We start from the raw sequence: 56,560 nt of genomic DNA on the forward strand, positions 1-56,560 counted from the left end.
ACTGCGTGAACTAAGGAACCGCCGTATACCGAACGGTACGTACGGTGGTGTGGGAGGTCGGCTACTCAACTAATGGGTAGCCTCCTACCCGATTGGCTGCGCAGGAGGTGGAGGACGGGCGGCGGTGGCAGGATGGCAGGTAGGTGATGGCGCGGCAGGACGTGAATGAGGGATGTGGCAGGAGGGACGGACGTGGCAGGTTAGGGAGATTAGATAATGGTGGAACAGGAGGTGTCAGGACGGATGGTGGGCAATAACTGGAAAAAATCATGTTATTTCAACCTTCAATTGGCTTGTAGGGACGGTGTAAAATTGTTTGTGTACCAATATTTGTGACCTATCCGGGTAACAAAAAAGTAGGGTATTTTTGGGATTGCTGAAGTCACCAAGAAAGGAACCCTACTCAATGACTACTATACACGAAAATTCACTATCAGATCTATTTGAAAATCTTGTTACTCGATTCGTTAAGGATAACCTCGAGTCCATTATGAAGGCTGAAATTAAATCTTTTATGGAAGGTAATGAACGTTCTTCTCACAATAGCCGTATAGATGATGGCGGGACTGGAGGTGAAAGGACGGACGTGGCAGGTTAGGCAGGTAGTTGATGGCAGGATGGGAGGTAGCAGGTTAGGCAGAGTAGATAATGGTGGAACAGGAGGTGTCAGGGATGGATGGTGAGCAATAACTGGAAAAAATCATGTTATTTCAACCTTCAATTGGCTTGTAGGAGAAATAACGGGAATCTGTCCTGTTAAAATTGCACCAAATCCCTGATATCCGGCATTTACCATGAAAATAACGGGAGATTTTCCCGTTATCACACTCGCATGGGCATCTTTTGGCTGGAATAACGGGAGATATTCCAGTTACGCCATCTCCGGGGGCAGCTACGCCCTTTGCCGTAGGTCGAAATTGCAGGAGCTTCACTTCAGAGCCGGATCACCTCCCGCCCGAGCACTATTTTAGGATAATTACAGCGGGCCCGAAGAGGAGTTCTTACAAATACTAACATAAGTGTTGTGAAAACTAATACTCTCACACCGGATTAACGTAATTTTCCTAACACTTTTTTAAGAGAATAAGGATATCCATCCATTTCATGAAGACGGAGTGAAAATTTTAGATGAATCGAAGAGACTTTAAACTGCGAACTCTGGTCGACATGCTCGTTCTTATGTCTGTTTTGACAACGCTTACTGTAAGCGTCATCGTCGGATATGAACATGAGAAGAAATCGCTCATCCAAACAACCTTTCAATTAAATAAAATATACGCCGATAAGCTCGCGGATACCGTCAACGGGCTCGTGATCAATTTGAAACAAGTCATGGGAGGAACAGGCGTTTATGTCGCTCAAAATGCGGACCTGTCAGACCGTTACGATATACTGCAATTGCTGAGGCATAATCACTCCAGCTTGAGTTCGGTTACGCTTATCGACCGCACGGGAGTTATCACCGACGCATCTCCCGTACAGGTCGGGCTGCAGGGGCAGCATGTGTCCGGTGTCGTTGCACGGTTGTTCGCAGAGCGAAAGTATGGCATTTCAGAAGCTTATGCAACGGAAGCAGGAGTGTTATCCGTAGCGCTTGTGCAGCCTTTATTTGACGAAAGGGGCGAGTTTCTGGGGGCGCTGAGCGGGACGATCTCGCTGCATGAGTCGAATCTCTTTAATACGGTATTAAGCGATTCGATGAAGGACACCGAAGGCACTTACGTATATGTTGTCGGGTCCAGAGGCGAGCTGATCTATCATCCGGACCCGACGCGCATCGGCGAGGATGTCAGCAGCAATCCGGCGGTACAAGATATTCTTCATGGAGAGAGCGGCGTTAGGAGAATCAAGAATAGCAAGGGGGTCGACATGCTAGCCAGCTATACGTATATGAACGAGACCGGCTGGGGCATTATCGCGCAGACCCCTACGGAAGTCGTGCTGAACGAGGCGCGTCATCTTGTTTTACAAATGCTGGCGTATGTGGTTCCCATTCTGCTCGCATTCCTGATCGGGATCTATGTGGCAATCGGCAAAATGTCACAGCCGCTCGTAAGGCTAGCCCAATACGCGCAAAAGCTGTCAGCCGACAATCTGATTCGCGAGGAACCTCCCCGCATCCATTCCTGGCTGTACGAAGCGAATAAGCTGCACCAAGCTCTCGGCGTGGCCGTAAAGCATTTGCGCTCCGAGTTCGACCATCTATCGGTGGTCGCGCAAACGGATTCGTTGACGGGGCTGTACAACCGCCGTACGATGGAGGCATACTTGCATAACCTTGTAGGTCAGAACAAGGCTTTCGCTTTTTTGCTTATCGACATCGACCGCTTTAAGCTCGTGAATGATCAGGAGGGGCATGAGACTGGGGATAAAGTGCTGCAATTGGTTGCATCCATTTTGCAATCATGTGTGGACGGGCGGGGCTACTGTTTTCGGTTTGGCGGAGAGGAGTTCGTCATCCTGCTGCCGGATCAGAGTCTGGAAGCGGCGCTCGAGGAGGCTGAGCGTATTCGCCAGTCGATGGAGACGAACCGGGGATACAATGGTCGAAAAGTGACGCTGTCGATCGGCGTAGCCGCCTACCCGCTGACCACGAGCGAGCCGGACAAGCTGTTCGAACAGGCGGACAAAGCGCTGTACCGCGCCAAAAGCGGCGGCCGCAACCGGGTTGAATCGGCTTGAAGTACGCTCGGTTCCCTGATGTGTTAAAAAAGACCTTGCTTTTTCGAAGTGTGAGTGATAAATTTTTCATAAGTTACTTTTCATATGTGTGCAACCTTCGGGGCGTGGTGAAATTCCACACCGGCGGTGATTCGACGGCTGGCCATTAGGCTGGAGCGTCGATCAGTCCGTGACCCGTTTTGAAGCTAGCGGTACCTGACATACAGCTTCGCTACGGCTGACCCGGTGAGAATCCGGGACCGACAGTATAGTCTGGATGGGAGAAGGAGAATGCGAATCCAAGATTCGCTGTGCATGCTTGTACATTTTTTCACGAGAACAAAAATTCGGCAGGTCTGTCCTTTCGACAACTACGCCGGTCTTGTTTGATTTGATCAAAAATGGAGCAGGCGCGTACAGCCGAGGCTTTTTCGTGTTACCTACAAATCTCTGGCCCCTATCCGATATGCGGAGGGGTCTTTTGGCGTTCGTTCAAATTCTACCTATTGGCGGTGAACAGGCATGCATGTCTTGAATGATGAAGCATATATGAGGCTAGCGCTGCAAATGGCCGAAAGCGCGCTTGGCCAAACAGGGATCAACCCGGTTGTCGGCTGCGTGCTGGTCAAGGAGGGGCGCATCGTTGGCATGGGGGCTCATTTGAAAAGAGGACATGGCCATGCCGAGGTTCTCGCTCTGGCTATGGCCGGCGAGGAGGCAAGCGGCAGCACCGCCTATGTCACCTTGGAGCCGTGCAGCCACTACGGCAAGACGCCGCCCTGCAGCGATCGCTTGATCGCCGCGGGAGTGACGCGCGTCGTGGTTGCCGGCACGGACCCGAATCCCCAGGTGGCCGGCACCGGTATCGCCAAGCTGCGAGCCCACGGCATCGACGTCTCCGTCGGGCTGCTGGGGGAGGAAGCCGCGGCGATGAACGAGGCTTTCAACAAATATATCGTCACGCGCATGCCATTCGTGACGCTGAAGACCGCCAGCACGCTGGACGGCCGCATCGCCTCCAAGACCGGCGACAGCCGGTGGATCACATCGCCGGCGTCGCGCGCTTATGTGCATACCCTGCGCCACCGGCATCAGGGCATCATGGTCGGCGTCGAGACGATCATCGCCGACGATCCGCTCCTCAGCGCGCGCGGCGACGTACCGGCCCTGCAGCCGGTACGGATTATCGCGGACTCGCGCTTGCGGATCCCGCCGGGCGCCCGGGTGCTCACGGAGCAGGATCGTCAGCCGACGATCCTGCTCGCGACCGCACAGGCGCCCGCAGAGCGGCGTGCCGCGCTGGAAGCGCGCGGCATCACGGTGCTCACCTGCGGGGACGGCCCGCAGGTGGATCTGACGCTCGCGATGCGCCAGCTCGGCGAGCGCGAGATCGGCTCCATCCTCCTCGAGGGTGGAGGACGGCTTAACGGCGCCATGCTGGAGCGGCGCCTGCTGGACAAGCTGGTGCTGATGTTTGCGCCGAAACTGATCGGCGGGGGACATGCAGCACCGGTGAACATCAACTTCGAAGGCTTCGCGAAGATGGATGACGCATTGACGCTCGACCGGTTGAAGGTCGAGCAGCTCGGACCGGATATTTGCATAACGGGCTATCCGGCGTATCAAGACTGACGAATGGAGGGCTGCCATGTTTACCGGCATAATTGAAGAAATCGGCCGCATGCGCCGCATTCATAGCGTGGGTCAAGCGATGGTATTGACGATTGCCGCACATAAAGTGCTCGAGGACGTACACTTGGGCGATAGCATCTCCGTGAACGGTGTCTGCTTGACAGTCATCTCGTTCGACAGCGAATCGTTCTCGGTGGATGTGATGCCGGAAACGTACCGCAAGACGAATTTGCGCAACCTGCAGACAGGCGCCCGCGTGAATCTGGAACGGGCGATGGCGGCGAACGGCCGGTTCGGCGGACATATCGTGCAAGGACATGTGGACGCAACGGCGACGATTCTGTCACGCGTTCCGGAAGAAAACGCGGTCGTTTACCGGTTCGAACCGGACAATCCGCATATTTTCAGATATATCATTCCCGGCGGATCTATTACGATTGACGGCATCTCACTGACCGTCGTCGATGTGACGGAACGCGATGTGGCCGTCTCCATCATTCCGCATACGCTCGCTCAAACGGTGCTGCAGGATAAAAAAGCCGGCGACACCATTAACATGGAATGCGACGTTCTAGGCAAATATATGGAGCGACTGCTGAAATTCGGACCTGCCGATAACGTGCAAGGCAGCGGGAAGAAGCAAAGTACGTTAACGGCCGGCTTTCTAGCAGACCATGGCTTTATGTAAGACGGAAATTAAGCTCGAAGAAGAGGTGATTCAACCATGACACAAATACGTTTCAGTACGATAGAGGAAGCGCTGAGAGACCTCAGCTTAGGCAAAGTTATTATTGCCGTTGACGACGAAGACCGCGAGAACGAAGGGGATTTTATTGCCCTGGCTGACAAAACGACGCCGGAAGTGATCAATTTCATGATCAAGGAAGGCCGTGGTCTCGTCTGCGCGCCGATCACGGAGGAGCGTGCGCAAGAGCTCGATCTGCCGCCGATGGTCGCGAGGAATACGGATTACCACGGAACCGCCTTTACGGTATCGGTCGACCATATCGAGACAAGTACAGGGATATCGGCGCACGAACGTTCAAGAACGGTGATGGGCTTGATTCATCCGGCAACGAAGCCGCAGGATTTCCGCAGGCCCGGCCATATTTTCCCGCTGATCGCCAAGAAAGGCGGCGTGCTGCGCAGAGCGGGTCACACCGAAGCGGCTGTGGATCTGGCTATTCTATGCGGATCCTACCCGGCGGCCGTGATCTGTGAAGTCATTAAGGAAGACGGCACGATGGCCCGTGTTCCGGATCTGATGGAGATTGCGGAGAAACACAATTTGTGCTTGATTACGATTCAGGATTTGATTCAATACCGCAACAGGCAGGAGAAGCTCGTCCAGCGTGAAGTGGAAATCAATCTGCCGACCGATTTCGGTACGTTTAAGGCGATCGCCTATACGAACCAGCTCGATAATAAGGAGCATGTCGCTCTGGTCAAAGGGGTCATCGACCCTGCGAAGCCTACGCTGGTGCGTGTGCATTCCGAGTGCCTGACGGGCGATGTGTTTCATTCGCACCGCTGCGATTGCGGGCCACAGCTGGATAGCGCACTAAAACAGATTGATGAAGAGGGCAATGGTGTATTATTATATATGCGACAGGAAGGCCGCGGCATCGGTTTAATCAATAAATTGAAAGCTTACGCTTTGCAGGAGCAGGGATTGGACACGGTTGAGGCGAATATTAAGCTTGGCTTCGCTCCGGATCTTCGCGATTACGGAATCGGCGCTCAGATATTGAAGGATCTCGGCATCAGCCAGCTCCGCCTGCTAACGAATAATCCGCGCAAAATCAAAGGTCTCGAAGGCTATGGCCTGGAGGTCGTTGAGCGCGTGCCGATCCAGATGGCCTCTAAGGAGGACAATGTGAATTATTTGCGGACCAAGAAGCAGAAGCTTGGCCATATGCTGAGTTTCCACGATTCCGGCAGCGGCATTTAAGGCACGATCATTTTACCAATAAACCGGTTTTCATAGAGAAAGGGAGAATATAACCATGGCTACGATTTACGAAGGACATTTAGTATCGCAGAATTTGAAGTACGGCATTGTTGTTGGACGTTTCAATGAATTTATTACTTCCAAGCTGCTCGGCGGCGCACAAGACGCTTTGAAACGCCACGGTGTAGAGGATAACGAAGTGGACATCGCTTGGGTACCCGGCGCATTCGAGCTTCCGCTTATTGCACAGAAGATGGCGGAGAGCGGGAAATACGATGCAGTGATTACGCTTGGCGCCGTCATTCGCGGTTCAACGCCTCATTTTGATTATGTATGCAGCGAAGTTGCCAAAGGCGTTTCGGCGATCAACCTGAAAACCGGCGTGCCAACGATTTTCGGCGTATTGACGACGGATTCGATTGAACAAGCTGTGGAGCGTGCGGGGACGAAGGCTGGCAACAAAGGCTGGGAAGCTGCTGTAACCGCGATTGAAATGGCGAACTTGACGAAGCAATTCTCTTCCTAAATGCTTTCGTATTATCATCTGGAGACGCTGCTCCCACGGCTGCTTGCGTTCCTGATCGCCATGACGCTGCACGATGCGGCGCATGCGGGCTTGGCCAAGCTGCTCGGGGACTCTTCCGCCCGGAATAACAAACGTTTATCGCTGAACCCCTTGGTGCATTTGGACACCTTGGGGCTCGCGATGATTGTTTTCGGTCCGTACGGCTGGTCCAAACCGATGCCGGTCAACGCTTCGAATTTTAAGAGAAAGCCCAAGCTGTCCCATACTCTCGTTTACATAGCCGGTCCATTAACCAATTTGCTGCTCGCGTTGTTCTTCTGGTGGCTCTATTTCTTTCTTCCGTCATTCGTACAGGGAGATGCGTCCGAGTCGATCGTCGTGGAACAGTGGCGAGTCTATTTGCAGTACGGCGTCATCGTCAATATCATGCTTGCCGTCATTCATATGGTACCGCTTTACCCGCTCGACGGGTGGCACATCGTGCAAGGCCTGGTCCCTCCGAACCAGCAAAGATGGATGGATCACAACAAGCGTTATGCACTTATTCTAGTTATTGTGTTGCTGATTACTCCTGCCGGTCAATGGGCGCTTGAACATGTATACCCGCTTGCCGCGCAATTGGTTATGAATCTATTTTCTATATGACAAGGGGGAGAATAAATGAAAGTTACTTATAAGCTGGAAGCTTTTGAAGGCCCCCTTGATCTCTTGCTTCATCTTATCGATAAAAATGAACTTGACATTTATAATATTCCGATCAAAGAAATCACGGAGCAATACTTAGAGTACGTACAAGCCATGCAGGAATTCGAACTGGAAGTGACGAGCGAATTTCTCGTGATGGCTGCGACGCTGCTTTCGATTAAGAGCAAAATGCTGCTGCCTAAGCCGCCTGTGATCGATGAGTTCGACGAATATTTTGACGATATGGAAGACGAATTGGATCCGCGAGCTGAACTTGTCGCCAAGCTGATCGAGTACCGGAAGTACAAATCCATTGCGGACATGCTCCGGGACAAAGAGGTGGAGCGAAGCCAGATCTATACGCGCGAGCCGGAAGATTTGACGCCGTTCCTGCAGCAGGTGCAGGAGAATCCGGTGGAAGGATTGGATGTCGCCGATTTGTTGTATGCGTTTCAGCGTACGCTGCGCAAGCTGGCGAACCGGAACGTCGTTACCCGGATTCGCCGGGATGAAATTTCCGTGAAAGAGCGGATTCGCGAGGTCGTGGACTTGCTTAGAGTTCGCGGCGGCAAGCTGCTTTTCTCCAAGCTGTTTGATTACGAAATGACGCGGGAAGAAATTGTCGTCACGTTCCTGGCGATTCTCGAGCTGATGAAGATGAAGAGAGTCGTCTGTTATCAATACCGGTTGTTCGAAGATATCGTCATTCAAGCTAAAGAGGAGGATTCCATTGACACTCAATTTTCAACAGATGAAATCGATTATTGAAGGATTGCTCTTTGCCTCTGGTGACGAAGGTTTGGATGCCAAACAAATCGCCGAGGTCATGGATCTGGATGCCTATCTGGTACGCGATCTCATCAAGGATATGCGAACGGATTTCAAGCGCAAGCACCGCGGGATACAGATCGTGGAGGTAGCCGGCGCCTACCAGTTGACTACGCTGGCCGAGCATGCCCCCTACTTCGAACGATTGGCTTATACGCCATCCCGTTCATCTTTATCGCAAGCTGCGCTTGAAACTTTATCGATTATTGCCTATAAGCAGCCCATTACAAGGGTGGAGATAGAAGAAATTCGCGGCGTGAAATGCGACCGTGCCCTCGCTACCTTGACGAGCAAGGATCTGATTATTGAAGTCGGACGAGCCGATGCGGTAGGAAAACCGATTTTGTACGGAACGTCCAAACAATTTCTGGAGTATTTTGGCCTTAGTTCAATTAGTGAACTGCCGGATACGGCGAACTTCCAAGGGGAGTTCGATCTGGAAGAAGAGACGCGCATGTTATTTGACCGGATCGGAGATCAGAAGCAGCTCACGTTGGACGACGTAGCGGAAGAAACCGAATAGGAAGAAATGCATTTCATTTCCTTCAGATGCTCATACTAACTCCACGTGCCGGAAACACATTTCCAGCCGTGGATTTTTTTTGTTAAGGAGGAGAATGGGGTTGTTGTGGGTTGCGCTTATCATTGTTGTAGTTCTCATGGTCATCCTCATAGTGCTATTAAGCTTCATCCGGGGAGAATTTTATTTCTCCAGGGTCAAGGATAATGACACTCTTTCTGTGGAAGTGCGTGCGCTTTTTGGGCTAGTCCGCTATCGATACGTCATTCCCATTATACAGTTCAAAGGATTTACGAAAGGGATTCTGATCAAATCCGAGGTCGTCTCCAAAGCGGAAGCGAAGCTGAAAGATGAAAGCAAGGATCACATTACCAAAGAGAAAGTGATCACCTACTTCAAGGAAGCCAAAGACGCGCTTGTACATACGTTGAATCTGTATGATTGGATGAAACAGACGCTCGCCAAAGTTCAGTGTACGGAGCTGAAGTGGATCACCCGCCTCGGGATCGGCGATGCGCCGGAAACCGCCATTACGACGGGAATCGTATGGGGGATCAAATCTTCGCTGCTCGGTTTTACGATGCGGTATGTTCAGTTAAAGGCAACGCCGCGGATCGATGTCATTCCGCAATTCAATGAGAAAATTTTCTCCACCGAGGTGCGAGTGGCGGGTAGAATCCGCGTGTGGCATGTGATGTTTGCTGGGGTCAGACTTATGGCCAGAGCCTCCAAAGTGAAAGGCGGTATCCGGACGTGGATCAAATTAGCGCTCAAAGCGAGGTCCAGACTCAAAACTGCGTCGTGATGTACATAAGGCTATTCCTCTAAGGGCACTCTAATAAAGAACCAATCTTGGTCTTTGATGTTTATACGTAGAGTGCCAGCTTTACCAGGAGATAACGCTAAGGAGGAGTACACACATGTCAGAACATCCAATTCAAGGCCTTATGAAAGTCGCCATGGAAAATATTAAAGAAATGGTTGACGTGAACACGATTGTGGGCGATCCGGTAGAGACGCCCGATGGCAGTGTCATCATGCCGATCTCCAAAGTTGGATTCGGCTTCGCTGCCGGCGGCAGTGAGTTCGTGACCGACTCCGAAATTGAGATTGAGGGCGGCACGATTAATAAAAGCGATGCACTGAACGCGAAAGTCGCTCTTCCGTTCGGCGGCGGCAGCGGCGGCGGGGTATCGATTACGCCAATCGCCTTCCTCGTCGTCGGAAAGAACGGCGTGAAAGTCGTTCCGCTTGACAACCAGACCCATATTCTTGAGCGCTTGATCGATTCCGCGCCGCAAGTTGTGGACCGGATTCAGTCGATGGTGAAAGGCTTCAATGCCAAATCCGGCACGATCGGTTCCACGGGGACAAACAATGTGACGAATATCGAGAACCAAAATTTTATCGTGTAATCGGGCTCGAGCTGCTTCATGCAGCTGCTCGCCCAAGAAGATCCTTGCCCAGTGGTGGGCAGGGATCTTTTTTGAGGTATAGATGATTAAAGAACATTTTGAGAAGAAGCATAAGATCGGACCGTCAGGGCGATATTCCCTGACGGTTTTTCTTAAGATATAAGAATTTATAAGTTTTGGGGTGACCGGGAGGTTACCCCTTATTTAAACTGCGGCGGGGCGAGGGAGCCGAGCTTTTCTTGGTCAGCCGCAGGTCGTAACTGGAATTTCTCCCGTTATTCGCGAGAAAATTAGCCCAGTTGTACGAATGAAGGGAATTCCTCCCGTTAATTCATCCCCATTTCGCGTAAAGGCTGCGAGTACGGGCTGAATAACGGCAGGAATTCCTGGTATTCAGCATTCGAGCATCCGCCAGGCAGCATTTAACAGGAGAAATTCCCGCTATGGGCGGGACTCTCGGTAGAGGCTTGGCTCTCTTAGAGGAGTCGAGCTTTCTTGCAGGTTGAAGGCAGTGCTGCGGCTAATGGACTGACGTGCGAGGGGTACCGGGTCAGTCGGTCGATCGTCCTCACTTCCGTTTAGAGGACATATCCCGATTTTCCAAGCATATACTTGTACAAAGTTGTGTCTTGTCCAATAGTTTCGTAGTAGGGGGATTTCCATGAAGAAACGAATCAGATTCATCCTCATGTACAGCACCTTGATAGCTCTATTGTTGGCTCCGTGGGCGCAGGTGGAAGCGGCGCCTCCGGGCATAAGCACCCATGCGGTCGGCGCCTCGCTCATTGACGTGGAATCGGGCCGAATCCTCTACAGCCAAAAAGGGGACACGCCTATGCGCATCGCATCGTTGACGAAAATTATGACCGCGATCATCGCGATTGAACAAGGCAAATTGAACGATATGGTGAAAGTGAGCAAAAATGCGTACGGCAAGGAAGGCTCCTCGATCTACTTGAAGCTTGGTGAGGAGATGCGCATGCACGACATGCTCTACGGTTTGATGCTGCGCTCGGGCAATGATGCGGCCACTGCGATTGCCGAGCACGTCGGAGGGAGTGTCGAGGGCTTCGTTTACTTGATGAACGAAAAAGCCCGGATGCTGGGGATGGAGAACTCCCATTTCACGAATCCGTCCGGTCTTGACGAGGGCGAGGGGCATCGCGCTTCACCGAACGATATGGCGCGGCTTACGGCCTATGCGCTCAAAAATCCGGTGTTCAAGGAAATTGTGTCCACGAAGCTCAAAAAAGTGCCGAATCCGAATGAAGCTTGGGATTATTCGTGGTTGAACAAGAACAAGATGCTCTCGCTCTTCGAAGGCGCGGATGGAGTGAAGACAGGCTATACGAAGCTGGCGAAGCGTTGCCTGGTCTCTTCTGCGACGAGGGACGGGCAACAGCTTGCCGTCGTGACCCTGAACGATGGCGACGATTGGGCCGATCATGCTCGATTGCTGCAGTACGGCTTCACTTATTTCCCGCTGCAGACGATCGTAAAGAAGGGGGAGGCCGTAGAGGGCACGCCATGGGTCGCCGGCCGAACGTTTTCCTATCCGTTAGCGGAAGGGGAAGCAGCCCGGCTGACTCGCAAAGTAACGCTGGTCGATCCGAATACGATGGATTATCGCTTGGCGGAGCGGGGAACGATGCAGTATTCGCTCGGCTCCCAGCTGATTCAGACGATCCCGATGTACGATAAAGGCAGCCCGCTGCTGCAAGCACAAAGCCAATCTGCGTTTTCCTTCCAAGAAAGCGGTCCGTACAAGGAGACGCTGCTTGAGCACTATGGCCTGATTTGCCGGACACTGATTCAGGAGCTGTTTTCGGTATCCCGATCGGAATGGGCCGACTAAATGGAGCTTTACCTAAGCGATAAGGAGGCCATCATATGGTGAACTGGATTTGGTTGTTTTTCATTGTCGTCGGCTTCGTCGTCGCGGCGCTGAACGGGAACGTGGAGGCAGTCACCCAGGCCGCCTTCGACGGTGCCAAGAGCGGTGTCACGGTTTGTTTCGGGCTGATCAGCGTGCTTGTCTTCTGGATGGGCATGATGCGGATCGCCGAGGACGCCGGTCTCTTGAGGAAGCTGGCCAAGCTTCTTCAGCCGGCTGTGCGCTTTCTATTCCCTAGCGTGCCGAAGGATCATCCCGCTATCGGCTATATCATGTCAAACATGAGCGCCAATATTCTCGGGCTTGGCAATGCGGCGACTCCCATGGGGATCAAGGCGATGCAGGAGCTGCAGAAGCTGAATGATGACAAAGAAACGGCAAGCACGGCCATGTGTACGCTGCTTGCATTGAATACGTCCAGCATTACGCTCATCCCGACGACGCTGATAGCCATAAGGATGAGTTACAACTCCGTCAATCCTGCGGAGATCGTTGGGACGACGCTGATTGCCACGATCATCTCGACAGCAGCCGCAATCTTTGTGGATCGCTGGTACCGAAGGTCTCGTTCTCCCATCCCTCCGTTGAAAGGGTGATTCCGTATGTATGCCTTCGTATCGCTCATCTCCTCATGGGCTATTCCCGTCATGATTGTATTCATCCCGCTATATGCCGCTTACCGGAAAGTGCCTGTGTACGAGTCGTTCGTTGACGGAGCGAAGGAAGGCTTCGATACGGCGATCAAAATCATTCCCCATCTCGTCGGGATGATGGTTGCGATTTCGGTCTTCCGCGCTTCGGGGGCGATGGATTTATTGCTGGGCTGGATGCGCCCTTTCTTTCAGAGCATCGGCGTACCGACCGAGGTGCTGCCGCTGGCTATCTTGCGACCGATCACAGGGGCCGGCTCGCTCGCGTTCACGACGGATCTGATCGAACAGTTCGGACCCGATTCGATGATCGGACGGATCGCCTCAACGGTTCAAGGAAGCACGGATACGACGCTCTATGTCATAACGGTCTATTTCGGAGCGATCGGAATCCGCAAAGCGAGTTATGCACTGAAGGTCGGGCTCATCTCGGATCTCGTCGGCTTCATCGCCTCGATTATCATCTGCTTTCTGGTATTTACTTAAGTGCCGCCCTTGTGATTTGCAGCCAACTCCGTTATCATAAGCATGAGGTGAAAAGCGGATCATGGAAAGACTGCAAAAAGTGTTAGCCGAAGCGGGGATCGCATCCCGCCGGAAATGTGAAGAGATCATCCTAGCTGGCCGCGTGCAGGTGAACGGGGAAGTTGTAACAACGCTTGGCGTAAAGGTGAACCCGGCTGAGGACGAAATTAAAGTCGATGGACGAGCCATCGGCCAACAGAAGAAGATTTATGTCATTTTACATAAGCCCAAAGGCGTCATTACGAGCGCAACGGATCCGGAGGGCCGTAAAGTAGTCACGGACTTCCTGCCGGGCATCAAGGAACGGGTATATCCGGTCGGACGGTTGGATTATGATACGGAAGGTCTGCTTATCCTTACGAATGACGGCGAATTCGCCCATTTGCTGACGCATCCGAAGCACCATGTGCCCAAAACGTATCAAGCTACGGTCAAAGGCGTTCCGCACGGTACGTTATTAGACAAGCTCAAAACGGGCATACAATTGGAAGACGGGATGACGGCGCCGGCCGAGGTGGAGTATGCGGATGTGAATTTGGACAAGAATGAATCGACAATCGAGATCACGATCTATGAAGGCAGGAATCGACAAGTTCGGAGAATGTTCGAGGCGATCAACTTCCCGGTGATCCGGCTCAAGCGCATCAAATTCGGACCGATCTTCCTGACCGGGCTGCCGCGATCGAAGTATCGCCACTTGACGCCCAAAGAGGTTGAGGAGCTTCGAAACGAAGCGTTCAAGACACATAACGTTCAAAAAGGCCAATAAGAATTGGCCTTCTTTTCGTTATAATAAGGATATTACCATATGTTGAAAAAGCTAACATAGCTTAAGAAAAAAGCGAAGGTGATGGACCGTGGGTGCAAGAAAAAAATGGGTACAGATCGGTATTTTTGCGATCGTGCTTGTTATTGGCGTGTTTACCATTATTACCAATTTGTCGGCAGCTGGCGGCAAGAAATATCCGCAGGTCGGCGATAAAGCGACAAATTTCTCGCTTGTCGGACTGGATGGCAAGACGCATGATTTATCGGAATACAAAGGCAAGCCGGTTCTGATCAATTTCTGGGGGACTTTCTGTCCGCCATGCAAGGAAGAGATGCCGGCGCTTCAGAAGCAGTATGACAAATGGAGCAAGGAAGGCGTTGTTTTCCTGGAAGTCAACGTCGACAAGAATAAAGTTACCGTACAGAGCTTCATGGACCAATACAGTTTGAATATGCCGGTTCTGCTGGACGCGAAGGAAGTCGTGCGCAAGCAATACGGCGTCATGGACTACCCGACGACGTTCTTCATCGGCAAGGACGGGAAGGTCGCCGTGAAAAAAATCGGTCAAATGACAGAGCCGTTTATCGATGAGACGCTGGCGCAGCTTGCAGGCAAGTCGTAGAAACGGTTCATAGAGTTATCGGGAGGTCGTCATGTTTTACAACACCAAATGCGATTGTGGGCATCAGAATCCCACCGGCACAACGCTCTGCGAATCTTGCGGCAATCCGCTGATTGATAGCGAAGGCCGAGATATTCTGGAAATGCGTTATGACGGGATGGCCCGCCGTTCACAGAAATCGAATCCCTCTCTGCTGGATAAAGTCTGGAATTTCTTCTCCTCGGTTAAAATAGCGGTATGGATCATTTTCATAACGCTCCTGGCGTCGGCTGTGGGAACGATCTATCCCCAAGAAAATACGTTCCTGGATATGGACCCTGCCCAATACTATGCGCAAAGCTACGGAAAGCTGGGGACGATCTATTATCAGCTCGGCTTTTCACATACGTTCAGTTCGTGGTGGTTCATCACCCTCTTGTTCATGATCGGTACTTCCCTCGTCATCTGTTCTCTGGACCGGGTGCTGCCGCTTTACCGGGCTTTATCGAAGCAGCAAATCCGCAAGCATCTCAATTTCTTGACGAGACAGAAAGTGACGCTCGCCGCAGAGCTGCCTCCAGGCACGAATGAAACCGAATGGACGAATCAGTTCGGGGCAATTTTGCGCAAAAAAAACTACCGCGTACATACGGACGGATCGGCGCTGCTTGCGGAGAAATACCGTTTCAGCCGTTGGGGCCCTTATATCAATCATATCGGGCTGATTATTTTTCTCTTAGGCGTGCTTATGCGGAGCATCCCCGGTTGGCACATGGATGAATACATGGGCGTTCTCGAAGGGGAAACGAAACAAATTCCGCATACGTCTTATTTTATCAAGAATGAGAAGTTCACGTTAGAGCTTTATGATGAGAAGGAATTGCCGGAAAGCGTGAAGGCCAAAGGGCAGGTGGTCGCGAAGACGTATGAAACCAAAGCTGTCCTGTACCACTGTTCGGCCAATTGCGATGATCCCACCAAGGAACCGGTTCTGGAAGAAGTGCACAAAGCCGATATTTTGGTGAATCATCCATTGAGTTACAAAGGCTTGCAAGCGTATCAATTTGATTATAAATACGCACCGCTGCTCATCTCGGTGAAGCCGACGCTGAGCAATCCGGCAACGGGAGAGCAGTACGGCAGTTTCGAGCTGCCGATGAACAACCCGAAGGATGTCTACAAGGTCGGCCCGTACACGCTGACGCTGAAAGGCTACTTCCCGGAATTCGGTCTCGAGAAGGGACAGCCGATTTCCAAGTCCAACGAGCCGAAGGCGCCGGCGTTTATTTTCTCGATTACCGGTCCGGGTCTTGCGGCCGCCGGCGAACCGTATTTGTATTTCCCGAGACAGATCGATAAAGAAGCATTCTCGCAGGATACCATTAACGGTGCGGTCGCCCAGAAGCTGAAGCTGTCCGTCGGTTCGATGGAAGGCGTGAAGCTGTCCGAATATACGACGTATTTGAATCTTCGGGTGGACAAGGCGATGCCGTATATTTGGGTTGGTTCCGCGATCTTCATGATCGGGGTCATTATGGGCTTCTACTGGCAGCACCGCCGCATTTGGATCCGCATTGACGGAGGCAAGCTAACGCTTGGCGGACATACGAATAAGAACTGGTTCGGTTTGCGCAACGAGGTTGCCGCAGCCTTGAAGAAAAATCATATCGAAGTATTGCCGAAATCATTAGATAATGGAGGGAATCAGGGGTGAATCTCAATTCCGTCAGCAGCACCTTTTTGCTTATCGCCTTCTTCGTTTACCTGGTTGCGTTTCTGCTATTCGTCCTGTCGATCACAGGGAAGAAATGGAGCAACAGAGATCCGGAGAAGCATCAGAAACAATGGGGGTTCGTCGCCTACCTGACCGCTGTACTCGGTTTTGCGTGCCAAGTCACCTTCTTCTTCACGAGATGGGCGGAAGCGGGGCATATCCCAACCTCCAATATGTATGAATTCATGACGTTCTTAGGCATGATGATCATGTTTGCCTTCTTGATCGTCTACCTGATCTATCGTACGCCGGTGCTGGGGATCTTCGCCTTGCCGATCGGCTTCATCATCATCGCTTACGCCTCGGTGTTCCCGAGCGAAGTTCAGCCGTTAATACCGGCTCTGCAAAGCTACTGGCTCAAAATTCACGTGACCACGGCGGCAGCCGGCGAGGCGTTCTTCGGAGTCGGTTTTGCCGGCGGGCTCATGTACCTCTTGCGTGCGGTTGACTACAAAGGAACTTCCGAGACCGACAAACGCGAGCAGAGGGGCGTCGAGCTTACGCTCTTTTTCATCTTGATGCTGGTTGCCTTCATCGCGTCTATTTTCACATTCAACGGGTCCGGCTATAAAGCGGTATTCGCCAAAGAAGTGGTCGTCGTGGATGCGCAAGGCCAGCAGCAAACGAATACGACGAATGAAACGTATGTACTGCCGCCTATCGTGCAGCCTTACGACACGAAAGTTGTAGAAATGAAGCCGTTTCTCGGCATGACCGAGCCTCTATTCACGGCGCCGTCCTGGATGGAAGGCGCAAGCGCAGGCCGTAAGCTGAATACGGTCATCTGGTCGGTACTCGGCGGGCTAGTGCTGTACGTTTTAGCACGGCTCGTCGCCCGCAAGCCATTGGGCGCTGCGATCGGTCCGGTCGTGAAAGGCATGGATCCCGAGGATCTCGATGAGATCTCTTACAGGGCGATTGCGATCGGCTATCCGATCTTTACGCTGGGCGCATTGATTTTCGCTATGATTTGGGCGCAGGAGGCCTGGGGCCGCTTCTGGGGCTGGGATCCCAAAGAGGTGTGGGCGCTTATCACCTGGCTATTCTACGCGGTGTTCCTGCACCTTCGCTTGTCCAAAGGGTGGCAGGGCAAGAAATCCGCTTGGCTCACGGTCATTGGCTTTATCGTGGTTATGTTTACGTTAGTTGGGGTAAACCTTGTTATTGCAGGGCTGCACTCCTATGCAGGTGTATAATTCATCGAACTTAATTCAGATAAGGATGTGAAGCTCCATGGAAATGAAAGCCAGCATACTCGTAGTTGATGATGAAGAACGGATTCGCCGGCTGCTGCGCATGTATTTGGAGAAAGAAGGCTATATCATCGAAGAGGCGGAAGACGGCGAATCCGCGCTGCGCATGGCGACGGAAACGGATTATGACCTCGTGCTGCTCGATGTGATGCTTCCCGGCATCGACGGCATTGAAGTGTGCGCGCGCCTGCGTCAGGTGAAGTCTACGCCGGTTATTATGCTGACGGCCAAAGGGGAGGAGACGAATAGGGTCTCCGGCTTTGAAGTCGGCGCTGACGACTATGTCGTGAAGCCGTTCTCCCCGCGCGAAGTGATTTACCGGGTCAAAGCGATTCTTCGCCGCTCCTCGGCGACGGCGTACTTGTCGAAGGATGCGAGTTCCAGCAACAATATCGTGTTCCCGAACTTGATTATCGAGCACGATGCTCACCGGGTAACGGCAGGCGGGCAGGAAGTGGCGTTGACTCCGAAGGAGTACGAGCTGCTGCACTACTTGGCCGTATCGCCGGACAAAGTGTTCTCGCGTGAAGAATTGCTCAAGGATGTATGGAACTATGAGTTTTTCGGAGATCTGCGGACGGTGGATACCCACGTGAAGAGACTCCGTGAAAAATTAAACAAAGTTTCCCCGGACGCTGCAGCGATGATTACGACGGTATGGGGAGTAGGCTATAAGCTAGAGGTGCCGAAATAACGTGTTTATTTTCAGAAGCGTCGTAGGTAAGCTGTGGCTCACGATCATTGGCCTAGTTGGGGTAGTACTGCTCATACTAGGTCTTTTTCTTGTCAATTATATGGGAAATTATTTTTCACAGGCCAAAGATCAGAAAGAGAACATGGAGAAGCTGGCCCGGAATTTCTCGGAGGAAGCTTCCCATCACATGTACAACGAGCAGTTTTATCAATTAAGCAACGAATTATTGAGCTTTCAAGACGCCAAGATGCTTGTCATTTCCACGGATATGAAAGAAATGATCATGCCTTCGACGCAGTCATCCACCCTTGACAGCTTCCATGCGACGGACTTCTATACGGAAGCCGAGCTTCGCCAAGTGTTTAGCGGTCAAAGCATCGGGAAGCAGATTCACAAGTCGGGTAAAGGCCGCTTCGATAACGGGGATATGTACCTTGTTGTCGCAGTGCCGCTGCGAAATCTACAGGGGAATATCGTAGGGGCGACCTTGATTTATCAATCGCTGCAGTCGCTTGAAGCGACGCAAGCATACATGCTGCGGCTGTTCATCTATGTGTCGATCGTCGGCTTCCTCATGACGACGTCCTTCGCGTTCTTCCTGTTCTCGCGAATTACAAGGCCGCTGCAGCAATTGAAGAAAGCGGCGGATTTCATTACGATGGGCGAGTATGGCACGAGAGTGCCCATCGTGTCCAAAGACGAGATCGGCGAGCTTGCCAAAACGTTCAATCATATGGGCGAGAAAATGCAGGAAAGCATCCGCGCGCTGTCCCAGGAGAAGGAGCACTTGTCAAGCATCTTGCACAGTATGACGGACGCCGTGATTACGCTTGATGCGAACGGCTCCGTGATGCTGACGAATCCCCAAGGGGAGAAGATCGTGCAGGAGTGGAGCGAGATTGAATGGTCCGAGGACGAGGAAGAAACGAGGCGGTTCCGCAAGCCGGATACGGCCCTTGGCGATTGGGGCTTGGTAAGCTACAGCAACCCGTATCTGATTCCGATTCCGGTGCCGCTCATTCCGCTGTTCGAGGCGGTCGTCGACGAGTCCAAGGAAGCCGCCACGAAGATTCACGTCCAGAACAGCGTCTGGTCCGTTGCCATGACGCCGCTCTATACGAGCGAGCAGAGTGAGCAGGTGCGCGGCGCCGTAGCCGTTCTTCGTAACGTAACGGAGGAGGAGCTCCTCGATAAGATGCGTAAAGACTTCGTGGCGAACGTATCGCACGAGCTGCGTACGCCGATCTCGATGCTGCAGGGCTATAGCGAAGCCCTGCTCGACGATATCCCCTCCACGCCGGAGGAGCGCGTGGAGCTGGTGCAGGTCATTCACGACGAGTCGCTCCGCATGGGACGTCTCGTCCGCGACCTGCTCGATCTGGCCCGGATGGAGGCCGGCCATCTCGAGATGGTGTTCAGGGAGGTCGAAGTCGACTCCCTGTTGAAGCGGATGCAGCGCAAGTTCCAGGTGCTGGCCAAAGAGCGCGGCATCGCACTGAATCTGGCGCTGCCGGAAGAGCCGCTCATCCTCAGCCGTGCGGATGAGGACCGGCTGGAGCAGGTGCTGACGAACCTGCTCGATAATGCCTTCCGGCATACGGGCTCCGGAGCGCGTATTGCCATGAAGGGAGAGCAGGCAGCGTATAAGGGCAAGCCTGCGATCCGGATCGAAGTGTCCGACGAAGGACAGGGCATTCCGGCCGACGACCTGCCGTTCATCTTCGAGCGCTTCTACAAGGCGGATAAGGCCCGCACACGCGGTTCGTCCGGAGGAACGGGACTGGGGCTTGCTATCGTCAGGAACATCGTAGAGGCTCATTACGGCCTTGTCACGGCGCAAAGCGCAGTAGGCCAAGGGACAACCTTTACGCTGCTGCTGCCATGTCAGCCGAAATAACACTTTTGTCACAATTTCGACATAAAATAGGCGTTTGCTGGAGGTTTTCTCCGCAAACGCCTTTTCATTTTGTAGAATATTCAGACAAAATCTTGTTGTTCGTGAAACACTTTGAACCTTAAGCCTTCGGCTTTACACCGTCAGAGCGCGAACATTCACGATTTCGGCTTGTTTGGTCAGCTCAGCCAATACTTCGGAAGGAGCTGGTTTATCGATGGTCAGCAGCATGATGGCAGAGCCGCCGATCACCTTACGTCCGACCTGCATGGTCGCGATGTTCACATTGTTGCTGCCGAGAAGCGTTCCTACACGACCGATGATACCCGGTTTATCGTTGTGGGAGATGAGCAGCAGATTGCCTTCAGGGGAGAAGTCAACCGGATATTGGTCGATGCGTACAATGCGCTCTCCATAGCCGGCCAGTAATGTACCGGCAAGTGTTTTCTCTTCTTGTTTCGTTTTGACCGTAACGGTAACGAGATTCGTGAAGGAGCTCGCTGTGTTCGATTTCTGAACGACGATGTTGACATCCCGCGATTTCGCCAAGTGCATGGCATTGACAATGTTGACGCCTTCCAGTTGATTTTCGAACACACCTTTGACGATATAACGATTTAATTGGCCTGTATCCACATCCATCAGGTCGCCGGCATAGTTAACGACGATTTCGTATACGGCGCCTTGGGTGATTTGGCCAAGGATGGAGCCGATTTTTTCGCCGAGACCGAAGTAAGGCTGCAGCTTGCTTAAGACGTTCGGTGCGACCGGAGGCAAGTTCACCGCGTTTTTGAACGGCTCGTTGCGCAGAATATGAAGCACTTCCTCGGAAACGTCGATCGCAACGTTCTCTTGAGCTTCAATTGTCGAAGCGCCAAGGTGAGGGGTGACGATGATTTTCGGGTTGTTCAAGAACGGGTGATCCTTCTGCGGAGGCTCCACCTCAAATACGTCGAACGCAGCGCCGGCCACGATGCCTTGATCGATCGCTTCGACCATCGCCATTTCGTCGATGATACCGCCGCGTGCGCAGTTGATGAGGCGCATGCCCGGTTTCATAATTTCGAATTGCGGCTTCGAAATCAGGTGGCGCGTTTCTGGCGTCAGCGGTGTATGCACGGTGATGAAGTCCGCTTTCTGCACGATTTCATTCACGGTTCCAAGCTTAACGCCCAGCTTCTCAGCGCGCTCTTCCGTCAAGAACGGGTCATACCCGATCACTTCCATGCCGAAGACTTTGGCGCGTTTGGCCACTTCGCTTCCGATACGTCCCATACCGAGAATACCGAGTGTTTTGTAGCGAAGCTCAACACCGATAAATTTGCGGTCCCATTCGCCGCCGACCGTTTTCTTGTAGGCTTGCGGAATCATACGCGCAGTGGACATCATCATTGCGAATGTCAGCTCGCAGGTTGCGATGGTGTTGCCGTCCGGCGCATTGATCACGATGATACCGCGTTTGGTTGCAGCTTCCAGATCAATGTTGTCGACGCCGACACCGGCGCGGCCGATAACTTTGAGCTTGCCGGCAGCCGCCATGATTTTCTCGGTTACTTTGGTTTGGCTGCGAACGAGCAGGGCGTCATAGTCGCCGATAATAGCTACAAGCTCATCTTCGGACAGACCTGTTTGTTTGGCCACTTCAACATCAGCTGCATCATAAAGCATTTGAATTCCCATGTCACTAATTGGATCGGATACTAGAACCTTGAACATAAATTAGAACCCTCCTTAGAATATGAACATAAAAAAAACTCCCAACCCTCCGGAACAGACACGTAGGTCTATATCCAAAGGGACGAGAGATTGCTTTCGTGGTACCACCCTAGTTCGCCGCCCATTCGCATGGGAAGCCTCAATCGGTCTTGCGACCTGGAACGGTAACGTGTTCCTTGTCCGATTGCATCTACTCATGTTCAATGCAATAACTCTGGAGTGCTCCGCAAAAAGTTCGCTGCCAATTCTCACCACCCATTGGCTCTCTGAATGCTACTTGCTTGCTTGGCTCCGTCAACGCTTTACTGTAATGCAATTTTGATTTTCATTAGATTACCATGCGTTTGAAGTCGTGTCAATACATGTCGAATCATTTTTACAGGAAAAAAATAATTAACTGTATGGCGCCTGACTCCAAAGCTTTTTGTTTATTTTATAGTAAGCTTGATGAGAAAGCAATGCTATTTTTGCTTGAACTTTGGCTTATAATTCGATATCGTACTGAATAAACAGATGCTGCTCGAATGACAGCAGCCGAAAGGGAGTGCCGAACATGGAAGTAACCAGTATGCATCCGCAGAAGTTTGTCGAAGCTCTGCAGGGGCAGGAATTGAAGAATAGCGTAATTATCGATGTTCGGGAACAGCATGAATGGGACTATTATCATCTGGAGGAGGCTCTTCTCATTCCGATGGGGCAAATTCCGCACCGCTTAGGGGAACTCCCGGATGATAAAGATATTTATCTGGTGTGTGCGCATGGCGTGCGCAGCTATCGGGTGGCGGAGTACTTGCTGGATAACGGCTTCGAGCGCGTCATTAATGTGGATGGCGGCATGGCTGCCGTTGGTATGCTGCGTGGTTTCCAATACGATTGAAGAATACGGAAAGGGAGTTAAGCGAATACGACGCTTAACTCCCTTTCGGCATTAGTTCACATCCGAGAAAAACGGCAATTGCGGCAGCGGTTCGTTCCCGTACCATTTCGCTTTCCCTTTGACGAAGTCGCCGGTTCGCACGGCATTCGTGCTGAGCAGCAGCTCCATCGTCTTATTGACGTCGGCGATGTTCATTTTCTGCACTTGGCCGGAGGCGATAAATTCATCGATGCGGATCGTCAAATCCTGCGGGTAGAACGGAGTGAAGGCTTTGTTTTTCAGCAGCTTGGCCGTTATGTATAAATTTTTGACATTCAGATTCATGGCGCGCCATTGATCCAAATTCGCATTATTGTTGGGATCGAAATTCTCGATATCCGGATCGATCGTGCCGTTCCAAGCTACAATCGCTTCATAATAGTTCTTCTGTGACGTTAGCGCCTGTGTTTTGGCCTCCAGCATATACGCGTCCTTGTTAATCGTGTCGAGCAGCTGCGGGCCGCTCATGCTGTTGGCTTTGGCCTGAAAGTTTTTGAGCGTATCCGCGAACAGCTTCAAGCTTTTGAGATAGCTTTGATGCGATTGCACGAGCAGCGGAGACGACGCCGGCATATTCTTGCCTTGGAGCTCGGTATATTTCTCATCGGCCAGCTTCTGCAGCTCTTTCAGAACGGCGGCGGCATCGACGGTTGAATTGCCGTTCTCGATTTGGCCCATCAGTTCAAACCATTTATTCTGAAATTCCCTAAAGGGCAAAAAGATGGTATGGTAATAAGATACGAGTACCTGCTGGTCGTAAGCTCCGAGTTCCTGCACGACCGCTTTGTCGGCGTTCAGCACTTTTTCGTACTTCTGATCCGATTTCTCCTGGCCGATTTTCAATCCGTAGAAGAAGGCGCCGAGTATACAAACGAGCATAAAGATAAACATGAGGGCGAATAAATAATCAGTGCGGGTAAGACGCTTATCCATAATCAAGCTCCTTATTCTCTCTTTTCATTTAGTATAGGTGAAACAGTTATAAAAGGGAATATGCGAGGAAATGAGGCTGTATCGATGAAAAAATTCGATTTTAAGAATATCCGCTTCGGCAAGGTCGATGTGAATGATCTGAATGACCGAACTTTATTGCTCAATCTGTACATAACCCAACTGCTTACGCTTATTATCGGAATCATCATCGTATTTTTTCAGAGCAATAATAAGATTATTTCGATGTTCACGTTTCAAGGCGGTTATTCGATATTCATATGGGGGAGTTTATTCGCCATTGCCGTGCTCGGTGTCGACGTGCTGATTTCCAGATGGGTGCCTAAAGAAGTGTCGGATGACGGCGGCATCAATGAAATGATTTTCGGCAATCGGCCGCTCTGGCATATCGCAGTCATTTCTTTCATTGTCGCGGTCTGTGAGGAAATCTTGTTTCGCGGTGCGATTCAGCATGCTTGGGGACCTTATTGGACCAGTATCTTGTTCGCGGCTATCCATATTCGGTACTTGCAGCATTGGCTGATGACGGGGATGGTTTTCAGTATCAGCTATGGTCTCGGGTGGATCTATGTGCAGACCGGGAGCCTGTGGACGCCGATCGTCGCCCATTTCATCATAGATTTCGTGATGGGCTGCATACTTCGTTATAGCAAGGAGGAGGAAAAACAGAACGCATGAATGCAGGGGAAAGAATGCCTTCCAGGTCCGGGAGGCGGCCGGTAGAAGCCGAAGAAGATGATACGTATTTACCGCCGCGCAAAGCTGTGCATCCCTCTGAACGGGGGAAATGGACCCGGATTTTTTATCTGATTTTACTCTGGCTGTTTGTCATACTGGTCATTTCATTAACGGTGTGGGGAATCAAATACTCGGATGCATATGCCAGCTAAAATCTCCCAATTGAAGGTAAGTTGTCTATAACTAGCAGAGAAGCTATGATAGATTCATAGTTTCTTTTTTGTTTTTGCTTATTCATAGACAGGAGGATTTATGGAAATGAAGGCCACGTTCTCACGCAAATGGATGACACTTATACAAATGTTGGCGATCACGTTATTGTTCTTATCAAGTTTCACATGGACGGCGAAGCCATCTTATGCGCTCTCTTATGGGTACCAGCCGTACCCGAAGGGGGATGTCGGTATCGCGCGGCCGGACATCGGCGTGAATCTTGAACTGAGCGAAGGGATTTCGCCGCAAAGCTATCATTTTTATTTGAATGATCAGGAGATGAAGATTGCCTATGACCCCGTATCGGTCAAATACGTCTATAAACCGGAAGCTGATCTGGCGCCAGGCAATTATCATGCCCGTTTGACGTTCTCCTTCGATGGCTATGAGCCGGTACAGATTACGTGGGATTTCACGGTTCTGAACAATCCGGTTGCACTCGCCACGGTCACGACGCCCGAACAGCAGCAGGGGCTGCAGGCGATTAACGATTACCGCGTTAAGCTGGGGCTGCCGAAAGTGAAGTTCAGCGACGCTCTGAATACAGCGGCCCAGAAGCATGCGCAGTATTTGGCCCGCAATAAGATTGATCCGATTCGAACGTCGGTATCCTTGCACGAGGAAGATGCATCGCTGCCGGGGTCTATCGGCAAGACACTTACGGAACGCATGCAGTATGTCGGTTATACGAGGGCGAGCGGAGAGGACGTTGCCTATAATCGCGTGTCGCTCGTAGAAGCCATCGACAGTCTGTTCGATGCCCCCTATCACCGCTCTCCCTTCATGGTGCCGGGACTCGTGGAGGTTGGAGTCTACAAGGAAGGCAATTATCATGTCGTTGAGTTCGGTTTCTCCGACGGTGTGACGCCGGAGCTCGTCGTATCGCCGGGAAGCAATGACGGCTATGTACCGACCGTCTTCGACGGGCACGAGACACCCGATCCGATCCGCATCCACGCCGCAGCGGATTATCCGGTCGGGTACCCGATTATGGCGGCGATTAACGGACCCCGCGTGAAGCGGGTCAGCTTGGACGAAGCGGAGCTGCATGACGAGAGCGGACAGGCCGTCACGTTGTTGAAGAACGAGCCCGGCAAGGACGATCATCTGGACCGAGAGGTGATTCTCCTCCCTGCGAAGCCCCTTGCCTTGGATACCACTTACACGGCCAAAATTAAGCTGACGGCGACGATGGCGGATGGCAGTACGCAGCCGTTTTCGAAGGAATGGTCGTTCCGTACAGAGCCGGTTGCCGGTATGGGCGTGCTTAAGCTGCATCAAGACGCGGCGGCGTACACGCTGCAGATGGGCAACTTCGGACTAAGCCGCAGTCACCTCGTTTCCTTCGGATTGGATGCGGACAAGTACATGGTTGACCTCATTCCCTATCCGATGAAGCAGAAGCCGTACATTCAGGAAGGCACGTCTTATCTATACATCAGGGACCTTGCCGCGGCGCTCGGCGCAACGGTGGAATGGGACGACGCGAAGAAAGCTGCGGTGTACAAGAAAAATGACAAGACGATCATCTTCTATACGAGCCGTAATGCTTATAACCTGAACGGTGTGGAGCATACAACGGATTCTGCGGCGAAGCTCGTCAATGAAACGACGATGATTCCCGTTCGGCTGCTAGCCGAAACGCTGGGTGCGAATGTGTCCTATGTAGAGAGCACGAGAACGGTGAATATCAGCTATTAAACAATGCAAGAGCCAGAATGTCCGAGGACGTTCTGGCTCTTGTTTATCTCATTTCCAGCTCAATCGAGTTCGGATCGACGAAGCTGTACCCTTTATCTTCAAGCTGCGTCAGGAGCGAATCCAATGCTTTGACCGTCCATGGCAATTCATGCATCAAAATATTGCTGCCGCCGTGGAGCTGCTTCATCACATTCTCGATCACCTTGTTCGGATCGTTCTTCTGGTTCGTCATTTCCCAATCGAGCGAGCCGTTGGACCATGTCATGTAAAGCATGTTGTTCGCTTTCACTTTCGCTTTCAAGTAATCGTTGCCTGAACCGAAAGGCGGCCTGAAAAATTGCGGAGCCTGGCCTGTCAGCTCTTTCACGATTTTTTGAACGTCATCGACCTGTTGATCGATCTGGGCGTTCGGCATGTCTTTCAAATTCTCGTGATCCCAGGCATGATTGCCGATGATATTGCCGCTCTCGTGGATAAGCTTGACGAGCTCCGGCTTTTGCTTGATGCGGTATCCGTTCAGGAAGAATATCGCTTTGGCGTTATGCTTCTTCAGAATATCGATCAACGATTGATTCATTTCAAGTTCTTTGGGTCCATCGTCAAAAGTCAAGAGAATGACTTTTTTATTCCCGTTCGGGTCATTCGGCACGATATCATAGTTTTTGTTCATATGATAATTCTTGGTGACCGCAGGCGGCTTGGACGGCTCTGGCGTCGGCGTCGGGCTTGCAGCTGGCGTTGCGGTCGGCGATGCCGCAGGTGAAGCAGTCGGCGCTGTCACAGCGGCGGTTGTAGGCGCTGCCGAGTCTCCAGCAGCGGCGCTTTTGGCAGGCGGATTGTCACTGCAAGCTGCTAGCAGCAGCATCATGCTGATTAATAATACACTGGCTTTACTCATTTTCTACGATTCTCCCTCAGACTATTTAGCTTTGCAGGTCAATGGATAAGTCTCTACATATAGTACCACATTTGCCGAAGAACATATCTCCTATGTTTTCCTACTTTCTCGAGGTATGCCCTCCGCCCATCTCGCACAACCTATGAAGGATTCATACTACATTCACATGGAGGGAGACCCAATGAAGATAGGTGCATTTTTATTAGGTGGCATTGCCGGAGCGGCTGCGGTCGTTTATTGGAATCGCAAAAGCAAATCGATGCTATTCTCCGCGTTCAGCTCTTCCAGCGAATCGATGGGGAAAGTCGTTGACAAGGCAAAAGACACTTTCGTAAACAAATCCTTCAACGAGTCCGCCGTCAAAAACTTTTCGAATATGGCTTCCAATTCAGCTTCAAACACTGCGGCAAACACCGGTGCAAACGCTAGCGGGGGCCTGAATCAAGTGGAGAAAATCGTCAAAGAAGACCCGCATTTGCGAGTGACGGTGAACGAAATTCTTGAAGCAAACAAGGAAAAAGCGTCAACCATCCAATAGATAAAGGCGAAGGCACAGTACGGCATACCCACGGGGCCGGCTGTGCTTTTTCTTTTTATACATAACTTGCGCGTGCATTTGGATTGAAATAGTGTTAACATGTAGGTGAAAACGATATGAGGAAACATGTCCATTTCGTTTTCCGAGGTTCACATTTTTGCTTTTTTATCATATTCTGTTTTAATAAGATGACCATGCTTTCGATGCAGGCTTTCCAGTCGGAAAGCTCAAAGGAGGATCCTATCATGAAAATAGAACGCTTAAGTCAGGATAAGATACGGATTTTCCTAACATTCGATGACTTAACTGAACGCGGAATTCAAAAGGACGACATGTGGAGAGAAATCCCCAAAGTACACGAGCTATTCAGTGAAATGATGGATCAGGCTTACTCGGAGCTCGGATTCGACCCGTCCGGCCCGCTTGCAGTCGAAGTGTTCGCACTTCCGGCGCAAGGGATGGTCGTTATAGTGACCAGAGGCAAGCTCGATCTGTATGCGAATTCAGACGCCTATGACGATCATGAACCTGAAGAAGTGTATGAGATGGAAGTAACGCTTGAACAAAGCGATTTGATCTCCTATGCGTTCCGTGACTTTGAAGATCTGCTGCGTGCATCCAAAGTAATTAATCCGCTGCTCATAGAAGGCGGTACCCTGTATTCATACAAAGGGAAATATATTTTACAGCTGGAACCTGTTGACCTCGAAGAAGCCAAATACCAAGCGCTAATCGCTGTCTTGTCCGAATATGGAGAGGCTGCTTCCGTGACCCAAGCGGTGCTGGAAGAGTATGGAAAGACGATTATCGCGGACGATGCCGTTAAGGTGCTCTGTCAACATTTCAAATAAACGCCTCTTCTCTCTTTTTTTGTTGTTGAATGAAACAAGCATCTTCAAAAACGACTGTTTTTGTTGATGCTTTTTTTAATTGTAAGTGAATATAGGCATCCAGGTGTCGGGACGATGGGGGAGACGAATGATGAGCATAGACCATAAACGACTTGCGCCTACTTTAGCCGCGGTTGATTTGGATAGTTTGCTGACTTATTACCAGAAACAGATGCGTGAAGAGGCTTATCTCTATTTGCACAGAAGAGGAATTACCGAGGACACGGCGCAGACGTATCGAATCGGTTTCGAAATCGGCAAGATCGGCTTCTATGTCGATCAGAATCAGCTCGGGGATTATTTCGAGCACCGTGTTATCATTCCCGTCCGGAATTACGACGGCGAGATTGTCGACTTGATCGGACGGTCGATTGACAACAAAGAGCCGAAGTACAAAGCGCTGTACGGGCTCGATCAATTTTTGTTCAATTATCAGGCGCTTGAAGAATCCGATGAAGTCATCCTGTGCAACGGGATCTTCGATGTGCTCTCTCTGACGCAGGCCAAAGTTCCTTCCGTCTGCGTGCCGGACAACGGGGTGTTTAAGGAGCATCATCTGGCTTTATTCACAGGGAAGCGCGTCTATATTTGTATGGGGAATGACGATTCCGGCCGGAGAGAATCCGTACGTATTGAAGCGCTCCTGCGGGAGCAGGGGAACGAGACCTACATCATCTCCTTGCCGGAGACGATTCGCGATATTAACGATCTTTTCGTACGTGCGCAAAATCCGGTGGAGGCTTTCCTCGGCTTAGTCCAGCAATCGGTGGAAGAAGCGATGCTGGCTCCGGTAGCGCCGGATAATAAGAACAGTACCGTCTATCTGGAGGAATATATGAAGCGGTTCCGGGGGCAAGTGGCCAGCATTCGTACAGGCTTTGCCAAGCTGGACAATCTGCTCTTCGGCGGCTTCGGCAGCGGCCTGTATTTGCTGGCCGGCGCAGGCGCGATCGGCAAAAGCATGCTGCTCAAGCAGATGGCGGATCATATCGCTCTTGAGGAGACACCGGTTATCTATGTCTCTTGGGACATGACGAACTTCGAATTGTGGTCCCGCAGCATCGCGCGGATCCTTGGCGTCGAACCGCAGAAGGTGCTGGGCGGGAAAGTGGATCCGGAGCAAGTGGCGGAAGCGAACAAGCAGTATGGGCGAATCTCCAAAATGCTCTGGATGCTGGAGTGTACGATGAATACAACGTTGGATCAGGTGGCGGCCTCCATTGAGCGAATCGCCTTAATCGTCGGCAAAGAGCCGGTCATCTTCATCGATCATCTGCAGCGAATCCCGGCTGGAGAGGGTGCCGCGGCCCTGACCTGGCAGCAGCAGCAAGCGGCAATCGCCTATACGCTCAAGCAATGGTCGCGGGAGTGGGATTGCCCGATTATTGCGGCGACCGCCTTGGAGCTGGGCCAGGGGAACGTCCCTGACCGCGTTCAGGCGTCAGCGGATGTGGTCATGATCATGCAGCCGGGACAAGCGGAGGTGGCGGATGCGCAAGCGATTTCGCTGGCTCTGACGAAGAACCGCAATGGCACAACAGGGAATATTCCGCTGCTTTTCCATAATGATCGTGCCTTGTTTACGGAATAAAGCATGGCGATGTCATAGGAACATGTTATAATGTTAGGTGACATTCCGTATGAATGCGAATCGATTGTCTGAAGCGAAAGGGGGAGCCGCACCATGCAAGCACTGCCGATTATCCTAGCAGCCATAGCCCCCGGACTCTCACTGCTCGCTTACTTTTATTTAAAGGACCGATACGAAACGGAACCGATTCATTTGGTCATTCGAATGTTCGTATTCGGTGTTCTGCTCGTTTATCCAACGATGGTCCTGCAGCGTGCGTTGATTGAAGAGTTTGGCGAGGGAACCTTCATCTCTTCCTTTCTTCTGTCCGGTGGCGTTGAGGAGTTTCTGAAATGGTTCGTACTGTATCATTTGATTTTCAGGCATGAGGCCTTCGACGAACCCTATGACGGTATTGTCTATGCCGTTGCCGTCAGCCTGGGTTATGCGACGTTGGAGAACATCATTTATGCTTTCCTCCATGCCACTTCGTTCTCGGCGCTCATGATTCGCGCTCTGCTTCCGGTTTCGGCGCATGCGCTGTTCGGCGTCATGATGGGCTACTATTTGGGGAAAGCGAAATTCGTCCCGCATAAGGCCCGGAGATACTTATGGTTCTCGCTGCTGCTGCCTATTTTCTGGCATGGGTTGTTCGATTATATTTTGCTGTTGTTCACACAGAACTGGGTCTGGGCCATCATCCCGGTCATGGCGTTTCTATGGATTCGCACGATTTGGCGGGTTGACCGAGCGAACGCACACTCGCCGCTGCGCATAGCTTCGAGGGACGACAAGATTAAAGTGAGCAAAAGTGGGCAATACTGAACGGTATAGATGGTAATTCCTGGCTGGAGACCGGAAGCCGTTCGGGAGGGTGTACATGTCGACAACACGCGTGAAAGTTAAAATTCGCTGCCGCCAATGCGGCGAGAAGTTCGTCCTCAAAGGAAAGAAGGAAAAGGGCAAAATCGAAACCGGATTTCGCCAATGCATATGCAGCAACGAACAGGATTTTGAAGTGGAGACCGAGGAATAACGAGAGGCCATTCTTTACGAATAGGCCTCTTTTTGTTGTCATTCTTGTATAAACCTGTCTTCCCGCGCAAAAACTAAGCGCAAGTTAGGGAATGAAAGGAGTATTCGCGTGTATAAAAGATTAAGCATTGTTATGTTTCCATTCCTATTTCTCGCTTTGATCGGCGTTGGGGTGTGGGGGTACTTGGAGCATCAGGAGAAAAATACGATATTGATCAAAGCGGAAAATCAGTATCAGCGGGCGTTCCACGACCTCTCCTTTCACATGGATAAGCTGCACACGGAGCTGGGCAATACGCTTGCAGTGAACTCAACGTCGGAGCCTTCTTACCGCAAAGGTCTTGTTAATGTGTGGCGGCTGACCAGCCAGGCGCAGAGTGACATTACACAACTGCCGCTGACGCTGCTTCCGTTCAATAAAACGGAAGATTTTCTAGCGAATATGGCGAATTTCTCCTACCGGATGTCCGTTCGCGATATGACCAAGCAGCCGCTGACTGAAGACGAAATGAAAACCTTGAACGCGCTGTATACGCATTCGGCTGAAATTACGAATGAAATTCGCGGCGTTCAGGATAAAGTGATGGCGAACAACTTGCGCTGGATGGATGTGGAGCTGGCGCTGGCCTCCGAGAATGAAGTGCACGATAACGCGATTATCGACGGCTTCACCGTCGTGGACAAAAAAGTCGGGGCTTACGAAGAGTTGAACTGGGGTCCTGGCAGCTTGAGCGTCTTTTCCAAAAAAAATATCAGCATGCTCTCCGGCAACGATATGACGGCTGATCAAATCAAGCAGAAAGCTGCGCAGTTCCTCGGTTTGAACGATACGTCGGGCATGCAGATCGTGGAGAACGGCGGCGGCGCTCCCGAATATCAAAGCTTCTCCGTCGTCGTTCCGGGCAGCGACGGCAGCCCCAACAACGTGCAGCTGGACTATTCGAAGAAGGGCGGCCAGCTCATTTACTTTATGAGGCCGCGCGATGTGAAAGAGACCAAGTATGACTTGCGGCAAGCGCGCGATGTCGCCAACGAGTTTCTGGACGGGCATGAATATAAAGATATGAGCGCAGTCAGCTACGACCAGTACCAGAACATCGCGAACATTGTGTTCGCCAAACGCCAGAAGGATGTTACGATTTATCCGCAGCAGTTAAGTGTCAAGGTGGCACTCGATACGCTGGAAGTGCTCGGCCTTCAGGCGTCGGACTATCTGTTCGGCCAGAAGGAGCGCACCATTCCGCAGCCTAAGGTTACGGCGGCCGAAGCGCGCAAACAGCTTAGCCCGAAAATGAAGGTGTCAAGCGAGTCGCTTGCAGTAATCAATAACGAGCTCGACGAAGAAGTGTTCTGTCATGAGTTTACGGGAACCATGAACAATAACATCTACCGTGTCTACATCAATGCGGATTCGGGAGTGGAAGAGAAGATCGAGACCGTCCGTCCGGAGCAGGCGAAAGCCGCTGCCGACGCGGCCAAATGATGAGCGAAAGAAGCGGGCTTCGCGCCACGCTTCTTTTTTATGCTATTCAAATGAAAGCCACGTGGTATAATTGTGTCATATTATGTCGCGGAGGTGCAGAAATTGCTGCCCAAGGTCAATCAGATCTTACATATCCAAATCAACAGCATTGATGATGAAGAGTCCAAAATTGAATACAAATCCCGCATTGCGGATGTAACGGATAACGCGATAGTGATCGAAATTCCGATGAATGAGACAACAGGCCGGCTTAAGAAGCTGCATCACGGCGATGAGCTGAGCACGTTTTACATCGGTCAAGGAGGCGTGAAGCATTATTTCACCACATCGGTGATCGGTGAGCGGCGGGATGTGATTCGTCTTATCGAGCTGCGCAAACCCGAGCCCGAAGCGATTACCCAGGTTCAGCGCCGAAATTTCTTGCGGGTGCCGGCCGAACTGGAAATTGCGGTCAAGCTTTCCCCGCAGATTCAGTTCATTGGCGTGACAGAAGACGTGGGAGGCGGCGGCATTTCATTCGTATACGACGGCCAGGTGCCGATTGGCGTAGGCGCCGCCGTTGCCTGCTGGCTGCTTGTCACGTATAAGAATGGCAGCATCGAGCACATTCCTTTCACAGGCGAATTTGTGCGTGTGAAGCCGATGGATACGGGCAAGCTGCTGGGGATGCTGAGCTTCGTCGAAATAACCGACCGCGACCGTCAGAAGATTATCCGGTTCTGCTTCGAGCGTCAGATGGATTTCCGCAAAAGATAAACGCATGAATTCGTCTCGGCATGGGCATACTACCAAGCAAAATGCCTATACGAGCAGGTGAATCTTCCAATGTCCGACGATTCCAAGTCAAAGTCCTACGAGCAGCTGTTTATCCTCTTCTCCGCCAAAGTAGAGAAGATGATCATCCGGACCGCGCTCGTTTTTTTCGTTGCGCTGCTATGCATTCAGGCGCTGCTGCAAATTCCTTACGTGCGCAAACATTTTACTCGGGTTGAACCGCTCGAGGGGAAGCCTTATATCCTGCCTCAGAACGAGAAGGGGGAGCGCTCATAGGCATACAGAATACGAATCTATTATCACGCCAAGTTTTGCATCTACCTATGTAGTGTGGTATAATTTGAATCAATTAGCAGGCAGTGCCTGCTTTTTTGTTCGTAAGGTATTGTGAAGTATGGTGGGAGGAACAGCAGCTTGGAAAAGTTCAATATTGCCATCGATGGACCTGCTGGAGCCGGTAAAAGTACCATCGCTCGGTTAGTAGCCGGAGCGCTTGGATTCGTTTACGTGGATACGGGAGCCATGTATCGGGCAGTAACATGGAAAGTACAGCAAGAAGGGCTGCAACCTGATCAAGAAGCCGAAGTGGCTGCTTTGGCAAGCCGTATGAAGATCGAGCTCATCCCCGGAGAGACAGGACAACAGGTTTTCGTTGACGGCGTCGATGTGACCAAAGCGATTCGCATGACGAACATCACCGACCATGTGTCCCGCATCGCCAGTTATGGCGCAATCCGCCAGCTGCTCGTTAAGCTTCAGCAAGAAATGGCCAGTTCCAAGGGCGTCGTGATGGACGGCCGGGATATCGGCACGCATGTGATGCCCGATGCGGAGATCAAGGTCTTTCTGACGGCCTCCGTGAAGGAACGCGCAGAACGCCGCTTCAAAGAAATGCAGAGCAGCGGGACATGCACGATGACGTTGGCCGAACTTGAACAGGATATCGCTCGTCGCGATCAATTGGATCAAGAACGAGAGATTTCGCCGCTTAGACAAGCTCATGATGCTGTGTTAATGGACAGCACCTCAATGACGATTGAAGAAGTTGTGGACGAAATCCTTGGGCTTTGCAAAGACAAAGTCGGAGGTGGCAAATAAGATGCTGTACCGCATCGGCAGGGCCTTATTTCGCTGCTTATTCACTTTATTCTTCCGCATGCGGGCAATCGGGATGGAGAATGTTCCTGCGCGCGGGGCGGTCGTGCTTTGCGGCAACCACACCAGCTTGCTGGATCCGCCGTTCTTGGGTACTCCGCTGAAGCGGAAAGTTCACTTCATGGCGAAAGCCGAGTTGTTCGACATTCCGGTGCTGGGCTCCATCATTGCGAAGGTTGGCGCTTTTCCCGTCAAACGCGGAGGCGTTAGCCGGGAATCGATACGCCTCGCCGTGCAATTGCTTCGCGATGGCAATATGTTAGGCGTTTTCCCGGAAGGTACCCGTAGCAATGCCGGGGGAATGGGCAAGAAGGGGGCTGCCAGCCTCGCACTGAAAGCTGGCGCAGCGGTCGTTCCCGTGGCCATTGTCGGCAATTATTCTTTATTTCGCCGCATGACCATCGTGTATGGCAAACCGCTGGACCTTAGCGCTTATGAAGGAGCAAGTTCGGAAGATTTGGAACTTGCGACTGACGCTATTATGAAAGAAATTCGCCGTTTACATCGTGAATATAGCAAAGCTTAAACTTCATGTATGGAAATGAAAGCTTGGAATTATACTAACTTTACAAGCGAATGGTAGTCCTGAATGTGTTTGAAACAGAGTAGAAGCTTACATACTGCTTTGTGACTCATAAATTATTTCTTGTTGGTTGTACTAAGAGGAGGCTAATCTCATGTCAGATGAAGTAAAAGTTCAAGATCAAACGCAAGAAGCGCAAGAAACAGCCGTATCACAAGCAGAAGCGGAGCATGCTATGAACAATGTTGCCGTTCTGAAGAAAGGCGCTACCGTCAAAGGTAAAATCGTAAAGGTTGACGCAGATCAAGCTTTCGTGGATATCGGTTATAAATACGATGGTGTGATTCCCGTTCGCGAGCTTTCTTCTGTAAGCCTGGACGATGCAGGGCAAGCGGTTCAGCTTGGACAAGAAGTAGAATTGAAAGTGGTTTCGATCAACGACGCCAAAGAAACTTTGGTTCTGTCCAAACGTGTCGTGGATAACGAAAAAGCTTGGGAAACATTGCAAGGTCAGCTGGACAGCAAAGAAATTATTGAAGCTTCCGTAGCGGAAGTTGTCAAAGGCGGTCTGGTTGTGGATATCGGCGTGCGCGGTTTCGTGCCTGCTTCCATGGTCGAGCGTCAATTCGTTGAAGATTTCTCTTCTTACAAAGGCCGTACACTGCGTCTGCGTGTGAAAGAAGTCGATCGCGAGAAAAACAAAGTCATCCTTTCCCAGAAAGATGTGCTGGATGAGGAGTTCGAAGCGAACAAAAAGAAAATCATCGAAGGTCTTCAAGTTGGCCAAGTATTGGACGGTACGGTTCAACGCTTGACACAATTCGGCGCTTTCGTAGATATCGGTGGGATCGACGGTCTTGTACATATCTCCGAATTGGCTTGGCACCATGTAGAGCAAGCTTCCGACGTTGTCAAAGAAGGCGACAAAGTGAAGGTCCAAGTGCTTAAGCTGGATCCTGCGAACGACAAAATCAGCCTGAGCATCAAGGCAACGCAAGCTGGCCCTTGGTCCAAAGTTGAGTCCGATTTCAATGCAGGCGACATCGTAACGGGTACAGTGAAACGCCTTGCGGCATTCGGCGCATTCGTTGAAGTGGCTCCTGGCGTAGAAGGTCTGGTTCATATTTCCCAGATCGCACACCGCCACATCGGCACGCCGCATGAAGTGCTCAAAGAAGGCCAAGAAGTGCAAGTGAAAATCTTGGAAATCAATGCAGCAGAGAAACGCATCAGCCTGAGCATCAAAGAAACAGAGGAAGCTCCTGAAGCACCTGCAGCAGCGGCTCCTTCCGCTAAGCCGGAAAGAGAAAGACAACCAAGAGGCGACCGTGACCGCGGTAATTCAGCAAGCCATCAGAAAGAAATCGCCGGCAACGAGAACGTATCCTTGAGCAACCAAGGTATGTCCTTGACACTTGGCGAACGTTTCGGCGACAAATTGTCCAAATTCAAAAAATAAGTGAGACATGGCGTTTAGGGGGACCATAGCAATGCGCATTTCACGCAAGATGGAGCATGTCCATTACGCGCTGGAGCTTGGACAATCCAGACAGCAAGGGCTGTCGGATATCAAGCTTGTGCATAACTGTCTGCCTGAGACTTCCACGGATCACATGTCATTAAAGACCCAAATCGGCGATCTCATTATGAGTTCGCCGATTTTGATTAATGCCATGACCGGGGGAGCCCAGGAGACGGAAAGCATTAACCGCGAGCTTGCCGTCATGGCGAGAGAGAAGGGGCTGGCGATGGCGGTCGGTTCGCAAATGTCGGCTATCAAAAATAGCGAGGTGGCCTCAAGCTATCAGGTTGTGAGACGCGAGAACCCGAAGGGGATCGTGTTCGCGAATTTGGGAAGCGAGGCAACGGCCGATCAAGCGTTGAGAGCTATTGAGATGATAGAGGCGAATGCGCTGCAAATCCATCTCAATGTGATGCAGGAGCTGATTATGCCGGAAGGGGATCGCAGCTTCACCGGCATGCTGAAGCGGATCGAAGCGATCGTCCATCATGCTCCCGTACCGGTCATCGTCAAGGAGGTCGGCTTCGGCATCTTGAAGGAGAACGCCAAACAGCTGCAGGACATCGGCGTGCGGATACTCGATGTCGGCGGCTCCGGCGGCACGAATTTCGCCGCTATTGAGAATGCCAGACGTCCGGCCGCCATGGAATGGCTGAACGACTGGGGAACGCCGACGAGCGTCGCGCTGCTGGAGTCGCTGACCGTTTATCCGCCTGGCGGGGTGATCGCTTCCGGCGGCATTACGAACGCTTTGGAAGCGGCCAAAGCGCTTGCCCTCGGCGCCTCAGCCGTGGGTATGGCAGGCGCCTTCCTGAAGGTGCTGCGCGAAGAAGGGGCGGATGCGCTGCACCAATTTGCAGATGAATTGCATCATGGACTTATTCTTATTATGACAGCATTAGGTGCGCCGACGATCCGCGATTTATCCCGATGTCCGGTTGTGATCATGGGCGAAACGGCGGAATGGTGCAGGGCTCGCGGCATCTCCATAACTTCATACGCAGATAGAGCGAACCAGAGTAAATAATCAAAAGATTGCCATACTAAGGATCAGGCGGTGCTTCCCTCTCATGAACGGAGGGAACCTGCAGATCCGCAGGCCGGCGGCGGCATGCGCTGCGCTTGTCTATACATAGTAGGGTGGTCAGATTATGAACTCCGGTTATTTGTCTCTCATTCTCCTTTGTATCACGCTCATCTTGTTTGCCAGCGGATGGAAGGAGCTGTACATCGGAAGTATATCGCATAAGGGAATGCTTCTTTTTTTTGTCTTATGGGTGGCAGGTTCTTACTTTTCTGTAACCTTTAAGCACGTGCATGTGCATGTCGTCTATGTGCTCGTTTTTCTCATAGCTATCGGCATTCTCGTCGTAACGCAAGGATTCATACATAAGCTGCATTTGCTATCGATCGGACTTCTGCTAGGTTCACTCCACTTTTTGCTGCAGCAGCTGCTGGCCATGGATCCGATTCTCATCGTTCGCAATTCGGATTGGGATGTCGCCCTGCTTCTCGCATTCATTGTCGTCTTTCTGCAGCGCAGCGCGCTGGAGCAGATCGCCACCCTCTCGATCGGCTATTTGCTGGGCGACATGTATCAAGCGGGCATTCATCCGGTCGGGGGCTATCACGAGTTAGGCCACACGGTGTTCCAGGATCAATGGTGGCTCTCTGTGTTTACAGCCAGAACGGTGACCATCATTCTTCAAGCCATATATAACGGCTGCAAAAGTTTCATACGGAGTTGGTTCGAGCGCAAAGGAGGCTGGCGAAAGTAAATGGATTGGTTTTATTCGCATCGTTATACAATCGGCATCGTCATCGGTGTCATTTTCGGTATTTTGGCTCGGCTTAATATGCTGAGAACGGACTACCGGCAATACCCTACGTATCCGCATGGGAAAATCATCCACATTTCACTCGGCGTTATCGCTGCCGGGCTTGGGGCGGTGGCCGTACCAGCGCTGCTCGACAAAAATTATACGGCGGTAACGTTCCTGTCTCTAGCCGCGCAGCAGTTTCGGGATGTCCGCAATATGGAGAGACAAAGTTTATCGAAGATCGATGAGCTGGAGCTTGTGCCCCGCGGGGCTGCTTATATCGAAGGGATCGCAATGGTCTTCGAGGGACGCAATTACCTCGTCATTTTCTCGTCCTTCCTGGGGTCTCTCTTCAGCATCTTATTCGCCTGGTATTGGGGAGTTTTGGCCGGTGTGCTGTCCATCTGGATCGCGAATAATTTCAAGTCGGGGAAGAAGCTGGGGGAAATTGCCGATATCGAACCCGTGCCCGTCCGGTTGGACGGTCCCGATCTCTATGTCGGTTCCATCTATATTATGAACGTCGGGCTGAAGGATAGCCAGTCGCTCATCGCTGAACACGGGTTAGGCTATCTTGTTAAGCCCAAAAATCGCAACGCTCGGGTGACTTTGGCGAATCTTGGCCAACGGCAAGCGATTCTCCACGATATTTCGACACTGTTCGGCGCCTATCGCGACGAAGGAGAGCCCGCTCTGCGTCCTATGGCCAAGCTGGATATGAATACCGGTAACCTCGGTGTCCTGCTGCTGCCTCAGGAGAAGGATCCGGATAAAACCTTCATCGCCCTGCACCGGGTCCCCGTGTTGGAAAGTGCCGTACGTATGCCGTCTGAAGCAGGTGTCAATAAAAAGAAGGAGGCTTGATGCGCGATGTCCCAGATTCTCGCTATCGTTACACTGACGAAGGATCGGGTTGGCGGGGGGGCGCCTATCTTCGCGGTGGATCAGGAAGACGACCTTCAGCGAATGGCGTTCTCGTTGGAGAAAATCCTGGATGCCAATGCCCATGATTTGAAAAACGGTACGATCATTCTGGTCAAGCACTCCTGAGCCGGCAATGTCATGATGAAATTCATAACGGAAAGTCACAAAAGAGATTAGCCAAGCCGTGTCTTTTTTGTTATGATGTAAGTTGCGTATTTTTCCATGGCTGATCATGGAATTTTGAAGGAGTGAATATGAAGTGGCTAGACCAGTGCTTGCTATTGTAGGCCGACCGAATGTCGGCAAATCCACTATTTTCAATCGGATCGTAGGCGATCGTCTTGCGATTGTGGAAGATAAACCAGGTGTTACTCGCGACCGGCTCTATGGGGTTGGCGAATGGCTGAACACCTCGTTCAGCGTGATTGACACAGGCGGAATTGAAATTGACGGCGAAGATGCGATTCTCAAATCCGTTCGCGTGCAGGCCGAGCTGGCCATCGAGGAAGCGGATGTCATTGTTTTCATGGTAGATGCCAAGGCTGGGGTGACTCCTTCGGATGAAGAAGTGGCGCAGCTGTTGTTCCGTTCCAAGAAACCGGTTGTCCTTGCGGTGAACAAAGTCGACAACCTGGCTCGTCAAGACGATATTTATGAGTTTTATGCGCTTGGTTTCGGTGATCCGATCGGCATTTCGGGCTCTCACGGGATCGGGATCGGCGACCTGTTGGAAGCGGTTTGCGCGTTGTTCCCGGACAAGCAGGACGATGAGTACGGCGAAGAAGTTATTAAATTTGCCCTTATCGGGCGGCCGAATGTGGGCAAATCCTCGATGACTAACGCCATCTTAGGTGAAGAGCGGGTTATCGTAAGCGACGTAGCGGGAACGACCCGCGATGCCATCGATACGCCGTTCGAGCGGGACGGGCAGAAGTTCGTCATTATTGATACCGCCGGCATGCGCAAGCGGGGCAAGGTGTATGAGAACACGGAGAAATACAGCGTCATGCGGGCGATGAAAGCGATCGAACGTGCGGATGTCGTACTCGTTGTAATCGATGGGGCAGACGGCATCATCGACCAGGACAAACACATCGCCGGCTATGCGCACGAAGCAGGAAAAGCGGTAATCATTGTCGTAAATAAATGGGATATCGTCGAGAAGGACGATAAAACGATGCAGCACTTTACGCAGACCATCCGCGACCATTTCCTGTTCTTAAGTTATGCGCCGATCGTCTTCGTTTCGGCTAAAACAACCCAACGCTTGCATAAATTGCTGCCGGTGATCGTTCAAGTAGCGGAAAATCATGCGCTTCGCGTTCAGACGCATCTGCTGAACGATGTGATTTCCGATGCTGTGGCATACAATCCGCCGCCGACGGACAAAGGAAAGCGTCTGCGCATTAACTATGTTACACAAGTAGCGGTGAAGCCTCCTGTCTTTGTGCTCTTTGTGAATGAGCCTGAGCTCATGCACTTTTCATACGAGCGGTATTTGGATAATAAAATTCGCGCAGCCTTCGGTTTCGAGGGAACTCCGATTCGTATCCTGAGCCGCAGAAAGTCATCGGACAAAGAATAGGAGATGTGACAAGGTGCTTACAGTTTCCATCCTAACAATCGTCGTTGGTTATTTACTCGGATCCATCAGCTTTAGTTATTTATTCGGGAAATGGTTCAAGGGCATCGATATCCGCAAGCATGGCAGCGGCAATGCGGGCGCGACCAATACGCTGCGGGTGCTTGGCAAAGGACCGGCGATCCTGGTGCTGCTTCTGGATGCCCTGAAGGGCGTTGCCGCCGTATGCCTCGGCATATGGGCGGCTCCCGGCCCGGATGATATATGGATCCGCGTACTGTGCGGATTAGCTGCGATCGTCGGCCATAACTGGCCGGTTTACTTCGGTTTCCGCGGCGGCAAGGGAATTGCTACAACGATCGGCGTTATGGCGACCCTCTGCTTCATTCCGACGTTAATTGCCGGCTTGACGGCCATTGTCATCATTGCGATCACCCGATTCGTATCGCTCGGTTCCCTTATTTTAACAGCACTTTTACCTTTTCTTATTTGGGGAATGGATCGACCGCTGCCAATTCTGTGGATCAGCATCTTGCTGTGCGCGTTTGCGATTTTGCGCCACCGGACCAACATTGTGAAGCTCGTCCAGGGCAAAGAGAACAAGCTCGGCCAGAAGCGAGCATAGACGGGCGAGAGCGTCCGCTTACATAAGTGAAGGAGTGGTAACCATGTCAAGTAAAGTATCTGTTCTGGTAGCCGGCAGCTGGGGTACGGCGCTCGCTACGGTACTCGCGGATAATGGGAAGCAGGTGCTCTTATGGTCGCGGAACGAGGAGCAAGTCCGAGAGATTAATGAGAAGCACCGCAACAGCCGCTTTCTCCCGGATGTAGACTTATCCCCGTTGATCGTTGCGACCACATCGCTGCAGGAGGCGGTAGAAGGAGCGGACACGATTATTCTGGTCGTTCCTTCATCCGGCATGCGCGATGTCGCTTCGCAAATCCGTCCTTATTTGAAGCCGGATGCGCTCTTGGTCCATGCGACCAAAGGCTTCGAAACCGGTACGCTCAAACGGATGACCGAGGTGCTTGCCGATGAGCTGCCGGATATGGACGCAAGCCGTTTCGTCGTGCTGTCGGGTCCGAGCCATGCCGAGGAAGTGATCCGCCAATGTCCGACGACCGTCGTCGTTGCCGCCCAAGATCTGGCGGCGGCGGAGGCGGCGCAGGATCTGATGATCAATTCGTACTTCCGCGTCTATACGAACCCGGATGTAGCCGGCGTTGAAGTGGGCGGGGCGCTTAAGAACATCATCGCGCTGGGGGCCGGCCTGACGGACGGACTGGGCTTCGGAGACAATGCCAAAGCGGCGCTGCTTACCCGGGGCTTGGCGGAGATCGCCAGGCTGGGTACGACGATGGGCGCCAATCCGCTGACCTTTGCCGGCTTGGCCGGAATCGGCGACCTGATCGTAACGTGCACGAGCCAGCACAGCCGGAATTGGCGTGCCGGCAACAAGCTGGCCAAGGGGACGCCGCTGGAGGCTGTGCTGCAGGAAATGGGCATGGTGGTCGAAGGCGTGAAGACGACGAAGGCCGCCTATGAACTGTCGCGCAAATACGATGTGACGATGCCGATTACCGATGAGCTGTACAAGGTGCTGTTCGAAGGGAAATCGCCGCAGCTTGCGGCGCAGGACCTGATGGGGCGCGTCCGAACGCATGAGCTCGAGGAAGTGGCCACGGACGCGCTCACAAATGTGTGGAAGTAGCCTACACCACAACCGGATTGCCCTCATACTATACCGTATAAGCTTTTAGTTCTTATCAGGTATAGGGAGGCGGCACATTTGGCAAACAAAGATATGTCCAAGGACGTATTGAACGTAGTCAAGAAGAAAACGGGTAAATCCGTATCACCTAAAGATATCGAGAGACTGGCCAGCGGTGTGAAACCTTCTACACTGCAAAGCGATGCTCAGCTCCGTCAGTTAATCAAGCAAGTATCCAGCTTGGTGAACGTGAAAGTCCCCGAAGAAACGGTGAATGATATTATTCAAGCGGTGAAGAGCTCCAAGCTGGACTCGAACAACATGCAGCAGCTGATGAATATGATGATGGGCAAAAAATAAAAAGCATGAAGGGGAGCTTGCTGCCCTTTATGCTTTTTTTCTCATCCTATGCTATACTTACTGGTGATTCAATTCGCAGATTTATACATAAGGAGTCAAAAATATGTCAAGTTTGGACAAAATGTGGGCGTCTTTCGTAGCCATCGGCTTGATGGTTGTCGCATCGTTGTTGATTTCGTACGCCAGAACGCGTACCAAAGGATGGGTCCGAGCCGTACTGTCGACCATCGCCTTTTTCCTCTTTATCCCCATTCTGTTATACATGCTGCTATCATTGTTCTAACTTGGAGGGAATTCTTGCATGCTGGAATTGAAAACACGCAAAACACAGAAAACGATAGAGCCGGATCCCGGTTTAAGCATTCTCGATCATGCCCTGAAAGCGGATGTGGAGTGGGGCTTCTCCTGCACGCGCGGGACTTGCGCCAGATGCCGCTGCTATGTCGCCGAAGGCCGGGAGCTGCTGTCGCTGCCTTCCGAAGCGGAGGAGGACCGCCTGGAGCCGGAAGAAATCGAACAGGGGTACCGGCTGGCCTGCCAATGCATCGTGAAGCAAGCAGGCCGTATTTCCGTTACGCATAAGCCTTATTTCTAACAAATAATGCCTGAAAGGTGTGGGCAACTTGGTCCTGTTGGAACCGTTATTCGAAGCGATTACGGCCATTCATACACAATTACAGCAAGTTCCTGGCGTACGCTGGCTTATCGGTGGCAGCTGCGGACTTTTGATGCATCAGGTCGATATCGGGAGAAGTCCAAGGGATTTGGATATCTATGTGGATGTGCACGATGTTGAAGCCATTCACCGCGCGCTGCAGCGCTATTCGACCGACACGCCGGCTTTCAGCCGAACACCGATCTACGCATCGATTTTGAGCCACTATCAGATCGACGGCCACCCTGTTGAGGTGGTTGGCGATTTCAAAGTGCAGGCGCTGGAGTCGTCGTATCAAGTGGAAGCGGCCTATTTATGGGAACGGCATAGCGGCCATACTGAGATCGGCGGGCAAGAGCTGCGGGTGATGCCGCTCGCGCACGAGCTGGTGTTTAACATTCTCCGCAACCGGCCGGACCGTTATGAAGCTATTTATCGAACGATGCGCCAGTATCCGGAGCAGCATATGCAGGCGTTACATGATTTGCTTGAAAGAAACAGCTGGGGTACACCGTTTCGAAGAGAATTGGATCGGTTGATAGATTCACTCTGACGGATCAGGATGAACGCAGACAAGAAGGTGAACCAGATGAATGGACCGATTGTACATTTTTGGCCGGATAACAAACAAATCGGCGTCCGGGCGGGTACGACGCTGCTGGACGCGGGGCGCAAAGCGAAGGTGCACATCCGTACGCGCTGTGGGGGCAAGGCGGCTTGTCTCATGTGCAAGGTGAAGGTGAGCGATCCCGCCGGCAGCGGACTCGCGCCGATGAATGTGAATGAGCGGCTGAAGCTTGGCTCAGGGGCCGAAGAGGGCTACAGGCTGGCGTGCCAGGCCCGCGTCACAGGCTCCGTAGAGGTGACGATACCGGAGGACCCTCTTAAGGCGGCCATTCGCGCACAGCTTGCTAGACAAGCCGCTGAGGATGACGATTTATTTTAGTAACCGAGATAGGATGATGGAATCGTGAAAATGGCAAGCTGCCTCGGGCGAGGCACATGGGTTGGGCTGATCTTGAGTGTGCTCCTGCTGCTTAGCGGATGCGCCTACCCGAAGGAACTGCGGAAAGAAAATCAGATCAACCCGGCTGAATTCATTACGGTCGTTCAACAGGCGGTTGATCTCTACCACCAGAAACACGGCGTGCTGCCGATCAAAAATAGCGATATGAGCACACCGCTCTATGAGAAATATGTGATTGATTTCGCCAAATTGACGAAAGCGAACTATTTGAGCGCCGTCCCGGCCAATGCGTTTGAGAGCGGCGGTATATTCCTGTATGTGCTCGTGGATCCGGAGACGAAGCCTACCGTGAAATTGATGGATTTATCGGCCTACCAGAGCGTAGACGACGTGCAGAAGAAGATTAATGACTACAAAGTCAGCCATAACGGCAATCTGCCTGCAGGCATCGCTATTAATGAGGCGTTCGATTATGTAGATTTCGATAAACTCGGAATGAAAGCGCCGGAGATCAAATCGGTCTATAACCGGCAGAACCTCATAACCTATCTGGTCAATAAACAGACAGGGGATGTCAGTATCGATTATGCGATGGATATTCATAAGCTGATTCAAGACAAGTCCCTTGCCGGCACACTGAAGGCGGAGCAGGATTTGCGTGAACAACTCGTGAACCAAACGCTGTTCGTCCCGATTCGCAGCGTGCCTTATCGTTGGCAGAATAGTCAGCCACTTCCGCAAGTTACCCCATAATGGCAAACCTCTTACAGGAATCTGTAAGAGGTTTTTTTCATTTTTCAGAATATCATGCTTATTCCGTTCATATATTTTTTCAGGTGTGATGAGTCTTTGATCTCTCGCAGATCAACCGTCCCTGCGCATGGTTCTATAAGGAAAGCCATATGTGCTTCATAAAATATGAGCTCCAAAAAAAAGATATGGCGCATCTATCATATTTCTATCGAAAGTACATATATTTCTTACTAGTCCAAATGAATGTACGAGTAGTCAATTGTAACCGTCTCAAGTCAGTTGACGACCAAACTGTAGGAGGGATTCTCTTGGAGAAAGTGGATATCTTTAAGGACATTGCAGAACGAACGGGAGGGGACATTTACCTGGGGGTTGTTGGCGCAGTCCGTACAGGCAAGTCAACCTTTATCAAGCGTTTTGTGGAATCTGTAGTGCTTCCGAACATTCAAAGTGAAGCGGATAGGATCCGGGCTACCGATGAACTCCCGCAGAGCGCTGCTGGCCGCACGATCATGACAACGGAGCCGAAGTTCGTACCGAACACGGCGGTTCAAATATCCGTGGCCGAAGGACTCAATGTGAATGTCCGGCTAGTTGATTGTGTAGGGTATGCAGTCGATGGCGCCAAAGGCTATGAAGACGAGAATGGCCCGCGTATGATCAATACACCGTGGTTCGACGAGCCGATTCCGTTCCAGGAAGCGGCGGAAATCGGAACGCGCAAAGTGATTCAGGAGCATTCGACGCTTGGCGTTGTGGTAACAACCGACGGTACGATTTCGGATATTCCGAGATCTTCCTACGTCCTGGCTGAGGAGAGAGTCATCAATGAACTGAAGGAAGTCGGCAAACCGTTTATCGTGATCATCAACTCGCAGAAGCCGAATGGCGAGCCGGCGCTTGAACTGCGCAGCGAGCTGCAAAGCCGTTACGATGTGCCGGTCGTTACGATGAGCGTAGCCAATGCAGGCGAAGAAGAAATGGTATCCGTCCTGCGTGAAGTGCTGTACGAATTCCCGGTTCACGAAGTGAATGTGAACCTGCCAAGCTGGGTAATGGTTCTTGCTGAGAACCACTGGCTGCGGACTCAATTCGAAAATTCCGTACGCGATACGGTTCAAGATATTCGACGTTTGCGCGATGTGGATCGAGTTGTCAGTCAATTCGCTGAATATGAATTTATCGATAAGGCTGCGCTCGCCGGTCTGAACATGGGGCAAGGGGTTGCCGAGATTGACCTCTTCGCGCCGGATGAGCTCTACGACCGCATCTTGGTCGAGGTCGTCGGCGTAGAAATTCGCGGCAAGGATCATCTCCTGCAGCTCATGCAAGATTTCACGCATGCGAAACGGGAATACGATCAATTCGCGGAAGCGCTGGAGATGGTGAAGACGACGGGCTACGGCATCGCGCCTCCGACGCTGGCTGAGATGGCGCTCGATGAGCCGGAGCTCATTCGCCAAGGCTCGAGATTCGGCGTCCGCTTAAGGGCGACAGCGCCGTCCATCCATATGATCCGCGTGGACGTAGAGTCCGAATTCTCGCCGATTATCGGAACGGAGAAGCAAAGTGAGGAGCTTGTCCGCTATCTGATGCAGGATTTCGAGGATAACCCGCTCAAAATTTGGGAGTCGGACATTTTCGGAAGATCGCTCCACTCCATCGTGCGGGAAGGCATTCAAGGGAAGCTTGCCCAAATGCCGGATAATGCGCGCTACAAATTGCAGGAAACTTTGGGACGCATCATCAATGAAGGCTCTGGCGGGTTAATTGCCATTATATTGTAAAATGAAGACAAAAAATCACTCGAAAGAGTGTTTTTTGTCGTTTTATAGCAAAAATACCCACATAAAATGGAAATCCGTACTTGAAATTGAGATCGTAGTATATTACTATGAATTTATTCGTCTGCTTTCGAAGTTCATTTAGTCTAAGAAAATCAACGTTTTTTCATTTGATCATGTATATTTTCTGAGGAAACGGTGAAAACAGGAAGTAACGGAAGTGAGAAATCTTGGGGGGAGGTGAATGGCATGAATAAATCTGAATTGATTAACAAGGTTGCTGAAACCTCTGAGCTTTCCAAGAAAGATGCAACGAAAGCGGTTGACGCTGTTTTCGAAGCGATTTCCGAAGCGCTGCAAGGCGGAGATAAAGTACAACTCGTTGGATTCGGTAACTTTGAAGTTCGTGAACGTTCTGCTCGTAAAGGACGTAATCCGCAGACTGGTGATGAAATCGAAATCCCGGCTAGCAAAATTCCAGCTTTCAAACCTGGTAAAGCACTTAAGGATGGCATTCAATAATTGCGTTTTACATACGTCCGAACGTTATATATCTACAAAGCCGTGGCCGCTAAATGCTGTCGCGGCTTTATTTATCGTTAGCAGAAAATGCCTTTACAATTCCAAAATCTCCTACTATAATAACAAAGTGAATGAGTAAGACTGAGCGAAGGACGGGGTATGGCGCAGCCTGGTAGCGCGCACCCTTGGGGTGGGTGAGGTCGCACGTTCGAATCGTGTTACTCCGATTACGAAAAGACATCGAAAGCTCGATGTCTTTTTCTCATGAAGGGCTTGTTCCATCGTTAGAATTGAGGCTAAGACATAATAGGGGGAACAGTCTTGAGAAAGTTGAAATTGAACGAGCTCGTCAAATCGCAGGATTGGACAATGTTCGGCATCATCGCCTCGATCTATTTGGTATGGCGCATCGGCGTGGTGGGCAATTGGAGCAAGGAATGCTGGATTTTACTGCTAATCTGTCTGCTTGGTGTCCGCAAGGATCAAGTAGACGTGGATTGGAAGCGCTTTTTCGTCGTCGGCATTCCTTTGCTCGGCATCTTCTTTTATTTTTATGGCTCCGGCAACGGCTTCTGGTGGCGAATCGCCAATTGGATGTTTGAGAATAACCGCCACCCGTGGCACTGGGATGCGTATATGAACGCGATTCCGCTGAATACGGGCGGGTGGGCCAGATGGATCGCGAATCCGTTCCTGGACCGGGCCATGGCGTGGATATACAACTACGGCTTCGTGCTTTCCTTATGGATTTGCATCGTTAGGAGCTTCTGGACGCGGAGCGTCAAGAAAATGCTCTCCTACGCGTTATCCGGGCACATGCTGCAATTCCCGCTGATTTTGCCTTTTTACAATTTGATACTGCTGCGGGAAGTATGGTATGTGAACCAACAGCCTGACCTGCTGCATCGTGTGTTCGCGGACCAGAACGCGCTGCTCGTCGCAACGATGAACTGTTTTCCGAGCATGCACACCTCCATCTCCTTTGCGATGCTGCTGCTGGCCCTTAGAGAGAAGGACCGCATCTTCAAAACCATGATGGTGACGTACTGCGCCTGCATTATTTTCTCGACGCTGTACTTGCAAATTCATTGGCTGATCGATGTGATTGCCGGCATGCTGTTTGCCTACGGCACCGTGAAGCTGGCGGATTTCTTGATTCGCGTCGGCGCATCCCGGATCGTCCCGGGCAAATTCAAACGATTTTACCAGCAAGGCGTACAATCGTCCTCCCAAGAAATATCCGTCTAACGCTAGTTGACTTGGGGATGCTTTTTTTGGCATCATTAGGTAAGAGATGTGACCTTAAGGCAAGAACGGAGGATGGGAATGGAAGATACGGGCAAAATGAATCAACCGAACACGAACGGCAACGAATATTTCGTCATTAAAGCCAAAGATAACGGCGTTCATGTTATTGGATTAACACGCGGCCAAGATACGCGTTTTCATCATACTGAGAAGTTGGACAAGGGCGAGGTTATGATTGCTCAGTTTACCGAGCACACTTCAGCGGTCAAGATCAGAGGCAAGGCGATCATCATGACGAAGTACGGCACGGTCGATACCGAAGAATGATGGATTATTTGCAAAAGCAGGCATAGCCTGCTTTTTTTGTTTGTACAATGGTGTATAGAGCTTGTAACACATATGCAGTGCTGCCAAGCTGTTTGGCTCTTGTCCAATGTGCTGGAGGTGCTTTGTCATGAAGTGGTCGACGCGAATTACCTTGATGATAGCGATATCGGCGATTATTGCCATTAGTTTGTCTATTCTCCCCCAATTGGATGCATCCACGGGACTGGGCGCGCCCGCGGGTTGGTCAAGCAAGCGCGCGCAGGATCTGACGGAACGTAACCTGCCGGATCTGCTCGTACAAGTGCCGCTGCAGCTGCGCATCCGCAAGGTGGAGCTGAGCGCTTCCCGCTTGTCGCTTGACTTGAGCTTGCCCCGGAATGCGGATTCCGCGACGGTTTACAGGGATTTGTATACGATTGCGCAAACGATGCTGCAAAAAACGAAAAATGTGAATCAAGTATGGGTTCGCGTTATCGATTATGCCAACGTTTCGGAGAATACGTCGGCTCAGCTTGTACTGGCCATGGTTGCCGAACGTGAATTTGGGAAGGATATGGAGAAGAGCCCCAGTGAGCTCAGCCTGATCCAGCTCGAACAAGAACTGCAGAACCGGTTTCGCATCACCTATACCTCGAAATGGCAGCAAAGATATCCGTTATAATTAGTTGTGCGTCCGCCAACGGGTTATGATATAATAATTTGAATTGAATCTTAGAGAGTGGCATGAAAGAGATTTGGCACACGGTTACGGAGGCTTTTGCATGAATTCTTATCGGATCCCAGAGATCGCCAAGCAGTACACGGAATATGATATGATCCAAATTCACACAGACTTGCCCAATTTTCCGGAGCTGCGCACGCGTCTGTTGTTTGCTTTCTTGAACGGAAACAGTAAACTTAGCTCCGCCAGTGAGTTGTATACGTTAGCAACCTCACTCGTTCAGCTGGCGCTGGACACCCACGATCTCGTCACGGCTTCCAATGATATCAAAGAGAAGAAAGCGGCGAGATCCAGGCAATTGAAAGTGCTGGCCGGCGATTACTTCAGCTCCCGGTTCTACCATCTTCTTGCCGGAGCGGGCCAAATTGACATGATCAAACAGCTGGCTAACGCGATTTGCGAAGTGAACCGGCTGAAGATGACCACGTACATGAAAATGAAGCAGTTGAAATTAACGGCAGAAGATTACATTCACCAGATGGTGGAGATTAAATCTCAGCTGTTTTTGTCATTCTCTGAGTTTATGTCTGAGGTCTATGACTCGGCGTGGCCGGATATTTTACGCAGTTATGCCAGATGCGAGCTTATTTTCGATGAAATATTCCGCATGGAATCCGCGGCGGCGTCGTTCATGGGCAGTTGGGGCTTCTGGCACATTCTGCAGCATGGTACGAAGGAAGAGCGCAAACAGCTTCAAACCGAGGACACGGATCAAGCGAAGGTGCGTACGCTGCTGCATAAGTATCATATTTCGTCGCAGCTGTACGAGATGCTGGATGCTCAAACCAAACAGCTGCAGTCCAAAGTACAGCAGCTGGGGTCGGACAAACTAATTAGTGAACTGTTTCACATAGGCGAGCCGTTCCTGCGATTTTTAGCGAAGCAGCCCAAAGTGCTGGAAGAAATTTGAGGTGACCAGACAGATGACGATGACAAAATCCAAAACTCAAGGTAAATCCAAAGAAGAATTCGTACATGCCGTCTTCGAAAGCATCGCGCCGAAGTACGATTTGATGAACAACATTTTAAGCTTTCGCAGACATAAAGCGTGGCGCAAATTTACGATGAAGAAGATGAACGTTCAGCCCGGGCAAACGGCGATCGATCTCTGCTGCGGAACGTGCGATTGGACGATTGCGCTGGCACAGGCATCGGGAACCGGCCGCATGGTCGGTCTGGATTTCAGTCAGAACATGCTCGACTACGGCGCTGAGAAAATCAAGCAAGTCGGATTGGACAAGCAAATCCAGCTGATCCAAGGCAATGCGATGAGTCTTCCGTTTGACGACAATACGTTCGACTATGCGACGATCGGCTTCGCCCTGCGCAACGTGCCGGATCTGGAGCAAGTCATTCGCGAAATGCGGCGCGTCGTCAAGCCAGGAGGACTGGTTGTGTCTCTGGAGCTTTCGAAGCCGACATGGCAGCCGTTCAAGTCGATTTATTATTTTTATTTCCAGCGCGTGCTGCCGTTCTTAGGCAAGTTGATCGCCCAGAAGTACGAACAGTACAAATGGCTTCCGGAATCCTTAATCCATTTTCCCGATCACAAACAACTCGCTGCTATTTTTACGAACCTAGGATTAAAGCATGTACAGGCTTACCCGCTTACCGGCGGAGTAGCAGCCTTGCATATTGGCACCAAGGGGAAAACGAAATCAGGGGAGTAATTCGCATATGTTTACTAAACTCAAAATTTTTCTGGAAATGATCAAATTCGAACACAGCGTATTTGCACTGCCGTTTGCGTTCATGGGAGCCATTCTCGGCTCCGTTGTACTCGCCGGACATCTGCCCAGCTGGGCGCAAATCGGTTGGATCACGCTGGCCATGGTCGGAGCAAGAACGGCCGCGATGGCGCTCAACCGCGTCATCGACCAAGCGATCGACAAGAAGAATCCGCGCACGGAGAATCGCGCCATACCCGCGGGCCTCATTTCCATCCCGCAAGTTATTATTTATATTATCATTTCATTTGTTTTGCTTTTCTGGGCTACTTCGAACTTAAGTGCATTGTCGATGAAACTGCTGCCGATCGCAGTGTTTTTTCTTGTCTTTTACTCGTATACCAAAAGATTCACTTGGACATGCCACTTTTTCCTGGGCTTGACGCTGGGTTTGGCGCCGCTTGGCGGCTGGATCGCCGTGACAGGTCAATTCACGTGGTCTTCCATCATCTTTTATTTAACGGTCGTCTGCTGGAGTGCCGGATTTGACTTGATTTACGCTTGCCAGGATGCGGAATTCGACCGTGAGGAAGGCTTGCATTCCTTGCCAAGCCGCTTCGGCATTAAGGCCGCGTTGACGACGGCTCGCGTTCTCCATGTTCTGACCGCTGTAGGCTTGGTCACTTTATTTTTCATGACACACTTGAGCTGGTTCTATCTGATCGGTCTTGTGATCGCTTATGTTCTCTTGTACAAGGAGCACAGACTGGTTTCCCCGCAAGATTTGTCCAAACTGAATACGGCATTCTTCACGATGAACGGCGTGCTTAGCCTTGTCATGTTCGCCTTCACGCTGCTGGATGTGCTTGTGAGGCAGTATACATGAGCCGCGGCAACTGGGTCGTCGGCATGACGGGGGCTAGCGGAGCGGCATACGGCGTGCGATTGTGCCAGGTACTGCTCGATCAAGGGCTGGATGTGCACCTCATGGTGACGGAAGCCGGCTGGAGAGTGCTGCACGATGAGCTGGACTGGAACGCCGCGAAGCGCAAAGAGACGCTGCAGGAGCACTTCGGCGGCCGCCTGGGCACTTATCAGTATCATCCGGTGACCGATATCGGCGCATCCGTTGCCAGCGGTTCCTTTCGAACACGAGGGATGGTCGTCATCCCTTGTTCGATGGGAACGCTATCCGGGATCGCGCACGGCTCATCGGACAATTTGCTGGAACGGACAGCAGATGTCATGTTGAAAGAAGGAAGAACATTAATTCTGGTTCCAAGGGAAACGCCGCTGCATGCCATTCATCTGGAGAACATGCTCACCTTGTCTCGGATGGGCGTGCGCATGATTCCGGCGATGCCCGCTTTCTATAATCGTCCGCGCTCCTTGGAGGAGATGGTCGATTTTTTGGTGGGTAAAGTGCTGGATAGCATGGATATTGAGCATACCTTGTACCGAAGATGGGGAGAACCGAATGAATAACCTTGACCCTAAAATTCGCATCGGCCGTATCAATTATACCAACGTATGGCCGATCTATTATTATTTCCCGGAGCTGATGCAGAGCTCCGAAGTGGAGATCATCGAGCAAGTGCCCACCTCTCTGAACCGGGCAATGGCGGCCGGCAACATCGACATGGGGCCGATCTCCTCCTTTGCTTACGGAGAAGGCTGCGAGAATTATTTGCTCTATCCGGATCTTTCGGTCAGCGCCTACGGCGAAGTCAACTCGATTCTGCTGTTCCACGAGAAGCCGCTGCGGGAGATCGCGGACGGCCATATCATGCTGCCGACGACATCGGCGACATCCGTCAATTTGCTCAAAATTATTCTTGAGAAATTTTATAACGGCAAACCAACCTATGAATATGCCGAGCCGAATGTCAACCGGATGATGGAGCGGGCGGATGGGGCGCTGCTCATCGGCGATGATGCGATCAAGGAGAGCTGGGGCAACCAAACGTATATGATCACGGATCTTGGGCAAGAATGGGCGAAATGGACAGGTCAGTGGATTTCGTTTGCCGTTTGGGCCATTCGCAGGGAAACAGCGAACTTATACCCTGAGTTGGTGGCGGAAGTATTTCAAGCATTTATGGCCAGCAAAGCGAAGGCGCACGCCAATCCCGAAGAAATGATCGCGAAGGCGCAAGCGTCCGTCGGAGGAACCGCTTCATATTGGAATCATTATTTTCATACGTTATGCTATGATTTTGGTACCGAACAATGGGAAGGGCTTGCAACCTACTACAAGTATTGTTATGAGCTGGGTTTCCTGCCGAAGCCGGTTGAGATCGCTTTATGGTCAGAGAATAAAGTGGCGCGGGTGACAGAATGAAAAATTTATTGGATATTTATGCAAGGAAGAAAAAAGATATAGCAGCAATTGAGAAATCGCTGGAAGAAAGCGTTTATACGGATCACGCGATGCTGAGAGAAACCTCCAACCACCTGTTGAAGGCAGGCGGCAAGCGGATTCGTCCAGTTTTCGTTCTGCTGGCCGGCGAGTTCGGGGATTACCGGTTAGAGACGATGAAACGGGTTGCCGTTCCGTTGGAATTGATTCATATGGCTTCGCTCGTACATGACGATGTGATTGACGATGCCGATACGAGACGCGGCCAATTAACCGTCCGTTCCAAATGGGACAACCGGGTCGCGATGTTCACGGGAGATTACATATTCGCCAAAGCGCTTGGCGTCATTACACAATTACATAAACCGGCGGTTCATCAGATCATGTCCAAAGCGATCGTCGAGATGTCCATCGGAGAAATGGAACAAATACGTTTCTTTTTTCAATCCGACCAAACGATTCGCGATTATTTGTTAAGAATTAGACGGAAAACGGCGCTGCTCATTGCGATTTCCTGCCAATTGGGAGCGATGGCCGCAGACGCGCCCGATTGGATCAGCAACAAGCTGTACAGCTTCGGCTATAACGCCGGCATGGCGTTCCAGATTCGCGACGACATTCTCGATCTGATCGGGACGGAGAAGCAGATCGGCAAGCCCCCGGGGTCCGATGTGAAGCAGGGCAACATTACGCTTCCCGTATTGTTCGCCCTGCGGAATCCGAGTTTAAGACCGCAGATATTGAGCGAGCTGGATCGGATTCATCAATTGGACGGACAGACCGATGTCAGCCGGTTCCTCGATATCATTCGCCACAGCGAGGGGATCGCGCAAGCGGATGCACTGTCTCAGAAGTACATCGATAAGGCGATTGCTTCCCTGGACAAGCTGCCGAACGGACAAGCCAAGAGAGATCTCGTGGAAATTGCCCATTTCTTCGGCAACCGTTCCTACTAGAAGTCGATGCAATTTGAGAAATGTTGACAGAACGTGTAAACTGGTAGGTAATACATGGAATAAACCCTATGGAGTATAAGCTTACGAAGCAATTTTCCGAAGAAAACTCTAAGGAGGAAGTCGTGACATGGACAAAACATTCTTGATGGTGAAGCCAGACGGCGTACAGCGCGGCCTGATCGGTGAAATCGTGAAGCGCTTCGAGCAGAAGGGCTTTCAACTAATCGGCAGCAAGCTCATGATGGTATCGAGACCGCAAGCCGAGTTTCATTATGCCGAGCACAAAGGAAAAGATTTTTACGAGAGACTTGTCAATTTCATTACGTCCGGCCCCGTATTTGCGATGGTTTGGCAAGGGGATCAAGTAATTCCGCTATCCCGTACACTGATCGGCAAGACCAATTCCCTGGAAGCTTTGCCCGGTACGATTCGAGGCGATTATGCGGTACATACGAATTTCAATCTCATCCACGGTTCCGATTCTCCGGAGAGCGCAGAGCGTGAAATCGGCAACTTCTTCAAGGCGGACGAGCTTATCGATTATACGAAAGTCATCCAGCAGTGGATCTAGCATTCCATACATATGAGCGGGAGCCTGTTACCTACGCGGTGGCAGGTTCTTTTTTTGTCGGAGCTTGAAGGAATTTGGCGCGGGCTGAAAGAATGTAGATAGGAGACAAATATCAAGGCGGGTGTCATCATGGAAGAGGATCAGGATTTTCTGTTATTCATCAAAAAAGTGAAAGAACATACGGCTATCGATCTCGCCCTTTATAAGGAAGCGCAGATGAAGAGGCGTTTGACGACGCTGCGCATGAAACGCGGCTACAACACATTCGTCTCTTTCTTCGACGCCATGTTGAAAAATAAAGAGATGTTCTATGAGTTTCTGGACCGGATGACGATCAACGTATCGGAATTTTGGCGGAATCCGAACCGCTGGGAGCTTGTGGAGTCCAAGTTCATTCCCGACATGCTCAAAAAAAATCGGCGCCTGAAAGTATGGAGCGCAGCCTGCTCGACAGGTGAAGAGCCTTATACGCTGGCAATGATCTTGGCGGAGCAAGGCGCTCTGCAGGAAACGCATCTGCTCGCGACCGATATTGATGAAGGCGCTTTGGAGAAGGCGCGCAAAGCGGTGTATCTGGATCGCTCGCTGCGTGATGTGCCGGAGAAATATGTGAAGAAATATTTCCGCCAAGATCAATTGATGTATCATGTAACGGACGAATTGAAGAAATCGGTGAAATTCCAGAAGCAGAATCTGCTGGTGGATACGTTCGATACCGGCTTCGATCTGATTGTTTGC

63 protein-coding genes, 1 tRNA gene, 1 pseudogene, 1 riboswitch and 1 other annotated feature (1 of these 67 cut by a window edge) are annotated in these 56,560 nt (G+C 51.3%); of the genes and pseudogenes, 62 read left to right on the forward strand and 3 right to left on the reverse strand.

The window, feature by feature from the left end; genetic code table 11:
• Window positions 1–406: 406 nt before the first annotated feature.
• The 20 genes and pseudogenes from J2X61_RS36600 to J2X61_RS30540 form a co-directional block, all read left to right on the forward strand.
• Window positions 407–550: pseudogene (locus tag J2X61_RS36600) on the forward strand (IS256 family transposase); the annotation flags it as partial.
• A gap of 578 nt (window positions 551–1,128) precedes the next feature.
• Window positions 1,129–2,682 (forward strand): sensor domain-containing diguanylate cyclase, encoded by a 1,554-nt coding sequence (locus J2X61_RS30450; RefSeq protein WP_274468021.1) that lies wholly within the window; start codon window positions 1,129–1,131, stop codon window positions 2,680–2,682.
• 89 nt (window positions 2,683–2,771) lie between these two features.
• A riboswitch (FMN riboswitch) is annotated at window positions 2,772–2,954 on the forward strand.
• 229 nt (window positions 2,955–3,183) lie between these two features.
• Window positions 3,184–4,293, forward strand: a complete 1,110-nt coding sequence (ribD, locus tag J2X61_RS30455; protein ID WP_274468022.1) for a bifunctional diaminohydroxyphosphoribosylaminopyrimidine deaminase/5-amino-6-(5-phosphoribosylamino)uracil reductase RibD — start codon at window positions 3,184–3,186, stop codon at window positions 4,291–4,293.
• Window positions 4,294–4,309: 16 nt separating this feature from the next.
• A complete protein-coding gene (gene ribE / locus J2X61_RS30460; protein WP_310193557.1) occupies window positions 4,310–4,981 on the forward strand; it encodes a riboflavin synthase in 672 nt (223 codons plus the stop codon).
• A 36-nt stretch (window positions 4,982–5,017) separates the two neighbouring features.
• Window positions 5,018–6,244: a bifunctional 3,4-dihydroxy-2-butanone-4-phosphate synthase/GTP cyclohydrolase II gene (locus J2X61_RS30465; RefSeq protein WP_310193559.1), complete on the forward strand. Its 1,227-nt coding sequence runs from the start codon at window positions 5,018–5,020 to the stop codon at window positions 6,242–6,244.
• A 55-nt stretch (window positions 6,245–6,299) separates the two neighbouring features.
• The gene (gene ribH, locus J2X61_RS30470; RefSeq protein WP_310193562.1) at window positions 6,300–6,770 is read left to right on the forward strand and encodes a 6,7-dimethyl-8-ribityllumazine synthase; all 471 of its coding nucleotides are present in this window, start codon (window positions 6,300–6,302) and stop codon (window positions 6,768–6,770) included.
• Entirely contained in the window at window positions 6,771–7,415 is a 645-nt protein-coding gene (locus J2X61_RS30475; RefSeq protein WP_310193565.1) for a site-2 protease family protein, read from the forward strand.
• A 15-nt stretch (window positions 7,416–7,430) separates the two neighbouring features.
• Window positions 7,431–8,222 (forward strand): segregation and condensation protein A, encoded by a 792-nt coding sequence (locus tag J2X61_RS30480; protein WP_310193567.1) that lies wholly within the window; start codon window positions 7,431–7,433, stop codon window positions 8,220–8,222.
• A complete protein-coding gene (gene scpB / locus J2X61_RS30485; RefSeq protein WP_310193570.1) occupies window positions 8,206–8,805 on the forward strand; it encodes an SMC-Scp complex subunit ScpB in 600 nt (199 codons plus the stop codon). The genes J2X61_RS30480 and scpB overlap by 17 nt, the downstream gene beginning before the upstream one ends.
• A gap of 94 nt (window positions 8,806–8,899) precedes the next feature.
• Entirely contained in the window at window positions 8,900–9,607 is a 708-nt protein-coding gene (locus J2X61_RS30490) for a DUF2953 domain-containing protein (RefSeq protein ID WP_274468030.1), read from the forward strand.
• Between the two features lie 115 nt (window positions 9,608–9,722).
• A complete protein-coding gene (ytfJ, locus tag J2X61_RS30495; RefSeq protein ID WP_274468031.1) occupies window positions 9,723–10,217 on the forward strand; it encodes a GerW family sporulation protein in 495 nt (164 codons plus the stop codon).
• 661 nt (window positions 10,218–10,878) lie between these two features.
• Window positions 10,879–12,072, forward strand: coding sequence for a D-alanyl-D-alanine carboxypeptidase family protein (locus J2X61_RS30500; RefSeq protein WP_379239651.1), 1,194 nt, complete (start codon window positions 10,879–10,881; stop codon window positions 12,070–12,072).
• Between the two features lie 35 nt (window positions 12,073–12,107).
• Window positions 12,108–12,707, forward strand: a complete 600-nt coding sequence (locus J2X61_RS30505) for a nucleoside recognition domain-containing protein (RefSeq protein WP_274468032.1) — start codon at window positions 12,108–12,110, stop codon at window positions 12,705–12,707.
• 6 nt (window positions 12,708–12,713) lie between these two features.
• Entirely contained in the window at window positions 12,714–13,247 is a 534-nt protein-coding gene (locus J2X61_RS30510) for a spore maturation protein (RefSeq protein WP_274468033.1), read from the forward strand.
• Between the two features lie 61 nt (window positions 13,248–13,308).
• Window positions 13,309–14,055 (forward strand): pseudouridine synthase, encoded by a 747-nt coding sequence (locus tag J2X61_RS30515; RefSeq protein WP_274468035.1) that lies wholly within the window; start codon window positions 13,309–13,311, stop codon window positions 14,053–14,055.
• Between the two features lie 88 nt (window positions 14,056–14,143).
• Window positions 14,144–14,677, forward strand: coding sequence for a redoxin domain-containing protein (locus tag J2X61_RS30520; RefSeq protein WP_274468036.1), 534 nt, complete (start codon window positions 14,144–14,146; stop codon window positions 14,675–14,677).
• A 31-nt stretch (window positions 14,678–14,708) separates the two neighbouring features.
• Window positions 14,709–16,370, forward strand: coding sequence for a cytochrome c biogenesis protein ResB (gene resB, locus J2X61_RS30525; protein WP_274468037.1), 1,662 nt, complete (start codon window positions 14,709–14,711; stop codon window positions 16,368–16,370).
• Window positions 16,367–17,626 (forward strand): cytochrome c biogenesis protein CcsA, encoded by a 1,260-nt coding sequence (gene ccsA / locus J2X61_RS30530; protein ID WP_274468038.1) that lies wholly within the window; start codon window positions 16,367–16,369, stop codon window positions 17,624–17,626. Before resB ends, ccsA begins: the two co-directional genes overlap by 4 nt.
• A gap of 37 nt (window positions 17,627–17,663) precedes the next feature.
• Window positions 17,664–18,377: a response regulator transcription factor gene (locus J2X61_RS30535; protein WP_274468039.1), complete on the forward strand. Its 714-nt coding sequence runs from the start codon at window positions 17,664–17,666 to the stop codon at window positions 18,375–18,377.
• A 1-nt stretch (window position 18,378) separates the two neighbouring features.
• Window positions 18,379–20,274, forward strand: coding sequence for an ATP-binding protein (locus J2X61_RS30540; protein ID WP_274468040.1), 1,896 nt, complete (start codon window positions 18,379–18,381; stop codon window positions 20,272–20,274).
• A 132-nt stretch (window positions 20,275–20,406) separates the two neighbouring features.
• Here the strand turns inward: J2X61_RS30540 and serA are convergent, their stop codons facing one another.
• On the reverse strand, window positions 20,407–21,987 hold the full coding sequence (gene serA / locus J2X61_RS30545; RefSeq protein ID WP_310193579.1) for a phosphoglycerate dehydrogenase: 1,581 nt from the start codon (window positions 21,985–21,987) through the stop codon (window positions 20,407–20,409).
• Window positions 21,988–22,062: 75 nt separating this feature from the next.
• Window positions 22,063–22,294, reverse strand: a binding site (T-box leader).
• Between the two features lie 246 nt (window positions 22,295–22,540).
• On the opposite strand from serA, the gene J2X61_RS30550 reads away from it, so the two are divergent.
• Window positions 22,541–22,864, forward strand: coding sequence for a rhodanese-like domain-containing protein (locus J2X61_RS30550; protein ID WP_274468042.1), 324 nt, complete (start codon window positions 22,541–22,543; stop codon window positions 22,862–22,864).
• 51 nt (window positions 22,865–22,915) lie between these two features.
• On the opposite strand, the gene J2X61_RS30555 is transcribed toward J2X61_RS30550, so the two are convergent.
• Window positions 22,916–23,836, reverse strand: a complete 921-nt coding sequence (locus J2X61_RS30555) for a hypothetical protein (protein WP_274468043.1) — start codon at window positions 23,834–23,836, stop codon at window positions 22,916–22,918.
• A gap of 84 nt (window positions 23,837–23,920) precedes the next feature.
• On the opposite strand from J2X61_RS30555, the gene J2X61_RS30560 reads away from it, so the two are divergent.
• The 3 genes from J2X61_RS30560 to J2X61_RS30570 all read left to right on the forward strand — a co-directional run bounded on the left by J2X61_RS30560 (window position 23,921) and on the right by J2X61_RS30570 (window position 26,506).
• Window positions 23,921–24,532, forward strand: coding sequence for a CPBP family intramembrane glutamic endopeptidase (locus tag J2X61_RS30560; protein ID WP_310193582.1), 612 nt, complete (start codon window positions 23,921–23,923; stop codon window positions 24,530–24,532).
• Window positions 24,529–24,744, forward strand: a complete 216-nt coding sequence (locus J2X61_RS30565) for a hypothetical protein (RefSeq protein ID WP_274468045.1) — start codon at window positions 24,529–24,531, stop codon at window positions 24,742–24,744. Before J2X61_RS30560 ends, J2X61_RS30565 begins: the two co-directional genes overlap by 4 nt.
• A 106-nt stretch (window positions 24,745–24,850) precedes the next feature.
• Window positions 24,851–26,506 (forward strand): stalk domain-containing protein, encoded by a 1,656-nt coding sequence (locus J2X61_RS30570; protein ID WP_310193586.1) that lies wholly within the window; start codon window positions 24,851–24,853, stop codon window positions 26,504–26,506.
• Between the two features lie 43 nt (window positions 26,507–26,549).
• Here J2X61_RS30570 and J2X61_RS30575 read toward each other — a convergent pair whose 3' ends face one another.
• Window positions 26,550–27,404: a polysaccharide deacetylase family protein gene (locus J2X61_RS30575; protein ID WP_274468047.1), complete on the reverse strand. Its 855-nt coding sequence runs from the start codon at window positions 27,402–27,404 to the stop codon at window positions 26,550–26,552.
• A 181-nt stretch (window positions 27,405–27,585) separates the two neighbouring features.
• On the opposite strand from J2X61_RS30575, the gene J2X61_RS30580 reads away from it, so the two are divergent.
• From J2X61_RS30580 to J2X61_RS30765, 38 genes are all read left to right on the forward strand, one after another.
• Window positions 27,586–27,942 (forward strand): hypothetical protein, encoded by a 357-nt coding sequence (locus J2X61_RS30580; RefSeq protein ID WP_274468048.1) that lies wholly within the window; start codon window positions 27,586–27,588, stop codon window positions 27,940–27,942.
• A gap of 245 nt (window positions 27,943–28,187) precedes the next feature.
• Entirely contained in the window at window positions 28,188–28,793 is a 606-nt protein-coding gene (locus J2X61_RS30585) for a genetic competence negative regulator (protein WP_274468049.1), read from the forward strand.
• Between the two features lie 130 nt (window positions 28,794–28,923).
• Window positions 28,924–30,423, forward strand: coding sequence for a DnaB-like helicase C-terminal domain-containing protein (locus tag J2X61_RS30590; RefSeq protein ID WP_310193590.1), 1,500 nt, complete (start codon window positions 28,924–28,926; stop codon window positions 30,421–30,423).
• A gap of 93 nt (window positions 30,424–30,516) precedes the next feature.
• Window positions 30,517–31,227, forward strand: coding sequence for a glutamic-type intramembrane protease PrsW (gene prsW / locus J2X61_RS30595; RefSeq protein ID WP_274468052.1), 711 nt, complete (start codon window positions 30,517–30,519; stop codon window positions 31,225–31,227).
• Window positions 31,228–31,282: 55 nt separating this feature from the next.
• Window positions 31,283–31,438, forward strand: coding sequence for a hypothetical protein (locus tag J2X61_RS30600; protein ID WP_274468054.1), 156 nt, complete (start codon window positions 31,283–31,285; stop codon window positions 31,436–31,438).
• Between the two features lie 108 nt (window positions 31,439–31,546).
• The gene (gene ypeB, locus J2X61_RS30605) at window positions 31,547–32,920 is read left to right on the forward strand and encodes a germination protein YpeB (RefSeq protein ID WP_310193593.1); all 1,374 of its coding nucleotides are present in this window, start codon (window positions 31,547–31,549) and stop codon (window positions 32,918–32,920) included.
• Window positions 32,921–32,992: 72 nt separating this feature from the next.
• Window positions 32,993–33,676 carry a flagellar brake protein gene (locus J2X61_RS30610; protein ID WP_310193596.1) on the forward strand — a complete coding sequence of 228 codons (684 nt, stop codon included), beginning with the start codon at window positions 32,993–32,995 and terminating at the stop codon, window positions 33,674–33,676.
• A gap of 69 nt (window positions 33,677–33,745) precedes the next feature.
• Window positions 33,746–33,970, forward strand: a complete 225-nt coding sequence (locus J2X61_RS30615; RefSeq protein ID WP_274468058.1) for a hypothetical protein — start codon at window positions 33,746–33,748, stop codon at window positions 33,968–33,970.
• A 138-nt stretch (window positions 33,971–34,108) separates the two neighbouring features.
• On the forward strand, window positions 34,109–34,792 hold the full coding sequence (gene cmk / locus J2X61_RS30620) for a (d)CMP kinase (protein WP_310193600.1): 684 nt from the start codon (window positions 34,109–34,111) through the stop codon (window positions 34,790–34,792).
• A gap of 1 nt (window position 34,793) precedes the next feature.
• Window positions 34,794–35,375, forward strand: coding sequence for a lysophospholipid acyltransferase family protein (locus J2X61_RS30625; RefSeq protein ID WP_274468060.1), 582 nt, complete (start codon window positions 34,794–34,796; stop codon window positions 35,373–35,375).
• Window positions 35,376–35,526: 151 nt separating this feature from the next.
• Window positions 35,527–36,831, forward strand: a complete 1,305-nt coding sequence (gene rpsA / locus J2X61_RS30630; RefSeq protein ID WP_310193604.1) for a 30S ribosomal protein S1 — start codon at window positions 35,527–35,529, stop codon at window positions 36,829–36,831.
• Between the two features lie 31 nt (window positions 36,832–36,862).
• Complete coding sequence (fni, locus tag J2X61_RS30635; protein WP_274468062.1) at window positions 36,863–37,921, forward strand: type 2 isopentenyl-diphosphate Delta-isomerase; 1,059 nt, start codon at window positions 36,863–36,865, stop codon at window positions 37,919–37,921.
• Window positions 37,922–38,147: 226 nt separating this feature from the next.
• The gene (locus J2X61_RS30640) at window positions 38,148–38,672 is read left to right on the forward strand and encodes a YphA family membrane protein (RefSeq protein WP_310193608.1); all 525 of its coding nucleotides are present in this window, start codon (window positions 38,148–38,150) and stop codon (window positions 38,670–38,672) included.
• Window positions 38,673–39,578, forward strand: coding sequence for a YIEGIA family protein (locus tag J2X61_RS30645; RefSeq protein WP_274468064.1), 906 nt, complete (start codon window positions 38,673–38,675; stop codon window positions 39,576–39,578).
• Between the two features lie 6 nt (window positions 39,579–39,584).
• Entirely contained in the window at window positions 39,585–39,764 is a 180-nt protein-coding gene (locus J2X61_RS30650) for a capping complex subunit for YIEGIA (RefSeq protein ID WP_274468065.1), read from the forward strand.
• Between the two features lie 133 nt (window positions 39,765–39,897).
• The gene (gene der / locus J2X61_RS30655) at window positions 39,898–41,223 is read left to right on the forward strand and encodes a ribosome biogenesis GTPase Der (RefSeq protein WP_274468066.1); all 1,326 of its coding nucleotides are present in this window, start codon (window positions 39,898–39,900) and stop codon (window positions 41,221–41,223) included.
• A gap of 13 nt (window positions 41,224–41,236) precedes the next feature.
• Window positions 41,237–41,845, forward strand: coding sequence for a glycerol-3-phosphate 1-O-acyltransferase PlsY (gene plsY / locus J2X61_RS30660; protein ID WP_274468067.1), 609 nt, complete (start codon window positions 41,237–41,239; stop codon window positions 41,843–41,845).
• A 43-nt stretch (window positions 41,846–41,888) separates the two neighbouring features.
• The gene (locus tag J2X61_RS30665; protein WP_274468068.1) at window positions 41,889–42,932 is read left to right on the forward strand and encodes an NAD(P)H-dependent glycerol-3-phosphate dehydrogenase; all 1,044 of its coding nucleotides are present in this window, start codon (window positions 41,889–41,891) and stop codon (window positions 42,930–42,932) included.
• Between the two features lie 93 nt (window positions 42,933–43,025).
• On the forward strand, window positions 43,026–43,292 hold the full coding sequence (locus J2X61_RS30670) for a stage VI sporulation protein F (protein WP_274469294.1): 267 nt from the start codon (window positions 43,026–43,028) through the stop codon (window positions 43,290–43,292).
• Window positions 43,293–43,395: 103 nt separating this feature from the next.
• Window positions 43,396–43,575, forward strand: a complete 180-nt coding sequence (locus J2X61_RS30675; protein WP_274468069.1) for a DUF2768 family protein — start codon at window positions 43,396–43,398, stop codon at window positions 43,573–43,575.
• An 18-nt stretch (window positions 43,576–43,593) separates the two neighbouring features.
• A complete protein-coding gene (locus J2X61_RS30680) occupies window positions 43,594–43,887 on the forward strand; it encodes a 2Fe-2S iron-sulfur cluster-binding protein (RefSeq protein WP_274468070.1) in 294 nt (97 codons plus the stop codon).
• A gap of 28 nt (window positions 43,888–43,915) precedes the next feature.
• Window positions 43,916–44,500, forward strand: a complete 585-nt coding sequence (locus tag J2X61_RS30685; RefSeq protein ID WP_274468071.1) for a nucleotidyltransferase domain-containing protein — start codon at window positions 43,916–43,918, stop codon at window positions 44,498–44,500.
• A 9-nt stretch (window positions 44,501–44,509) separates the two neighbouring features.
• The gene (locus J2X61_RS30690) at window positions 44,510–44,893 is read left to right on the forward strand and encodes a 2Fe-2S iron-sulfur cluster-binding protein (RefSeq protein WP_310193616.1); all 384 of its coding nucleotides are present in this window, start codon (window positions 44,510–44,512) and stop codon (window positions 44,891–44,893) included.
• Between the two features lie 30 nt (window positions 44,894–44,923).
• Window positions 44,924–45,667 (forward strand): DUF3939 domain-containing protein, encoded by a 744-nt coding sequence (locus J2X61_RS30695; protein WP_310193730.1) that lies wholly within the window; start codon window positions 44,924–44,926, stop codon window positions 45,665–45,667.
• A 308-nt stretch (window positions 45,668–45,975) separates the two neighbouring features.
• Window positions 45,976–47,454 carry a stage IV sporulation protein A gene (gene spoIVA / locus J2X61_RS30700; protein ID WP_274468073.1) on the forward strand — a complete coding sequence of 493 codons (1,479 nt, stop codon included), beginning with the start codon at window positions 45,976–45,978 and terminating at the stop codon, window positions 47,452–47,454.
• Between the two features lie 246 nt (window positions 47,455–47,700).
• Complete coding sequence (locus J2X61_RS30705) at window positions 47,701–47,973, forward strand: HU family DNA-binding protein (RefSeq protein WP_145655310.1); 273 nt, start codon at window positions 47,701–47,703, stop codon at window positions 47,971–47,973.
• A gap of 153 nt (window positions 47,974–48,126) precedes the next feature.
• Window positions 48,127–48,200, forward strand: a tRNA-Pro gene (locus J2X61_RS30710).
• A gap of 94 nt (window positions 48,201–48,294) precedes the next feature.
• Complete coding sequence (locus tag J2X61_RS30715; protein WP_274468074.1) at window positions 48,295–49,221, forward strand: phosphatase PAP2 family protein; 927 nt, start codon at window positions 48,295–48,297, stop codon at window positions 49,219–49,221.
• Window positions 49,222–49,299: 78 nt separating this feature from the next.
• Window positions 49,300–49,548 carry a trp RNA-binding attenuation protein MtrB gene (mtrB, locus tag J2X61_RS30720; RefSeq protein ID WP_274468075.1) on the forward strand — a complete coding sequence of 83 codons (249 nt, stop codon included), beginning with the start codon at window positions 49,300–49,302 and terminating at the stop codon, window positions 49,546–49,548.
• Between the two features lie 127 nt (window positions 49,549–49,675).
• Window positions 49,676–50,209 carry a hypothetical protein gene (locus J2X61_RS30725; protein ID WP_274468076.1) on the forward strand — a complete coding sequence of 178 codons (534 nt, stop codon included), beginning with the start codon at window positions 49,676–49,678 and terminating at the stop codon, window positions 50,207–50,209.
• 100 nt (window positions 50,210–50,309) lie between these two features.
• Complete coding sequence (locus J2X61_RS30730; RefSeq protein ID WP_310193622.1) at window positions 50,310–51,179, forward strand: heptaprenyl diphosphate synthase component 1; 870 nt, start codon at window positions 50,310–50,312, stop codon at window positions 51,177–51,179.
• Window positions 51,180–51,198: 19 nt separating this feature from the next.
• On the forward strand, window positions 51,199–51,939 hold the full coding sequence (locus J2X61_RS30735) for a demethylmenaquinone methyltransferase (RefSeq protein ID WP_310193625.1): 741 nt from the start codon (window positions 51,199–51,201) through the stop codon (window positions 51,937–51,939).
• 7 nt (window positions 51,940–51,946) lie between these two features.
• On the forward strand, window positions 51,947–52,822 hold the full coding sequence (locus J2X61_RS30740; RefSeq protein WP_274468079.1) for a UbiA-like polyprenyltransferase: 876 nt from the start codon (window positions 51,947–51,949) through the stop codon (window positions 52,820–52,822).
• Window positions 52,819–53,421 (forward strand): UbiX family flavin prenyltransferase, encoded by a 603-nt coding sequence (locus tag J2X61_RS30745; protein WP_310193628.1) that lies wholly within the window; start codon window positions 52,819–52,821, stop codon window positions 53,419–53,421. The genes J2X61_RS30740 and J2X61_RS30745 overlap by 4 nt, the downstream gene beginning before the upstream one ends.
• The gene (locus J2X61_RS30750) at window positions 53,414–54,277 is read left to right on the forward strand and encodes a menaquinone biosynthesis protein (RefSeq protein WP_310193631.1); all 864 of its coding nucleotides are present in this window, start codon (window positions 53,414–53,416) and stop codon (window positions 54,275–54,277) included. Before J2X61_RS30745 ends, J2X61_RS30750 begins: the two co-directional genes overlap by 8 nt.
• On the forward strand, window positions 54,274–55,251 hold the full coding sequence (locus tag J2X61_RS30755) for a polyprenyl synthetase family protein (protein WP_274468084.1): 978 nt from the start codon (window positions 54,274–54,276) through the stop codon (window positions 55,249–55,251). The genes J2X61_RS30750 and J2X61_RS30755 overlap by 4 nt, the downstream gene beginning before the upstream one ends.
• Window positions 55,252–55,378: 127 nt before the next feature.
• The gene (ndk, locus tag J2X61_RS30760) at window positions 55,379–55,822 is read left to right on the forward strand and encodes a nucleoside-diphosphate kinase (RefSeq protein WP_274468085.1); all 444 of its coding nucleotides are present in this window, start codon (window positions 55,379–55,381) and stop codon (window positions 55,820–55,822) included.
• A 129-nt stretch (window positions 55,823–55,951) separates the two neighbouring features.
• Window positions 55,952–56,560 carry the 5' portion of a CheR family methyltransferase gene (locus J2X61_RS30765; protein ID WP_274468087.1) on the forward strand. Its footprint extends 177 nt past the window's final position, so only the first 609 of its 786 coding nucleotides appear in the window; its start codon is at window positions 55,952–55,954; its stop codon lies off the right edge, out of view.

Source organism: Bacillus sp. 3255 (assembly GCF_031456485.1).
Classification (GTDB): domain Bacteria; phylum Bacillota; class Bacilli; order Paenibacillales; family NBRC-103111; genus Paenibacillus_E.

Excerpts from the sequence above, each read along its gene's own strand:
- J2X61_RS30450 (WP_274468021.1), top strand. The coding sequence starts at position 1,129 with ATGAATCGAAGAGACTTTAAACTGCGAACTCTGGTCGACATGCTCGTT.
- ribD (WP_274468022.1), top strand. The coding sequence starts at position 3,184 with ATGCATGTCTTGAATGATGAAGCATATATGAGGCTAGCGCTGCAAATG.
- ribE (WP_310193557.1), top strand. The coding sequence starts at position 4,310 with ATGTTTACCGGCATAATTGAAGAAATCGGCCGCATGCGCCGCATTCAT.
- J2X61_RS30465 (WP_310193559.1), top strand. The coding sequence starts at position 5,018 with ATGACACAAATACGTTTCAGTACGATAGAGGAAGCGCTGAGAGACCTC.
- ribH (WP_310193562.1), top strand. The coding sequence starts at position 6,300 with ATGGCTACGATTTACGAAGGACATTTAGTATCGCAGAATTTGAAGTAC.
- J2X61_RS30475 (WP_310193565.1), top strand. The coding sequence starts at position 6,771 with ATGCTTTCGTATTATCATCTGGAGACGCTGCTCCCACGGCTGCTTGCG.
- J2X61_RS30480 (WP_310193567.1), top strand. The coding sequence starts at position 7,431 with ATGAAAGTTACTTATAAGCTGGAAGCTTTTGAAGGCCCCCTTGATCTC.
- scpB (WP_310193570.1), top strand. The coding sequence starts at position 8,206 with ATGAAATCGATTATTGAAGGATTGCTCTTTGCCTCTGGTGACGAAGGT.
- J2X61_RS30490 (WP_274468030.1), top strand. The coding sequence starts at position 8,900 with ATGGGGTTGTTGTGGGTTGCGCTTATCATTGTTGTAGTTCTCATGGTC.
- ytfJ (WP_274468031.1), top strand. The coding sequence starts at position 9,723 with ATGTCAGAACATCCAATTCAAGGCCTTATGAAAGTCGCCATGGAAAAT.
- J2X61_RS30500 (WP_379239651.1), top strand. The coding sequence starts at position 10,879 with ATGAAGAAACGAATCAGATTCATCCTCATGTACAGCACCTTGATAGCT.
- J2X61_RS30505 (WP_274468032.1), top strand. The coding sequence starts at position 12,108 with ATGGTGAACTGGATTTGGTTGTTTTTCATTGTCGTCGGCTTCGTCGTC.
- J2X61_RS30510 (WP_274468033.1), top strand. The coding sequence starts at position 12,714 with ATGTATGCCTTCGTATCGCTCATCTCCTCATGGGCTATTCCCGTCATG.
- J2X61_RS30515 (WP_274468035.1), top strand. The coding sequence starts at position 13,309 with ATGGAAAGACTGCAAAAAGTGTTAGCCGAAGCGGGGATCGCATCCCGC.
- resB (WP_274468037.1), top strand. The coding sequence starts at position 14,709 with ATGTTTTACAACACCAAATGCGATTGTGGGCATCAGAATCCCACCGGC.
- J2X61_RS30535 (WP_274468039.1), top strand. The coding sequence starts at position 17,664 with ATGGAAATGAAAGCCAGCATACTCGTAGTTGATGATGAAGAACGGATT.
- serA (WP_310193579.1), bottom strand. The coding sequence starts at position 21,987 with ATGTTCAAGGTTCTAGTATCCGATCCAATTAGTGACATGGGAATTCAA.
- J2X61_RS30550 (WP_274468042.1), top strand. The coding sequence starts at position 22,541 with ATGGAAGTAACCAGTATGCATCCGCAGAAGTTTGTCGAAGCTCTGCAG.
- J2X61_RS30555 (WP_274468043.1), bottom strand. The coding sequence starts at position 23,836 with ATGGATAAGCGTCTTACCCGCACTGATTATTTATTCGCCCTCATGTTT.
- J2X61_RS30560 (WP_310193582.1), top strand. The coding sequence starts at position 23,921 with ATGAAAAAATTCGATTTTAAGAATATCCGCTTCGGCAAGGTCGATGTG.
- J2X61_RS30565 (WP_274468045.1), top strand. The coding sequence starts at position 24,529 with ATGAATGCAGGGGAAAGAATGCCTTCCAGGTCCGGGAGGCGGCCGGTA.
- J2X61_RS30570 (WP_310193586.1), top strand. The coding sequence starts at position 24,851 with ATGAAGGCCACGTTCTCACGCAAATGGATGACACTTATACAAATGTTG.
- J2X61_RS30575 (WP_274468047.1), bottom strand. The coding sequence starts at position 27,404 with ATGAGTAAAGCCAGTGTATTATTAATCAGCATGATGCTGCTGCTAGCA.
- J2X61_RS30580 (WP_274468048.1), top strand. The coding sequence starts at position 27,586 with ATGAAGATAGGTGCATTTTTATTAGGTGGCATTGCCGGAGCGGCTGCG.
- J2X61_RS30585 (WP_274468049.1), top strand. The coding sequence starts at position 28,188 with ATGAAAATAGAACGCTTAAGTCAGGATAAGATACGGATTTTCCTAACA.
- J2X61_RS30590 (WP_310193590.1), top strand. The coding sequence starts at position 28,924 with ATGAGCATAGACCATAAACGACTTGCGCCTACTTTAGCCGCGGTTGAT.
- prsW (WP_274468052.1), top strand. The coding sequence starts at position 30,517 with ATGCAAGCACTGCCGATTATCCTAGCAGCCATAGCCCCCGGACTCTCA.
- J2X61_RS30600 (WP_274468054.1), top strand. The coding sequence starts at position 31,283 with ATGTCGACAACACGCGTGAAAGTTAAAATTCGCTGCCGCCAATGCGGC.
- J2X61_RS30615 (WP_274468058.1), top strand. The coding sequence starts at position 33,746 with ATGTCCGACGATTCCAAGTCAAAGTCCTACGAGCAGCTGTTTATCCTC.
- J2X61_RS30625 (WP_274468060.1), top strand. The coding sequence starts at position 34,794 with ATGCTGTACCGCATCGGCAGGGCCTTATTTCGCTGCTTATTCACTTTA.
- rpsA (WP_310193604.1), top strand. The coding sequence starts at position 35,527 with ATGTCAGATGAAGTAAAAGTTCAAGATCAAACGCAAGAAGCGCAAGAA.
- fni (WP_274468062.1), top strand. The coding sequence starts at position 36,863 with ATGCGCATTTCACGCAAGATGGAGCATGTCCATTACGCGCTGGAGCTT.
- J2X61_RS30640 (WP_310193608.1), top strand. The coding sequence starts at position 38,148 with ATGCTTCTTTTTTTTGTCTTATGGGTGGCAGGTTCTTACTTTTCTGTA.
- J2X61_RS30645 (WP_274468064.1), top strand. The coding sequence starts at position 38,673 with ATGGATTGGTTTTATTCGCATCGTTATACAATCGGCATCGTCATCGGT.
- J2X61_RS30650 (WP_274468065.1), top strand. The coding sequence starts at position 39,585 with ATGTCCCAGATTCTCGCTATCGTTACACTGACGAAGGATCGGGTTGGC.
- J2X61_RS30665 (WP_274468068.1), top strand. The coding sequence starts at position 41,889 with ATGTCAAGTAAAGTATCTGTTCTGGTAGCCGGCAGCTGGGGTACGGCG.
- J2X61_RS30670 (WP_274469294.1), top strand. The coding sequence starts at position 43,026 with ATGTCCAAGGACGTATTGAACGTAGTCAAGAAGAAAACGGGTAAATCC.
- J2X61_RS30675 (WP_274468069.1), top strand. The coding sequence starts at position 43,396 with ATGTCAAGTTTGGACAAAATGTGGGCGTCTTTCGTAGCCATCGGCTTG.
- J2X61_RS30680 (WP_274468070.1), top strand. The coding sequence starts at position 43,594 with ATGCTGGAATTGAAAACACGCAAAACACAGAAAACGATAGAGCCGGAT.
- J2X61_RS30690 (WP_310193616.1), top strand. The coding sequence starts at position 44,510 with ATGAACGCAGACAAGAAGGTGAACCAGATGAATGGACCGATTGTACAT.
- J2X61_RS30695 (WP_310193730.1), top strand. The coding sequence starts at position 44,924 with ATGGCAAGCTGCCTCGGGCGAGGCACATGGGTTGGGCTGATCTTGAGT.
- J2X61_RS30705 (WP_145655310.1), top strand. The coding sequence starts at position 47,701 with ATGAATAAATCTGAATTGATTAACAAGGTTGCTGAAACCTCTGAGCTT.
- mtrB (WP_274468075.1), top strand. The coding sequence starts at position 49,300 with ATGGAAGATACGGGCAAAATGAATCAACCGAACACGAACGGCAACGAA.
- J2X61_RS30725 (WP_274468076.1), top strand. The coding sequence starts at position 49,676 with ATGAAGTGGTCGACGCGAATTACCTTGATGATAGCGATATCGGCGATT.
- J2X61_RS30730 (WP_310193622.1), top strand. The coding sequence starts at position 50,310 with ATGAATTCTTATCGGATCCCAGAGATCGCCAAGCAGTACACGGAATAT.
- J2X61_RS30735 (WP_310193625.1), top strand. The coding sequence starts at position 51,199 with ATGACAAAATCCAAAACTCAAGGTAAATCCAAAGAAGAATTCGTACAT.
- J2X61_RS30740 (WP_274468079.1), top strand. The coding sequence starts at position 51,947 with ATGTTTACTAAACTCAAAATTTTTCTGGAAATGATCAAATTCGAACAC.
- J2X61_RS30745 (WP_310193628.1), top strand. The coding sequence starts at position 52,819 with ATGAGCCGCGGCAACTGGGTCGTCGGCATGACGGGGGCTAGCGGAGCG.
- J2X61_RS30750 (WP_310193631.1), top strand. The coding sequence starts at position 53,414 with ATGAATAACCTTGACCCTAAAATTCGCATCGGCCGTATCAATTATACC.
- J2X61_RS30755 (WP_274468084.1), top strand. The coding sequence starts at position 54,274 with ATGAAAAATTTATTGGATATTTATGCAAGGAAGAAAAAAGATATAGCA.
- ndk (WP_274468085.1), top strand. The coding sequence starts at position 55,379 with ATGGACAAAACATTCTTGATGGTGAAGCCAGACGGCGTACAGCGCGGC.